This window comes from Enterococcus ureasiticus, assembly GCF_001730285.1.
GTDB lineage: Bacteria > Bacillota > Bacilli > Lactobacillales > Enterococcaceae > Enterococcus_L > Enterococcus_L ureasiticus.
The window spans coordinates 115,343-173,013 of sequence record NZ_MIJZ01000015.1; the positions used below are offsets into that span (position 1 = coordinate 115,343).

General features: G+C 37.0%; 48 protein-coding genes (1 of these 48 cut by a window edge). 12 read left to right on the forward strand and 36 right to left on the reverse strand.

Annotated elements, in window-relative coordinates:
* The first annotated feature begins 17 nt into the window (after positions 1-17).
* On the forward strand, positions 18-1,442 hold the full coding sequence (locus tag BCR21_RS13185; RefSeq protein WP_069646930.1) for a DUF1958 domain-containing protein: 1,425 nt from the start codon (positions 18-20) through the stop codon (positions 1,440-1,442).
* Positions 1,443-1,584: 142 nt separating this feature from the next.
* On the opposite strand, the gene BCR21_RS13190 is transcribed toward BCR21_RS13185, so the two are convergent.
* The 5 genes from BCR21_RS13190 to yfmF form a co-directional block, all read right to left on the reverse strand.
* Positions 1,585-2,247: a hypothetical protein gene (locus BCR21_RS13190; protein WP_069646931.1), complete on the reverse strand. Its 663-nt coding sequence runs from the start codon at positions 2,245-2,247 to the stop codon at positions 1,585-1,587.
* Between the two features lie 282 nt (positions 2,248-2,529).
* On the reverse strand, positions 2,530-3,108 hold the full coding sequence (gene pgsA / locus BCR21_RS13195) for a CDP-diacylglycerol--glycerol-3-phosphate 3-phosphatidyltransferase (protein WP_069646932.1): 579 nt from the start codon (positions 3,106-3,108) through the stop codon (positions 2,530-2,532).
* Positions 3,109-3,320: 212 nt separating this feature from the next.
* Complete coding sequence (locus BCR21_RS13200; RefSeq protein ID WP_069646933.1) at positions 3,321-4,253, reverse strand: helix-turn-helix domain-containing protein; 933 nt, start codon at positions 4,251-4,253, stop codon at positions 3,321-3,323.
* A gap of 437 nt (positions 4,254-4,690) precedes the next feature.
* Positions 4,691-5,983: an EF-P 5-aminopentanol modification-associated protein YfmH gene (gene yfmH / locus BCR21_RS13205; protein ID WP_069646934.1), complete on the reverse strand. Its 1,293-nt coding sequence runs from the start codon at positions 5,981-5,983 to the stop codon at positions 4,691-4,693.
* The gene (yfmF, locus tag BCR21_RS13210) at positions 5,976-7,244 is read right to left on the reverse strand and encodes an EF-P 5-aminopentanol modification-associated protein YfmF (protein ID WP_069646935.1); all 1,269 of its coding nucleotides are present in this window, start codon (positions 7,242-7,244) and stop codon (positions 5,976-5,978) included. The genes yfmH and yfmF overlap by 8 nt, the downstream gene beginning before the upstream one ends.
* A gap of 203 nt (positions 7,245-7,447) precedes the next feature.
* On the opposite strand from yfmF, the gene mscL reads away from it, so the two are divergent.
* Positions 7,448-7,897, forward strand: a complete 450-nt coding sequence (gene mscL / locus BCR21_RS13215) for a large conductance mechanosensitive channel protein MscL (RefSeq protein WP_069646936.1) — start codon at positions 7,448-7,450, stop codon at positions 7,895-7,897.
* Positions 7,898-8,048: 151 nt separating this feature from the next.
* The gene (locus BCR21_RS13220) at positions 8,049-8,312 is read left to right on the forward strand and encodes a hypothetical protein (RefSeq protein ID WP_069646937.1); all 264 of its coding nucleotides are present in this window, start codon (positions 8,049-8,051) and stop codon (positions 8,310-8,312) included.
* 58 nt (positions 8,313-8,370) lie between these two features.
* Here BCR21_RS13220 and BCR21_RS13225 read toward each other — a convergent pair whose 3' ends face one another.
* Genes BCR21_RS13225 through treR form a run of 3 tightly spaced genes read right to left on the reverse strand, consistent with a single transcriptional unit; the run spans position 8,371 to position 10,390 of the window.
* Positions 8,371-8,802, reverse strand: coding sequence for a GNAT family N-acetyltransferase (locus BCR21_RS13225; protein WP_069646938.1), 432 nt, complete (start codon positions 8,800-8,802; stop codon positions 8,371-8,373).
* Between the two features lie 52 nt (positions 8,803-8,854).
* Positions 8,855-9,640 (reverse strand): sulfite exporter TauE/SafE family protein, encoded by a 786-nt coding sequence (locus BCR21_RS13230; protein ID WP_069646939.1) that lies wholly within the window; start codon positions 9,638-9,640, stop codon positions 8,855-8,857.
* Positions 9,641-9,676: 36 nt separating this feature from the next.
* A complete protein-coding gene (treR, locus tag BCR21_RS13235) occupies positions 9,677-10,390 on the reverse strand; it encodes a trehalose operon repressor (RefSeq protein WP_069646940.1) in 714 nt (237 codons plus the stop codon).
* Between the two features lie 208 nt (positions 10,391-10,598).
* Between treR and BCR21_RS13240 the strand changes: the two genes are divergently transcribed.
* Both BCR21_RS13240 and pgmB read left to right on the forward strand, forming a co-directional pair.
* On the forward strand, positions 10,599-13,307 hold the full coding sequence (locus BCR21_RS13240; protein ID WP_069646941.1) for a glycoside hydrolase family 65 protein: 2,709 nt from the start codon (positions 10,599-10,601) through the stop codon (positions 13,305-13,307).
* A gap of 21 nt (positions 13,308-13,328) precedes the next feature.
* Complete coding sequence (gene pgmB / locus BCR21_RS13245) at positions 13,329-13,979, forward strand: beta-phosphoglucomutase (protein WP_069646942.1); 651 nt, start codon at positions 13,329-13,331, stop codon at positions 13,977-13,979.
* Between the two features lie 54 nt (positions 13,980-14,033).
* On the opposite strand, the gene BCR21_RS13250 is transcribed toward pgmB, so the two are convergent.
* A complete protein-coding gene (locus BCR21_RS13250; RefSeq protein ID WP_069646943.1) occupies positions 14,034-14,549 on the reverse strand; it encodes a ClbS/DfsB family four-helix bundle protein in 516 nt (171 codons plus the stop codon).
* Positions 14,550-14,656: 107 nt separating this feature from the next.
* Here BCR21_RS13250 and BCR21_RS13255 point away from each other — a divergent pair, with 107 nt between their 5' ends.
* A complete protein-coding gene (locus BCR21_RS13255) occupies positions 14,657-15,448 on the forward strand; it encodes a MerR family transcriptional regulator (protein WP_069646944.1) in 792 nt (263 codons plus the stop codon).
* A gap of 73 nt (positions 15,449-15,521) precedes the next feature.
* Here BCR21_RS13255 and nagA read toward each other — a convergent pair whose 3' ends face one another.
* The 9 genes from nagA to BCR21_RS13300 form a co-directional block, all read right to left on the reverse strand.
* Complete coding sequence (gene nagA, locus BCR21_RS13260; protein ID WP_069646945.1) at positions 15,522-16,667, reverse strand: N-acetylglucosamine-6-phosphate deacetylase; 1,146 nt, start codon at positions 16,665-16,667, stop codon at positions 15,522-15,524.
* Positions 16,664-17,434, reverse strand: coding sequence for a DeoR/GlpR family DNA-binding transcription regulator (locus BCR21_RS13265; protein ID WP_069646946.1), 771 nt, complete (start codon positions 17,432-17,434; stop codon positions 16,664-16,666). Before BCR21_RS13265 ends, nagA begins: the two co-directional genes overlap by 4 nt.
* Before the next feature lie 184 nt (positions 17,435-17,618).
* A complete protein-coding gene (locus BCR21_RS13270) occupies positions 17,619-18,893 on the reverse strand; it encodes a cell wall protein (RefSeq protein WP_069646947.1) in 1,275 nt (424 codons plus the stop codon).
* Positions 18,894-19,018: 125 nt separating this feature from the next.
* Positions 19,019-20,449: an amidohydrolase gene (locus BCR21_RS13275; RefSeq protein ID WP_069646948.1), complete on the reverse strand. Its 1,431-nt coding sequence runs from the start codon at positions 20,447-20,449 to the stop codon at positions 19,019-19,021.
* Between the two features lie 64 nt (positions 20,450-20,513).
* A complete protein-coding gene (gene sdaAA, locus BCR21_RS13280) occupies positions 20,514-21,389 on the reverse strand; it encodes an L-serine ammonia-lyase, iron-sulfur-dependent, subunit alpha (RefSeq protein ID WP_069646949.1) in 876 nt (291 codons plus the stop codon).
* 19 nt (positions 21,390-21,408) lie between these two features.
* Positions 21,409-22,068, reverse strand: a complete 660-nt coding sequence (sdaAB, locus tag BCR21_RS13285; protein WP_069646950.1) for an L-serine ammonia-lyase, iron-sulfur-dependent subunit beta — start codon at positions 22,066-22,068, stop codon at positions 21,409-21,411.
* Positions 22,068-23,270, reverse strand: coding sequence for an MFS transporter (locus tag BCR21_RS13290; RefSeq protein ID WP_069646951.1), 1,203 nt, complete (start codon positions 23,268-23,270; stop codon positions 22,068-22,070). Before BCR21_RS13290 ends, sdaAB begins: the two co-directional genes overlap by 1 nt.
* 186 nt (positions 23,271-23,456) lie before the next feature.
* A complete protein-coding gene (locus tag BCR21_RS13295) occupies positions 23,457-23,711 on the reverse strand; it encodes a hypothetical protein (protein ID WP_069647132.1) in 255 nt (84 codons plus the stop codon).
* 106 nt (positions 23,712-23,817) lie between these two features.
* Entirely contained in the window at positions 23,818-26,172 is a 2,355-nt protein-coding gene (locus BCR21_RS13300; RefSeq protein WP_069646952.1) for a helix-turn-helix domain-containing protein, read from the reverse strand.
* Between the two features lie 143 nt (positions 26,173-26,315).
* Here BCR21_RS13300 and BCR21_RS13305 point away from each other — a divergent pair, with 143 nt between their 5' ends.
* The 3 genes from BCR21_RS13305 (at position 26,316) to celB (ending at position 30,030) form a co-directional block, all read left to right on the forward strand.
* Complete coding sequence (locus BCR21_RS13305; protein ID WP_069646953.1) at positions 26,316-27,089, forward strand: DeoR family transcriptional regulator; 774 nt, start codon at positions 26,316-26,318, stop codon at positions 27,087-27,089.
* A gap of 187 nt (positions 27,090-27,276) precedes the next feature.
* Positions 27,277-28,668 carry a glycoside hydrolase family 1 protein gene (locus tag BCR21_RS13310; RefSeq protein ID WP_069646954.1) on the forward strand — a complete coding sequence of 464 codons (1,392 nt, stop codon included), beginning with the start codon at positions 27,277-27,279 and terminating at the stop codon, positions 28,666-28,668.
* Positions 28,669-28,683: 15 nt separating this feature from the next.
* Positions 28,684-30,030 (forward strand): PTS cellobiose transporter subunit IIC, encoded by a 1,347-nt coding sequence (gene celB, locus BCR21_RS13315; protein WP_069646955.1) that lies wholly within the window; start codon positions 28,684-28,686, stop codon positions 30,028-30,030.
* A gap of 97 nt (positions 30,031-30,127) precedes the next feature.
* Here the strand turns inward: celB and BCR21_RS13320 are convergent, their stop codons facing one another.
* The 4 genes from BCR21_RS13320 to BCR21_RS13335 form a co-directional block, all read right to left on the reverse strand.
* Positions 30,128-31,084, reverse strand: a complete 957-nt coding sequence (locus BCR21_RS13320) for an RnfABCDGE type electron transport complex subunit D (RefSeq protein ID WP_069646956.1) — start codon at positions 31,082-31,084, stop codon at positions 30,128-30,130.
* On the reverse strand, positions 31,084-32,373 hold the full coding sequence (gene rsxC / locus BCR21_RS13325) for an electron transport complex subunit RsxC (RefSeq protein WP_069646957.1): 1,290 nt from the start codon (positions 32,371-32,373) through the stop codon (positions 31,084-31,086). Before rsxC ends, BCR21_RS13320 begins: the two co-directional genes overlap by 1 nt.
* 606 nt (positions 32,374-32,979) lie before the next feature.
* A complete protein-coding gene (locus BCR21_RS13330) occupies positions 32,980-33,540 on the reverse strand; it encodes an HdeD family acid-resistance protein (protein ID WP_069646958.1) in 561 nt (186 codons plus the stop codon).
* Positions 33,541-33,753: 213 nt separating this feature from the next.
* Positions 33,754-34,725 carry a ribose-phosphate diphosphokinase gene (locus tag BCR21_RS13335; RefSeq protein WP_069646959.1) on the reverse strand — a complete coding sequence of 324 codons (972 nt, stop codon included), beginning with the start codon at positions 34,723-34,725 and terminating at the stop codon, positions 33,754-33,756.
* Between the two features lie 420 nt (positions 34,726-35,145).
* Here BCR21_RS13335 and BCR21_RS13340 point away from each other — a divergent pair, with 420 nt between their 5' ends.
* Positions 35,146-38,931 (forward strand): 5'-nucleotidase C-terminal domain-containing protein, encoded by a 3,786-nt coding sequence (locus BCR21_RS13340; RefSeq protein WP_069646960.1) that lies wholly within the window; start codon positions 35,146-35,148, stop codon positions 38,929-38,931.
* A gap of 39 nt (positions 38,932-38,970) precedes the next feature.
* Here BCR21_RS13340 and glmU read toward each other — a convergent pair whose 3' ends face one another.
* Positions 38,971-40,353, reverse strand: coding sequence for a bifunctional UDP-N-acetylglucosamine diphosphorylase/glucosamine-1-phosphate N-acetyltransferase GlmU (glmU, locus tag BCR21_RS13345; protein ID WP_069646961.1), 1,383 nt, complete (start codon positions 40,351-40,353; stop codon positions 38,971-38,973).
* 447 nt (positions 40,354-40,800) lie between these two features.
* On the opposite strand from glmU, the gene BCR21_RS13350 reads away from it, so the two are divergent.
* Entirely contained in the window at positions 40,801-41,448 is a 648-nt protein-coding gene (locus tag BCR21_RS13350) for a FusB/FusC family EF-G-binding protein (protein WP_069646962.1), read from the forward strand.
* Positions 41,449-41,555: 107 nt separating this feature from the next.
* Here BCR21_RS13350 and BCR21_RS13355 read toward each other — a convergent pair whose 3' ends face one another.
* From BCR21_RS13355 to BCR21_RS13380, 6 genes are all read right to left on the reverse strand, one after another.
* On the reverse strand, positions 41,556-42,698 hold the full coding sequence (locus BCR21_RS13355) for a WxLIP family cell surface protein (protein ID WP_069646963.1): 1,143 nt from the start codon (positions 42,696-42,698) through the stop codon (positions 41,556-41,558).
* Between the two features lie 144 nt (positions 42,699-42,842).
* A complete protein-coding gene (locus BCR21_RS13360) occupies positions 42,843-43,601 on the reverse strand; it encodes a WxL domain-containing protein (protein ID WP_069646964.1) in 759 nt (252 codons plus the stop codon).
* A 73-nt stretch (positions 43,602-43,674) separates the two neighbouring features.
* Complete coding sequence (locus BCR21_RS13365; protein WP_069646965.1) at positions 43,675-44,481, reverse strand: WxL domain-containing protein; 807 nt, start codon at positions 44,479-44,481, stop codon at positions 43,675-43,677.
* On the reverse strand, positions 44,478-44,807 hold the full coding sequence (locus BCR21_RS13370) for an LPXTG cell wall anchor domain-containing protein (RefSeq protein ID WP_069646966.1): 330 nt from the start codon (positions 44,805-44,807) through the stop codon (positions 44,478-44,480). Before BCR21_RS13370 ends, BCR21_RS13365 begins: the two co-directional genes overlap by 4 nt.
* 13 nt (positions 44,808-44,820) lie before the next feature.
* Positions 44,821-47,916: a MucBP domain-containing protein gene (locus tag BCR21_RS17210; protein ID WP_069646967.1), complete on the reverse strand. Its 3,096-nt coding sequence runs from the start codon at positions 47,914-47,916 to the stop codon at positions 44,821-44,823.
* A 31-nt stretch (positions 47,917-47,947) separates the two neighbouring features.
* The gene (locus BCR21_RS13380) at positions 47,948-48,673 is read right to left on the reverse strand and encodes a winged helix-turn-helix domain-containing protein (protein ID WP_069646968.1); all 726 of its coding nucleotides are present in this window, start codon (positions 48,671-48,673) and stop codon (positions 47,948-47,950) included.
* 287 nt (positions 48,674-48,960) lie between these two features.
* Here BCR21_RS13380 and BCR21_RS13385 point away from each other — a divergent pair, with 287 nt between their 5' ends.
* Complete coding sequence (locus BCR21_RS13385; RefSeq protein WP_069646969.1) at positions 48,961-50,388, forward strand: AcpB/EbpR/MafR family transcriptional regulator; 1,428 nt, start codon at positions 48,961-48,963, stop codon at positions 50,386-50,388.
* Positions 50,389-51,639: 1,251 nt separating this feature from the next.
* Here the strand turns inward: BCR21_RS13385 and BCR21_RS16695 are convergent.
* The 7 genes from BCR21_RS16695 to ispE all read right to left on the reverse strand — a co-directional run.
* Complete coding sequence (locus tag BCR21_RS16695) at positions 51,640-51,816, reverse strand: helix-turn-helix transcriptional regulator (RefSeq protein ID WP_084013316.1); 177 nt, start codon at positions 51,814-51,816, stop codon at positions 51,640-51,642.
* 203 nt (positions 51,817-52,019) lie between these two features.
* Positions 52,020-53,165 carry an ArgE/DapE family deacylase gene (locus BCR21_RS13390; protein ID WP_069646970.1) on the reverse strand — a complete coding sequence of 382 codons (1,146 nt, stop codon included), beginning with the start codon at positions 53,163-53,165 and terminating at the stop codon, positions 52,020-52,022.
* 189 nt (positions 53,166-53,354) lie between these two features.
* Positions 53,355-54,182: a pur operon repressor gene (purR, locus tag BCR21_RS13395; protein ID WP_084013317.1), complete on the reverse strand. Its 828-nt coding sequence runs from the start codon at positions 54,180-54,182 to the stop codon at positions 53,355-53,357.
* A gap of 268 nt (positions 54,183-54,450) precedes the next feature.
* A complete protein-coding gene (locus BCR21_RS13400; protein WP_069646971.1) occupies positions 54,451-55,287 on the reverse strand; it encodes a metal ABC transporter permease in 837 nt (278 codons plus the stop codon).
* The gene (locus BCR21_RS13405) at positions 55,260-55,940 is read right to left on the reverse strand and encodes a metal ABC transporter ATP-binding protein (RefSeq protein ID WP_069646972.1); all 681 of its coding nucleotides are present in this window, start codon (positions 55,938-55,940) and stop codon (positions 55,260-55,262) included. Before BCR21_RS13405 ends, BCR21_RS13400 begins: the two co-directional genes overlap by 28 nt.
* 76 nt (positions 55,941-56,016) lie before the next feature.
* The gene (locus BCR21_RS13410; RefSeq protein ID WP_069646973.1) at positions 56,017-56,985 is read right to left on the reverse strand and encodes a metal ABC transporter substrate-binding protein; all 969 of its coding nucleotides are present in this window, start codon (positions 56,983-56,985) and stop codon (positions 56,017-56,019) included.
* Between the two features lie 241 nt (positions 56,986-57,226).
* Positions 57,227-57,671 carry the 3' portion of a 4-(cytidine 5'-diphospho)-2-C-methyl-D-erythritol kinase gene (gene ispE / locus BCR21_RS13415; RefSeq protein WP_069646974.1) on the reverse strand. It continues 407 nt past the right edge of the window, so the window shows 445 of its 852 coding nt (coding positions 408-852); its start codon lies off the right edge, out of view; the stop codon is at positions 57,227-57,229.

Sequence of the window (57,671 nt, forward strand, 5' to 3'; positions counted from 1 at the left end):
TTACAAAGGATGTTTATATGAAGAAAAGAACCATTTTACTAAAAATTTGCTCACTAATATTAGTTCTAGGCTATTTTTCAGGTCTCTTCACAGCTGCCAGTGCCTACGCTCAAGAAGATATTCTGACAATCACTCAAAATGCAGGTTATCAAACGAATGAATTTTATAAGCCGAAAGCCTCGATCGTAATTGACGCTCAAACAGGGCAAGTTCTTTGGGAAGACAATCCTGATTTAAAATGGAACCCAGCCAGTATTGCCAAATTAATGTCTGTTTATCTGGTATTTGAAGCAATGGAAAAGGGACAATTCACTTTAGATACAACAGTTAAGGCGACAGACAACGACCAAGCTATTTCACAAATCTATGAATTAAGTAACAATTCGATCGTTTCTGGTGTAAACTATCCAGTTCGTGATCTGCTGTATGCAACGCTCGTACAATCATCAAATGTCGCAACAGTGATGCTGGCAAACCTTGTAACAGCTAATGATGAAGCAAAATTTATCCATATGATGAATGATAAAGCCAAAGAACTCGGTATGACAAATTCGACATTTTACAATTGCAGTGGTGCTGAAACAGGTTCATTCAACGGTTACTATAAACCTGAAGGGATCGACCAAAACGCGGATAACGTCACGACAGCAAGAGATTTAGCGATTCTATCTTATCACTTACTGAAAAATTATCCAGATACGGTGACATACACAAGTCCAACTCAAATCACGATCATGGAAAATACGCCTTACGCTGAAGTTTTAGAAAATCATAACTATTCATTACCTGGCCTCGCTTATGGCTATGAGGGGGCAGATGGCTTAAAAACAGGTTCTAGCCCAACAGGTGGCTTTAACTATGCAGCAACTGCTAAACGGGAAAATACGCGTCTGATCGAAATCGTATTAGGCGTGGGAGATTGGGAAGATCAAGAAGGAGAGTTACAGCGTCATGCTTTTGGTAACGCGATTTTCGACCAAGCTTTCGCGACATATGAATACAAACAATTACTTACTAAAGGGAACAATACCATAAATAAAGAAGAAATAATTTTAGATCAAGATTTTTATGGTCTTATTCAAAAAAATACCGAACCGACTTTTACTTTATCCGCTGACAAAGTAACAATCGATAACGGGCTTGCACAAGTTTCGCCTACAATCAAGGCTCCAAGCGCTACTTTTAAATATGAGAAAAAATTAAAGGCATTACAAAATTCTGTGCTTAAGAAAACAGGTAAGAAAAAAAATGCCTCATCTACTTTTTTTGTTAATGGCTTGCTAATTATTTTAGGACTCTTATTTGCAGCTTTATCAAAATTGTTTAAAAAGGGACCTAACCAGTCTAAAAAATTCAACCTTCTATCCACTTTAAGTGTTCTGTTTATTCTTGCAGGAATTATTTTGAGCATCTATACAGTGGTCGTTGGCCCTTTTATTTAACTAAAAAGAATGCAGCTCCTTTATTAGGCAGCTGCATTCTTTTTAGTCCTTCGCCAACATGACTTGACGAAAAATATAGTTTTATAATATTCACACAAATTTGGGTAAGAAAATTGAGAATTAGTCGTTAGTTATTAGGGAATTATTTATTTTTTTTAAGTTGCTTAATTTCTTTTTCGATTTGATCGATTTGTTTACCTAAAGCTTTTTGCTCGTTTTTATCACGTGATACTTTTTTCTTGTTGATCAATTCTTGTTTCTCTTGGATCAATGCATTGATTTTAGCTGTATTGTCTTCTACAGGTGCTGATGGTGTTGTATTGCCAGTTGATCCACCTGTTGTATTACCATTTTTTAATGCTTGGATTTCGCGTTCGATTTCGCCAATACGGATACCTAAAGCTTTTTGTTCTTGTGGGTCACGGCTAACTTTTTTCTTGTTGATTGCTTCTTGTTTTTCTTGGATCAATGCGTTGATTTTTGATGCTGTGTCTTCACCTGGTGTTGTTGGTGTTGTTGTGTTTCCAGTTGATCCACCTGTTGTGCCGCCTTTTTTCAATGCTTGGATTTCGCGTTCGATTTCGCCAATGCGGATGCCCAATGCTTTTTGTTCTTGCGAATTACGGCTAACTTTTTTCTTGTTGATCACTTCTTGTTTTTCTTGGATCAATGCATTGATTTTTGCAGTGTTATCTACAAGTTGAGCTGAGTTTGCATGTGCTTGAGTAGCGGTCGCAACAACCCCTGTTCCTCCGATTGATAAAGCTAAACCAGCAACTACTGCACCTTTTACAAATTTGTTCATTCTAAATTCCTCCAATTTTTTTTATTCGAACACTACTGTTCATATGATAGTAGTTTCGATACACAAATTATACCCACAGTTTCAAAAAAAGTAAACTATTATTTTATAAACAGTAGTATCAGAAATTTTTATAAGTACCAAAAAAAATGATAAAGACTGATTAAACAAGGTTTTTCATCTTCATTTTTGCAAAAAATAACTTTGGAAAATAAAAAAATCTAACCTTTTTACTCGAAATCAAGTAGAAAAGTTAGATTTTTACTAGTAATTTTTTAATACTCGTTACATTGATCCTTTAAAGACGTTTGCATTTTTCACAAAATAATCGACTCCAGAATAAATTGTAAATAGCAGACAAACGTACAACATAATTTGATCTAATGGAAACCCAATTGCTGCAAATGGGATATTATTGATAAATAATAATATAATCGCAACCATCTGTGTTGCTGTTTTTACTTTACCAGGCCAAGCAGCAGCCATCACTTCGCCGCCTTCAACTAATAGCAAACGTAATCCAGTAACCGCTAACTCTCTACAAACAATGATCGCTACTACCCAAGTTGGTGCTTTTTGTTGCCCCACTAAAACGATAAAAGCCGTCATCACAAGCATCTTATCTGCTAATGGATCGGCAAACTTGCCAAAGTTGGTAACTAAGCCTCGTGCTCGAGCAATCTTTCCATCTAACCAATCGGTAATACTTGCGACTGCAAAAATAATCGCCCCAACTAACTGAGTAATTGCTAAAGATGTTCCCGCTATTGTAATCGTACCCCAATCCATCGGTATGCTAACGACAGCAATAAAAATTGGAATCATAAATATTCTAATAACTGTTAATTTATTTGGTAAATTCAATGCCTGTTGCCCCTCTCTTCTCTTCCTTATTTTACGTTATCTTGTAGAAGGTGTCACGAAAAAAGACACATTTTTATTTTAAAGAAAACCCTGTTAGGTATATTTGATCACAATCTCAATAAATGAGCGAGAAAAATACTTACAACAGCTTGTCATCTATCGTAAATTTTTCTCGCTCATCACCTATGAACAAATAAAATCATATATTTTCTTTATTGTGGTTGAGACTGCTCTGATTGTTCAGTTTGTGCATACGCTAATGTCAAATTAATATTTCTCGGCCCAATTCCAGCACTATTCGGATTGAAATCAGCTTTTTGACCGTCTAATTTGAACTCCATATACTCTGAAGCACCTAAACTAATAACCACTTGCGCCGTTCCAGCTGGGATCTCAACAGATTTTGGCTGCCCAGGTTGAATGGTTTCTTGGTAAAAGTAGCCATTATCATTGTTAGCCGCTGTAGCGATATAAATACCGACCCAACAAGGTCCGGTCACAGCGCTAAATTCAAGTTTTCCTGGATTTGCCACATTAACTGCACTCATATTGACTGTTACACCAGATTCATTTTCAAATTTCACTTCTGTTAGTGCCTTTGGCTCCGAAGAAGAGCTTGAACTTGATGCCTCTGTACTACTTGAAGTAGGGGCTTGGCTCGATTCAGAACTTACTTGGGAAGAAGAATCTCTGATGATTTCAGAGGCTGGCGGTTGGATCATTGGTGCCGCCTGCCGATCTTGCCATGTAATGTAAAAAACAACGATTGCTATTGCTAATCCTATCAACGAAAAAATAACTGCAGGTAAACTGCGCATAAAGCGTTTGGTTTGGCTGTTTTCATCATACATTTGTGTACGTGACTCATCCAATGTTTCATATTGAATCGCTGTCTCTATGTCTTCTGGTTCATCTATTCCATCATAAATCTCGACTAATTCATTACCGTCTAACCCGACCGCACTTGCGTACTGACGAATAAATGCACGTACGTAAAAAGTCCCTGGCATAGAATCAAAATCATTTTCTTCGATTGCTATTAAATAGCGTTTTTGTGTTTTAGTAATTTGCTGCAGTTCATCTAATGACATATTCTGCTGCAGTCGTGCATCTCTTAATTTTTTTCCTATATTTACGCTGGCCACTCGTCCATCTTCTCCAGTCTTTCTAATTTATCAGTTTCACCTAAATCGATCAGGCGATTTTTAATCTGCAGCTTATTGTTAAATAAGATACGGTACTTCTGAATAGCTCCCTATCTAACTGCTCTTTTGTAAGTTTGTAATTGTCTTATGTAAAACGTTTGAGTAAAAATAGCTCAGTTCACTTTAATTACTGAATAAAATAGTTGGAAGCATCAATTCATCCAACTCTTCTAAGGATAACATAAAAAAATACTGATGAGGATAACATTTTTGAAAGTTTTTGTCTAAATATCGGACTTTTTTTATTTCGCATACCTGTCACTTCAAATACTTGCATTTCAACTTTAACATCTGATGATTTTTCTCATTCGTAAGAAAAATCATCAGTGTCAAAAAAATACATTATTACCGCACTATCCGTTTCTAATAAACACTTATTATTTTTTAGGATACATGTAAAAACGGCTCAATCCATCTTTGTTGATAAATGCTTGTGCTACTGCTTTCACGTCAGCTAATTGAATACTTTCAATCACTTCGGGTGTATCAAACAACGTCGTTTCACCATAAAGTGATTGTGAAAATTGGTTTGCGATATATTCTAGTGAGTTTAACGATTGGAAGTATTTCCCAATCATTTTCTTCTTCAACAATGATAAGTTCTCATCTGTTAATTCAGGACTTTTGTCAACAGACAGAAGGATCTCTTCAATTCGTTCAGCTAATTGTTCCGGATGGTCACTGTCTCCTCCAAAATCAGCAAAGTGGAAGCTACGGTCTAAATTAAATTCATAGCCAAAACTATCATCTAGTAAACCTTCGTTATACATATTCAAATAATTTTGCGACGTATTACCAAATAACAATTGGAACAGCAAATTCGCTGTGGTTTTGTATTTAAGCAATTCTTTGCCATCCGTTGGAACTTCATCTAATCCTTTTAAGCCAACAATAACTTTTGAACGGCTGATAGCCATGGAAAGAGAACTTTCTTTAATGATGTCTGTCGCTGTTTCTTTTGGAAAATGACGTTTGATCGGTTCAGCTTTAGCAAATGTTTTTGCTGACTGATTTTTGCGGATAAAGGCCATCATTTCTTCTGGATCCATTTTCCCAACAACAAATAATGTCATATTACTTGGGTGATAAAATGTATTGTAACAAGTATATAAGTCTTCTGCTGTGATTTCGCTAATACTTTCCACAGTTCCTGCAATATCAATATGCAGAGGGTGTTTTGGATAAAGATTGCCTAATGTGCCGAAAAATAAGCGCCAGTTAGAATCATCTAGATACATTTGGATTTCTTGCCCAATGATTCCTTTTTCTTTATCGACTGTTTCTTTTGTAAAGTAAGGTTCCTGAACAAAATCGATTAAGGTTTCTAAGTTTTTCTCTACTTGATCCGTTGTTGAAAACAGGTAGCTTGTTTTTGTGAAACTTGTAAATGCATTGGCAGAAGCCCCTTGACGACCAAATTGTTGGAACACATCTCCATCTTCTTTTTCAAACATTTTATGTTCTAGAAAATGAGCAATCCCATCTGGTACTTTTATAAACTCTGTTTTGCCGATCGGCACAAATTCATTATCGATCGAACCATAATTTGTCGTAAACAAGCCATATGTTTTGTTGTACTCTTTTTTAGGTAATAAATAAACAGTTAATCCATTTTCAAGGACTTCTGTATAGAGAACTTCGTTGATTTGAGGATATTCTTTTTTATTCATCGACTTTTTCTCCTTCCAAAAAGAAAATGGCTTGTAGTTGCACTAATTTTGCAACACGCTGAACATCAGCTAATGTGACAGCTTCCATTCGGCGGATCCACTCGTCATCTTTTAAACGAAGGTGAGGAATCAAGTCATTCAAATATTCATTTTCTAAAACCGCACCTGCATTGTCTAAAGAAAGTAAATATTGATTTTTCAACATTGCTTTGGTTTGTTCAATTTCTAAGTCTGTCACATTACCTTGCCGAATATTATCTAATTCTACTGAAATCAAGCGCAAAACTTGATTACGATTCTTGCCATCGATCCCTGTCTGAACACTTAAAAATCCACGGAATGTATCGACACTGCTAGATGCATAATAAGCTAGATTTTCTTTTTCACGTACATTCATGAATAATTTAGAATGTGGAAATCCGCCAAATACACCATTGAAAATTTGTAGCGCAAAATAGTTTTCGTCGCCATAATAGACATCCGTATGATAGCCCAAATTTAATTTTGATTGTGCCAATATTTCTTGTTCAGAACGTTCTTCGATCACATTTCTAGACGGTTGTGCATAAAAAATATCTGCAATTCCAGATGCGCGATCTTCAAATGGTAATTTATTAAATAGTGCTGTTACTTCAGCTTCATCCACATCTCCAAGAACAAAAATATCCACTTGGTCCTCTCGGATCATTTGTTGATGATATGCCGCAATACTTTCAGCGGTTTCTTTTTCTAAATCAGCGATAGTACCGAAACTTGGAATTTTTTGGTCTTCAGATTGGCTGAAATATAAATTTTGTAAAGCTAAAGAAGAATAGACTTGTTTGTCTTCTGAAATACTTTCATAATAAGCTTTTAAATTCTCTTTTTCGCGTTGGAAAGTCTCTGCTTCAAACTGTCCATCAATAACGTTTGGATAAAATAAAATTTCTTTCACAAAATCAGCCGCATCTGCTAAGACATGGCTATTTTCCAAGTATTTATCATTAACTAAGTTCATGGAAAGGTTCAACCAATGCAAGTTACCTTTCTTGTTCACATTGATCCCAAAACTAGCACCGTATAACTCTGCTAATTTTTCACTTAATTTTACTTGGTCTGGATAATTCAAACTATTGGTTTCCATCAAGCTAGATAGAAGAGTCCGTTTCGTAATCGTTTCTTTATTCAAACACGTATTAAAACGAACCAAAATACGCACTGTTTTATATTTTTCTGTTGGAACAACATGTAAGTTGACCCCTTTTGCTAATGTGATCGGCATCTTGTCAGCTCCTCTTTGTTTTCATCATAATAAAGCCCAGTCTGAAATACAATCATCTGGCCGTTTTTAAATGTTTTTTTAAGATTTTCTACATCCATTTAATTATAGCACAGCTCAACTGTCTTTCCTTGATGTAAGAGTCTTTCATTTCAGTTTTTTTCATTTTTTCTGTATACTGGATTTGAGAAAGGGAGGTTAAACTTATGATCAAAGAATTTAAAGAATTTATTATGCGTGGAAATGTCCTTGATTTAGCTGTTGGGGTCGTTATTGGTTCAGCTTTCACTGCAATTGTTACACAAATCGTTAACGGATTGATTACGCCGTTAATTAGTTTGATATTCGTATTTACTACTGGAGAAAAAAGTGCAGATGATGCGCTAGGCGCCCTTGTTTTTAACGTCAAAGGTGTAGCATTCAACATTGGTGATGTGATTAGTGCCCTTATTACATTTTTAATTACTGCCTTTGTTTTATTCCTAATCGTAAAAGCTGTTAATAAGATGAAGAAAACACCACAACCAGAGGAAGAAGAAGTTACTGGTCCTACAACGGATGATCTATTAGAACAGATCCGTGATTTGTTGGCAGCTCAAAATGCCGCGAAAACAACGACTGTTTTGAATGATAATGCTGAAGAGATTAAAAAGTAGCTTTCAACGATTAACACTAGTTCAATTTTGTAAATTAGCTTCCCCAACAAATGCATCTGCATTTATTGGGGAAGCTTTTGTTTATATTGATGTACCAACAAAGATTGATGTATACTAAATTGATACCTTACATCAAGGAGGAAAAAATAGTATGAAAAAAAGTTGGATTACATCTAAATCTCTTGTCTACATACTTATTCTGGGGTTTGTCGGAGAAATCATTTTGAAAGATAGCTATCCACGGTTAGGAACACTTATTTTCAATTGCGTACTAGGTATCGCTCTCATAGTTGGTGGCTGGCAATTGAAATTAAAGTCAAATTTGTTAGCTCGAATTGTATTTGTATTAGGTGTATTATGGTTAGGATATTTATTTTTATATTATGTAATTGGCTTTAATAATCCGCAATTTTAATTTCTAGTATCGACAAAAAAATTGACACACATTTTTTCATGCGTGCCATTTTTTTTATTTAGTTTCTCCTCATATGGATATGAGGAATATCATCTTCCAAATACACATCAGAAATAGCTTCAAACCCAAAAGTTCCATAAAAATTTGTTAGATGCGCTTGCGCACCAATAATAATGGGACGATTTGGATATTTCTCTTCGACAACTTTCAACGTTTCTTCTAAAAGTTTATTTCCTAATTTTTTCCCACGATAATCAGGATTCACTATTACTCTACCAAAAGTTACCGTATCACCTTTATCAATGATTCGGGTATAGCCTACAATATCTGATCCTTCTTGCAACCAAGTATGCCAAGCAAACTCGTCAGCGTCATCCACCTCTTGATAAGGACAGTTTTGTTCAACCACAAATACAGCGATTCTAAGCTTTACGATTTCTAGAAATTCTTTAGTCGTCAATTTTGTAAATTCTTTTACATGATACTCCATTGCATTGACCTCCTCAATACGTCAAATAGTGTAAAATAATCGTTTTTAATAATCAAATGAACAACTGTACACCATTCCATAAATTTAATAGCAATACCAAAATAATGACAAGTTGAAACACTTGAGTCACTCGTTTAGAGGAAATTTTCCCACTGATCAACGCTCCCACAAAACCACCCAAAACAGCAGCTGGAATCACGTAAAATAAGATAGAGAGATCGAAGCGCCCAAAACCCGTTGTTTGAGCAATCGTAAATAATTTTGCTGCCTGCGAAAAGAAAATCGTAATAATCGAATAGACCGTTGCTTCTTTGATTGGAAGTCCAAAACACAACATCAATAATGCTACATTGATCGGTCCGCCCCCAATTCCTAATAAAGTAGAAATAAACCCTAAAAATAAGCCGACAATCACATACCAGATAGGATGAGATAAATCAAAGGAGCGCTCATTACCAATTTTTGTATAGAAATAAGCAAACAACAACGTTATGATCGTCAGAATGATTTGAATCAATTGAACATATTTTTCATCAGAAAATAATCGCAACAAGGATTCGAACAACGAATTTCCAGAAATCCCACCTATTATAGAACCTAAAGATACTAATACCGCAATTGGAATTTGCAGCCTTAATCCATTTTTCATCTGCCTAAGCGTAGAAACGATCGACATAGTGAACACTGCTACGCTAGAATAAAATGAAATTGCTGCTACTGGATGGAAGTCCAGCGTATCTAGTACGGGTTTGATGATCACACCACCACCCATACCTGAAATTGCACCAACTGTATTCGCTAAAATAATGACAATAAAATAAATGATCCCTATATGCACAATTTTTTTCCTCTCCTAAAAGTAATCAACATTTCCTTACGCTTTTCTTCGTCTGGCAAAATCGACGAATTTGAATTTATCTAATCTATGCCTAGATTCTGTGTATTCAAAACAACGTGTGTCTTCTAAACTTACTACACTACGGACAACGACCACATGAGTATCTTCTTGAATATCCATTAATTTGCGATCATCTTCTGTTACTGCTTCCACTGTAATCTCTTTTTGAGCGTAACTAATTGCCAGTCCTAAATCATTTTCAAAATAATCATAGATAGAATCTGCCGCTCGATCTTCGGGCAACTCCTTAACGATTTCTTTAAATAAATAATCGATATCCACGATCACCACTTCCCCGTCAATCTCCCTTTGTCGAACTAAACGCCAAACCGCAGCATCTTTCTTCCATCCCGTCAAACGAGCCAAAGATTCACTAACAGTCTCTTCTTTTAATTCCACAACTTTAGTGACACTATGTATTTGTTGCGCACTTTGCAGCTCTTTATAACTGATAACACCAGAAATCGGCAAATCGAATTTTCTTACATTTAAGACGATTGATCCTTTCCCCTGCTGCTTTTGGATATACCCTGCATTGATCAGCAAATTCAACGCTTTACGAATCGTTTCTCTTGAAACGGAATACTGTTCAACTAATTGATTCTCGCTTGGCAGCAATGTTCCAGGCTGATAATCTCCATCTAAAATCCCTTTTTCAAGCTCTAAAAATATATCATGAAATTTATTCATGTCCATCCCTCCACCCTAGGATACTCAAAGAAAATGATAGCACATTCTTCCTTAAAAAAATAGCATTCTCAAAAAGTATGCTTTTAATATGAAACAATTCTTTTAGATTATTCGACTTGTATTTACAAGCGTTTCATACTATAATGAAAACGAAAACATCAACATGTCTATACAAGTTTAAATAAATCTTAGTCAGGAGCCCTTTATAATGAACTTTCTTTTACTTACACTTACACAAAATAGCTTACATATCCAAGAAAAAGCACAGAACACCTTAATCTCAGAGCACACGTTTCCTTTTTCTGATTTTGAATTTCCTAAAACAGCAGAACTTTTAGCCGCACAAATCAAAGAACTATTCCCAACCGCTACAGGTGCTGTTTTTAGTGAGATAGTCCCTGAATTTTATAGCGAAAACACAAACGTAACAGCTTTAAATGCAAGCATAGAAAATCTGATCAAGCATTTTTCAGAATTATTGAATTTACCAATTCTTACCGTTTCTGAACTAGAAGCGGCTACAGATTTAGCTACAGCATTTAAAGAAAAATCAGAGTATTTAACCTGGAACTTGGATTATTTTGGCTATACTCCGGGCAAAGAAGAGTATTCAGTTGAATCACTATTAACGATTGGTAATGGCTTTATGGGCTTGCGGGGTACTGTGCCAGAAATGACACTTTCAAAAGAGCACTATCCTGCAACTTACATTGCGGGACTTTATAATGAAGAAAAATCAGAAGTCGCTGGTCAAATCGTTGAAAATGAAGATTTTGTCAATACACCAAATAACCAATATATCAGCATCAAAGTAGATGGAACAGACGAATGGCTAACTCTTGAAAAAGCCACGTTGCATTATTTGCACAGAAATCTAGACTTAAAAACTGGCTTGTTTTCTTCTCATATGATTGTTGAAGATAGCCACCAGCATCAATTAAAAATAACAGCTAAAAAAATAGTCAATATGGCTAAAAAGAATAATTACAGTATTCAGTACTTGATCAAGCCATTGAATTTTTCAAAAGACATTACAGTTAAAACAACAACTGATGGCGCAGTCTACAATTTCAATGTCGAGCGATACCGTAATCTAACTGCTAAGCATTTCCACATAACCCAATTGCTTGCAGAAAAAAACAAAGCAATGATTGAGGTCCAAACCAATCAATCGAAAATAAATGTCCAACAAGTAGCAACGATTACGGGTGATTTTTTTGGCGCTGATACTGTCAAAACCTCTATTGGTCAAGAAATCATTGAACAAGAAATTACTTTTTATGCGGAAAAAAATACCACGTATACTTTCGAAAAGCAGGTTCAAGTTAAAGCATCTATAGCCAAAGAAAATTGGGAAACACCTTTACTTCCAGCAACTTCTTTTGATTCAGAATTTGCTGAGAGCAAACATGCTTGGGAAACCCTATGGAAAAAATCAGATATTCGCGTTACAGGCGATCTGATGTCCCAAAAATTATTAAGAATCCATACGTATCACTTATTAGTTTCTGCTTCCCCATTTAATAATAATGATCTAGACGTTTCTGTCACTGCCCGCGGCTTGCATGGTGAAGCCTATCGTGGTCATATTTTCTGGGATGAGATTTTTATCCTGCCATTTTATGTTCTGCATTTCCCTGAAACCGCGAAACAGCTGTTGATGTATCGTTATAATCGCTTAGGTAAAGCAAAGGAAAATGCTCGTGAAAGCAACTACGCTGGTGCAATGTATCCTTGGCAATCAGGCCTTGATGGTAGTGAAGATACACAAAAGCTTCACTTGAATCCGTTGAATGGGCAATGGGGTGAAGACCACAGTATCCTTCAACGTCATGTTTCATTAGCGATTGCGTACAATGTCTGGATGTATTGGAACAACTCGGGAGATGATCAGTTCATCAAAGAATATGGCGCTGAAATGTTACTAGAAATCGCTAATTTCTGGCGCAGTGCTGCGACTTTTGATGAAATGACCAATCGCTATTATATCGATAAAGTCATGGGACCTGATGAATTTCATGAAGCTTATCCTGACAGTACCGAAAGCGGCTTAAAAAACAATGCCTACACAAACTTAATGGTAGTCTGGTTATTTGAAGAGTTAGAAAATATCCTTTCACTATTAGATACGCAAGAACAAACAGAATTGTTTAATAAAACAGGCATCACGCAAGAGCATCTGAAAAAAATGGAAGACATTCGTAAACGTTTATCGATCGAAGTCAATGAAGACGGGATCATCGCTCAATATGAAGGCTATTTTGATTTAAAAGAAATCGATTGGGAAAAAGCCAAAGAGAAATACGGCAATATTTATCGGATGGATCGTATTTTGAAAGCAGAAGGTCAGTCACCTGATGATTATAAAGTGTCAAAACAAGCTGATACCTTGATGTTATTCTACAATTTAAATAAAGAAAAAATTGATGAAATCTTAGCAGAACTTGGTTATGATTTACCTGAAGATTATCTTGAAAAAAATCTTTTATACTATTTAAACAGAACATCACATGGCTCAACTTTATCAAGAATCGTTCATGCGCAATTAGCGGAAGAAGTAGCCTTTCATGATTTGTCTTGGAAGTTATATCAAGAAGCTTTATACTCTGATTATCAGGATATTCAAGGCGGAACGACAGCGGAAGGAATCCACACAGGTGTGATGGCTGCAACGATTTATGTTACTTTGACAACCTATGCTGGAATTGATATCAAAAAGAACTATCTAACGATCCAACCTAATTTACCGCAAAATTGGACTGAGATGATCTTTAATATTGATCATAAAGGGATTCACTATGATTTGATTGTTTCAAAAGATTCTGTTCAAGTTTGTCCATCACAAGACACAACGGTAATCGTCCAAAATCACCCTTACCAATTACTTGCCAATAACGTCACAACGATCAACTATTAAATATCAGACAGGAGAATACACATGAAAAAAGGTTTTGTTTTTGATTTAGATGGCGTGATTACTGATACGGCCAAATTCCATTATATTGCTTGGAAAGATTTAGCAGCCAATTTAGGGATAACAATCGACGAAACATTCAATGAAACATTAAAAGGGATCAGCCGCATGGATTCCTTGGATAAAATTTTAGCTTATGGACACAGAGAAAATGATTTTACTACAGCAGAAAAAGAAGCGTTAGCCAAAAAGAAAAATGATGAATATGTTAAACTCTTAGCTGATCTTTCTGAAGCTGACTTGCTACCTGGTGTTCACGACTTTTTAGTCCAAGCAAAAAAACGTAATATCCCTTGCTCGATTGCTTCAGCTTCGAAAAATGCACCGATGATTTTAGAGAAATTGGGTGTTCTTGAGTTCTTCGGACACATCGTTGATCCAGAAACTCTGAAAAAAGGAAAACCTGACCCAGAAATTTTCGTAAAGGCAGCGGAAAGTATCGGCGTTGCACCAAACGACGCAGTAGGTTTCGAGGATGCACAAGCTGGAATAGAAGGAATCAAAGCAGCAGGAATGTATGCTGTGGGTATTTCCGCAACAGAAGTCTTAGCAGGAGCAGATTTACAGGTTGCTTCAATGACTGAATTAGATATTGAGCAACTAATCAACCAATAAAACCAAAAGAAGAGGTAGCGATAATCTTAACCGCTACTTCTTCTTTTTATTTCTTCATGACGTTAACACAAGTTTCTTCCATTTACGGATTTTAGTTCGGAAATTGGTAAATGGCGCTACAGTGTTGATATGTACCCATTTGTATAAGGGCCACATCGCTTTAGTTGTGGCATAATTTCTCTGACCTGCTTCAAACAGCTCCTCATCAGACAAGGTTTCCAGCCAGATACATACCTGATTGACAGCCTCTCTCAACATTTTCCTTTGTTCCGCGATACTGTGTTCACCGTATTTTTTATAAAATGACTGATATAAACCGCCTAAATTATTCCATTTATATCCTGGCGCAGGAGTTTGTACTACTTTTCCTGCCTGCTCGTCTTGCTCCCACTGAAGAATCAAGTTCACCCAACCAAGCTGATAAGACAAATTTTCAGAAGGCGTTTTATCTACCTCTTTGATTCGTTCATTCTTTAACGCTTCCGGTACTTGTTCAAACTCTTCATCATATTTCTCGTATCTCTTTTTGATTTCATCGATCAATTCCTGTTTATTTTCGTATGTACGCATAAGTAGACTCCTTTCGTGTTGCTATTTGCTTCTATTTTAAACCTTGTCATACTGTCAAAGTCAAGTATACTAATAAAAAATGACTATCTATTTTAAGGAGCAAAAGAATGTTTAAAATCAGCGAATTTTCCAAACTTACAACAATCAGTCCGCGTATGCTACGACACTATGACAAGTTAAATTTATTAAAACCTGAGATCATTCAAAAAGAAAATGGCTATCGCTATTACACTCCTGAACAAATCAATCAAGCAAACCAGCTTCTTTCACTAAAAAACGTTGGGATTCCGTTAAAAGAGATCAGAGCCCTTTTAGATCATAGTATCGATCAAGAAAACTATTTAGCAAAACATCGAAATTTATTAGAAACTGAATTAGCCGAAAAAAAATTGCAACTGGCTTTTTTAGATCGGTTAGAAGAAAAAAATACCACTTCAAACTTCAACGAAATAAATTATCCCATAGAAATAAAAACGATGACTGATCATTTGGTCCTTTCCTATCGTCAAAAAGTGGATTCTTATTATGATGAAAAACAACTTTGGCAGAAATTATTTTCTAAAGTAAGAGCCCAAGACATCGTGAAATTGGCTCAATCTATTGCCGTTTTCCATACTGGTAACACTGAAATTATCGATATCGAAGTGATGATCAGTATTCCTGAAAAACTCAGTCCATTTTATCCAGAAGCAAAAATATTCTCCTCAGGTTCTACCGCATCTATCGTTACGACTGGCGCTTATTCGATTATGCCAAAAGTCCATGCAGATATGGTTGAATGGCTTGGATTGAATAATTACATACTTGCTGGAAATATGTTTAATATTTATCATTCTAGTCCTGCAACAGAAGAAAGAGAAGAATTATATATTACTGAGGTTTGCTACCCGATAAAATAGTAGCAAGTCACTGTTTTATCGGGTAATTCACAAAGAATAAACTGGCAGAATATTTTTGATCCTGCCAGTTTTTTTAGTTCAATTGTCCTTTTATGATTTTCTCTATCACACAAAATTCCTTATCCAAAAGAATCAAGTCAGCGTCATATCCCACAGCAATCTTGCCTAATTTCTTTTCTCCCAAAATAGTAGCTGGGGTAGTTGAGCTCATTTTGATTGCATCCTCTAGCGGAATTCCCATCTCCACGCTCAGTCTAAGGGCTTCGTTCATCGTGACTGTGCTAGACGCCAATGTGCCATCATTTAAGCGGGCAACACCATTTTCAACAGTGACATGATGGCCGCCAAATTCATAAGCGCCATCTCCCACACCCATAGCTTGTAATGCATCTGTGATCAAAACCATCCCATCTGCTCCTTTTACTTTGTGCAATAGGCGGACGATTCCCGGATGTAAATGAATTCCATCAACAATCGCCTGAACACTGACTGTATCATTTTCAAGAGCTGCAGTAACCAAGCCTGGTGCTCGATGATGAATCGGCGGCATTGCGTTGAAACAGTGAGTAATATGCGAAGCACCTTGTTGAAAAGCCGCTTGTGCCTCTTCATAAGTTGCATCAGAATGTGCAATTGCCACGACTACGTTTTTTCGTTTTAAATAGGTGATCAATTCCAAGCAGCCTGGTAATTCTGGTGCTACGGTAACCATTTTGATCAAATCACCTGCTCGTTCAAAAATCATGTCCATTTCTTTTAAATCTGGGTTTCTAAGATAATTAGGATCTTGCATGCCCTTTCGTTTAACATTTAGATAAGGCCCTTCTAAATGGATACCTAAAATCTTTGCTCCAATTTCATGCCCTACCACTTCTTTGGTTCTGTCGATCATCGTCAATAATGCTTCTAACGACGAAGTGACCGATGTTACTAAAAATCCTGTACAGCCAGTTTCTAAACATTTTTTAGACACTTCTTGAATACTTTTTGTCGTACCATCCATCATATCAAAGTTATTGGCTCCGTGAATGTGGACATCGATCATTCCAGGTATCAACAGCTGGCTTTGACCATCGATTCGATGATCCATGCCCTCGTTAGAAAAAGCGTTAGTTTCTGATGCTTCTATCTTTAAAATAGTTTCGTTTTCTAGCAAGATATCGACTAATTCTAGGCCATCCTCTTGACTTATCATTACGTTTTGAATAAGTGTTTTCATTTTTTTCCACCTTCAACAAGAATAATTTTGACTTCGTTTTTTCGCAATTGTTTGGTGATTGTATCTGATAGCGGCTTATCTGTGATCAATAGATCGATTTTTGCAAAATCTAGTTTAAAATTGGTCGTATTTCTAGCTTTAGAGCTATCAAGCACAACACACGTTCTTTTCGCATTTTTGATAATGGTGTGTTTTAATTCAATGTCTTCTAATTCAGAGTAAAACAAACCTGTATCACTAATTCCTGACGCACCGATAAATGCGATATCAAAATAAAAATTAGCTAGTTGAGCAATCACTGCTGCACCATGTAATAAATGAGAGTTAGAATTGAAGTACCCTCCTAGCAGATAGACTTCCTGCTTATTATTGACTTCTGTCGCTGATATGGCATTGTCGATCGAATTGGTGACAATCAAGACATTTTCTTGCGTGAGTTCTTTTGCGATAAACTGAACAGTTGTTGAAACATCTAGCCAAATCGTTTGATTCGCTGAGATTTCTTTGACTGCTTTATGAGCAATTCGAATTTTTTCTTGGCTGTTTACAACTAAACGTTTGGAATAATCTTCAATTTTTGTCTTGATGATTGGTAGAGCAATTCCTCCACGATATCTTTCAGCTAAACCGTCATTGACGATCAACAAGATATCGCGGCGGATGCTGTCTTTAGATATTTGGAAATAATCGGCTAATTCGGTTGCATCTAGCTTTTCCTTCTCTTGGAGTAACTCTAAAATTTTTGCGATTCGTTCTTTTTGATTCATACGTTCCCTCCTGATTTATTTTGAGTATAACAAATAAATCATCATTTGCATATTATTAAGTTTTTCAATTAAATTTTTAAGTTTTATTAAGCGGAATATTCCTGTGAAAAAAATTCTAATTAAAAAACTATACAAAAAAGCTGAACACCCTTTTACTTTTGGTGTGTTCAGCCGTAATTTTTCTCTATTTAAATGATTCTTTTTTATACCATCCTATTGCTGTTAAAGAAATAAGTAACAGTCCTGTAATCCAAGTCCCGTTCGTACTTGAATCATTTGTTGCAGGTAATTGTTTCCCAGCTGGTTTTGTTGTTCCGACAGGCTTTGTCGAACCTGTAGTGTTTTCAGTGATTTTGACCTCAACCACTTGCGCCCCTTCTTCTACGTAAAACTCGTACCCTGGGTATTTTTCAGCCAGCTTTTTCATTGTCTCATCAGACCAGTTATACGTATACATGAAAGAGGTAGTACCCGTTTTTAAGGCTTTCCAGTTACCTGCTGAATCAATTTCAATGATTGAAGGGTCCTTGATAATTGGAGCGAATGAACCTGTAGTATCGTTAATTCCTTCGATCGGTTTTACTTTGATTTGTCCAGTATCACCGACTTTTCCATCGATAGAAGTGATATCGATCCTTGGCGTGATATTTAATGTTCCTGCTGGCTTCACTTCTACTTTAACTTGAGTGGCAATATCCCTTGTTGTCAACGTGCTACCTGGATTTTTATCTTGAATCTCTTTACTCGATTCATCTGAAAGTTGGAAATCTAACACAAATTCCACTGTTCCAGTTTTTAAAGCTGTCCATTTTCCATCTGCCTCTACTGATATTATTCCTTTAGAATTATCTGGAATATAGGCTAGATAGGTTCCTTTTGGATTTGCTACTCCACCCATTGGAGCCACTTTAAATTGCCCTGTTTCACCTATTTTTGCGTTGATTGTTCCAACATTGAAGTTAGGAGTGATGTCGACACTCTTTTCTTTTGCTGCTGTCACTTCAACAGGAACATCCTGAGCGATGTCTTTTTTGACTAGTTGGTGATCAGGATATTTTTCTTGAATTTTTTGCAGTGATTCTTCATCCCATTCAAAGTCCAATGTTACCGTGGTTTTACCCAATTTCATCCCTTGCCATTGACCCCGATCATTGATTGAGAGGATACTTTGATCTGCTACAGTCGTTTTGAACGTACCTTTTAGATTTTTCATTCCTTCGATTTGTTCAACTTCTACGGTACCTTTCCCGCCGACATCTGTTTTAATCTCTTTAGTTTTAAATTTTGGTGTAATATCGATTTCCTTTTTTCCTTCAGTGACTTTTGTTTTTATTTCAGATATTTTAGTCACTTCTACTTCAGCTTCAGAGCTGTTCTCTGTAGCAAATGAAGTTGACGAAAATGACAAACATACTGAACTAAACAAGATTCCCAACATCAAGCTTTTTACTATTTTCATTGATACTCCCCCTATTTTCATTATAATTGATACACTTTCATCTTATCAAATTCTAATCTTATGAGCAACAACTGTTTTGCAATAAAAAACTGGTCCAAGCTTTTACTTAAACCAGTCGTACATCATTATTTAGGCATTACCTCTGCCGGAATTGCCGATTGATACTTCTTCCCACCAACTGTAGCTTGGTGTTCTGCTTTCGCTTGTGCAACTAATTCAGGATTGATCAATAAATCATAAGCTGTTGTTGCGATTGTTTTACCTGCCGCTAGTAATCCTTTGTGGGCCACGGATGATTTCCCGTTTGCTACCCATTGCCATGAATGTGGTGGCGTTCCTTGAGGTTCACAGCCAACCAACACTTGAGCAGTTGGGCAAACCCAGCTAACATCACCCACATCCGTTGAACCAGACGTTGCTTCTGAGAAAACCAAGGGGCTGATTTGATCTAAGACTGGCATCGTTCCAAGTCGTTCTATTTCTTCTTCACTAGCTGTTGGATTGCTTTGTCTTGCTCTAGTTATTAAGTTTGCTTTTGTCGCTTTATTTAAACTGTCATAATATCTTTGGCTATATTCTTGATCTTCTTTTGTTAAATTCAAGTTGCCGAATTCTTTAAAATTTTCATACATGGCTGTAGTAACCGCTTGGTTTGGCAAGTAGTTAGCACAGGCTGAGTCAAAGACGATTTCAAGTTCTGTTTCAGTCATTAACGCCGCACCTTCTGCGATTTTGTTGACACGTTTGTAGATTTCTTCTGCTTGTTCTAGTTTTGGTGCGCGGATAAAGTAATATAAGCTCGCTGTTGGTTGAACCACATTCGCAGATTCCCCGCCAGCATCCATAAAGGCATAGTGAACACGGCCTTCATCAATGATATGTTCGCGTAAAAATTGAACCCCAATATTCATTAATTCTGCTGCATCAAGCGCACTGCGTCCTTGTTCAGGAGCTGCTGCTGCATGAGCCGAAATACCCTTGAAGTTATAATAAATTTGATAAACAGCTAAACTGCTCAAGCCCCAAGCCATATTTGTGTCCATTGGGTGCCATGAAAGAGCAACATCAAGACAATCAAACACGCCGTCCCTTGCCATGAATGCTTTACCATAACCACTTTCTTCAGCTGGACAACCAAATAATTTAATCGTCCCCGTTAATTTTTCTTGTTCCATCAAATCTTTAACGCCAATAGCACCTGCTAATGCACCCGTTCCAAGTAAATTATGGCCACAGCCATGTCCATTCCCGCCTTCGATTTCTGCTTTTTGTTCCCCTAAATCAGCGACTTGGCTTAAATTACCTAAAGCATCGTATTCAGCTAAGATGCCAATAACAGGATTTCCGCTACCATATGTTGCAACAAATGAATGTTCCATGTTAGCAACTCCCTTTTCAATTGAAAAGCCCTCTTTTTCTAAAATTTCTAGAAAAGGTTTTACAGATTCTGTAGTAGCAAATCTCGTTTCCGGTGTTCCCCAAATCTGATCTGCCGCTGCGATAAATTGGTCTTTTTTTGCATCGATCAATGCTGAAATTTGTTGTTTTGCATTCATTCTTAGTTCTTCCTTTCTTGACTATAATCGATAGGTTATTTAGTTAAATCATATATATTTTAATTTATCGATCGATCCCAAATAATTCTTTGGCGATTCGTTTTCCAGTTTTTGTTCCAGCTAATCCGCCGATCCCAGTCTCACGAATATCGGCCGGCATACTCCGCCCAACACGATACATTGTTTCGACTACTTCATCTGCTGGAATCTCGCTTTCAATTCCTGCTAAAGCCATTTCTGCTGCACTGATGGCATTTGACGTTCCTCCTGCGTTCCGTTTAATACAAGGAATTTCTACTAGCCCTGCAACAGGATCACAAGCTAAACCAATCAAGTTATTCAACGCAATTGCAAAGGCGTGACTGGCTTGTTCTGGTGTGCCGCCCACCATCTCGACTAATGCCGCTGCTGCCATTCCAGATGCCGAACCGATTTCGGCCTGACAACCGCCTTCTGCACCTGAAATCATAGCATTATTCGCTGTGACAAATCCAAAAGCCGCTGCTGTAAATAAAAAGTGCAACATTTCCTCTCGCGTTGAGGTGAATTTTTCACTAAAGGCTAACAAAACGCCTGGAACAACGCCTGCCGAACCTGCTGTTGGCGTGGCACAAATCATACCCATTGCCGCGTTGACTTCGTTAGTTGCGACCGCATAACATAAAGCTTTAACAAAAGTATTATCTGTCAGAACACTTTTATTATCTAAATAAGCTTGTAATTTTTTCGCATCATACCCAGTTAAACCAGAATGCGAGCGCACACCTTGCACACCTTTGGCAGCGGCCGTCTCCATCGTTTCTAAGTTTAGCATCATTTGGTTCATGATTTCGGTTCTACTGCGTCCGGATGTTTCTATTTCTTGTGCGATCATGACCTCGGATATTTTACATTGGTTCTCTTTTGCTCGTTGTACGAGTTCTTCAATTGATTCAAACAAAAAATTCACGTCCTCTAATTTAGCCGGTCGTAGGCAAAACTGCTGTTATTCCCGGTATTTCTCTGATTTTTGCTACTAATTTTTGACTGATGTCACTGACCGTTTCCACAAAGAAAACCGTTTCTTGATTTAACTTCTGAACCTCTATAAAAGCTGGACTTTCCAATGCATTTTCCACACTGGGAAGAGCCGATTTTAGATCTGCGGTAAAAACTAACCCATTGCCCTGGTCTTGATTCAATAAAGTGGAGTGATGGTTGAGCTCAATCAGTTGAATACTACCGCCACCAATAGAAATAGCCGTTAAATTCAATTTTTCTTGTTCATCGATCAACTCTAAATTGACTGTATTCGCGTGTTCTGTTTCCTTTGCACTAACTAGAAATTCTATGCTGACTCCTTGTTTTTCCGCAATTTCAATGGCGTCTGGAATACGTTCATCATGTGTTTCGAAACCTAAGACGCCTGCAACAATCGCGACCGCTGTGCCGTGTCCTTTATAGGTTTCAGCAAATGAGCCAAAAAATGTCACGACTAATTTTTTAGGTGTATGTTTATAAAGTTCTCTTGCCATATTACCGATCCTAACCGCTCCAGCTGTATGAGAGCTGGAGGGACCGACCATGATTGGACCGATGATATCAAAGGCACTTTTGTATTTAAATTTTTTGTCTGACATTACGCTTCTTTTTTCACTCCTAATACACAAAGTCCGCAAAGTAGGCTTGCTACTGCCATAAAACCGAATGCCAACGTAAATGAACCGCCAGCGGCTTTGATCAATTGTCCTAAGATCATCGGTGCTAAGAATCCACCTAATGTTCCACCAGTGTTGATGATTCCGATTGAAGAACCGATAATTGATGGATCCATGATTTTATGCGGCCATGTGAAAATTGCGGTGAAAGCACTAACTGAAACCATACTGACTGCAATCAAACAAATCATTGACAATACTAAATTATTTGATGTCACAAAAGCGGCTACTAAAATTGCAGCTAAAACTGTCGCGCTAAGGATAAACATGCGTTCTTTCCCTAAAAATAGCTTCGATAATAATGCGCCGGCAAACATTGTTGCAACTGTTTGAAAAACGGCATTGACTGCTAACAAATAACCAATTGTTTTAATATCGATCGCAAATTTTTGAGCTAAGAAACTTGGCAACCAAGACATATTTCCATAAAGTAAAAAGTTCAATAATAACATTGCGACAAATAAGACCAATACATTACGGTTTGTGATTACTTGGCTAAACTTAATCGCTGGCTTATTACTTGTACCTGTTTTTGCACTCGCTGCTTGCTTAGGAACAAATACTCCCACCAGAACCAATGCAATTGCAAACATTGTTCCTAATGCTAAGTAGCCATAACGCCAGTTAGCATTGATCAGGTTCGTCCCAAGTGTAAAAGCCAAAATCCCACCAATACCTGATGTTGATAGAATCAACGATTGAATAAACGTTCTACGCTCTTGTGGAAAATTATCAGCAATCGATTTTGAGCAACTTGGCGGATATCCTCCGTGACCAAGCCCTGCAAAAAAGCGGATGACCATAAATAACATCAAACTGCTGACTGCTCCAAATGCAAATGAAAAAATTGAAATAATTGCCAGTGACAACATCAACACTTTTTTTGCTCCGATTTTATCTGCTAACCATCCTCCAGGAATTTGCATCAATGAATAGCCTAGGAAAAAGAAGGACATAATCATCCCAGTTTGACCTGCATCTAAATTAAATTCTTTCGCTATTGGTAAAACTGCTGTAGAAATCATGCTCTTGTCCATATAAATCATCGAATATCCTGCCATTAAGGCAAAAATCAACCCAGCACTGCTTTTGTTCGCTATTGTTTTTTCAACTTGTGTCTCCATTTTTTTCCTCCATAGCTCAATTATAAGAAAACGTTTTCTATTCATTTATTATATTAAACAACCTACAAATAAAAATTACTTTAATTGCTTGATATGGTCTTAATATTTTGAATATGGCAAAAAATAAAAAGAAAAAGCAAAAAAAGAGTAGTCTTTTTTGCTTTTTCTTATACTAATTTAAGTTATTCATTTCCTTTTAACCTCACCTGAGCGACGTTCATTCATTTCATGTTCTTCAGAGACGTTTTTTTGTTGTTGGGCAACATCATAAACTCTTGTAGTAGGATCTTTAATAATACCACCTGTTCCTGTATTTACCATTGTTCCCCAACCTTTTTTAACAGGCGTTTTCCCTTTTGCTCGTAGCATATCATTTTTTTCTCTAATTCGCTTATGCTTTGCTCGTCGTCGGTCATCAAAAAAATCTGAAATTTTATCCATTATCTCCAATCCGATCACTCCTTAGCGGTCCTATTCTAAAATTCTATTATTAAATCAACACTGAAAATCGAAGCCTATTTCGTATTTTTTCATATTACTCTTCACATCAATACAAAGGCTGAAACAAATACAACTGACACGCATTCAACGTCAATGTTGCTTCCAACTCATAACCAAATGAATCAATCTGCTCTTTTTTCAATTCAAACTTAGGAATGATTTTCTGCTCCAAGTATTTCTGTAACTCATGATCTAACTCCGCTTGACCGCCAACTCTGATCCAATCATTATAAATCCCGCCATGATCTTTATCCAAGACATATTCCCGAATCAAATAATTCCCTACAGGCAACTCGCTTAAATGAATCCTGACTTTTTTTGTCTGATACTGAACTTGAAATGTATCGACTGAATAAAGCGGATCTAAATAGCTTGAATTGTAAAGTAAAAGCTGATACTGCCCTTGGTTTCGTGTCAAAATATAGCCGTCTCCACTAGCAAGCAGTTCTCCTTTTAAATGGTTCAAAAAGCGCAATGAAAAGAATAGTGGGCGCCGTAATTCCTCATAAAGAAAAACAGATAAACTACTGTCTTCTCTTGTATGAGTTTGTCGTTCTTTTACCTTGATATTCAACCAAAAAGCAATTCCCGTCACTTCTTTTGACAATTCAACGATTGATTCTAAGATCAACGCTGAACGGAAAAACGTACCCGAAAAAGTATTGCCTTCGCCTACTAATGTATTCCAATCTGTTAAAAACAACTCGGGGGTCCAATCTGAAAAAATGGAATTAGCTTCTGATTGATGTGCGGTAATGACCGACTTTACTCTACTTAAAATAGCTTGTTGGTACTTTTTAAAATGCAACGCATGTTCCTCTTTGATCAGCGCTGTTGCATATGGATCTGCATGGAAGCTAATAAATTCTGGGAGACAATTCTGGATTCCTTGCTCATCAATAAAAGCTTGATATTGCTCGTATTCTGTTTCATCTAACGAACGTAATGACATCAATCCTAATTTACAGCAAGGAGCTAACTGTTTCAACTTACGATAAAAATAATGATAGCCCCAACGACTGCCGTCATTCCAGGTCCCGCTTACTTTAGGCAATGACCATTGAAGATACCACTGATTTACTTCCTCTCGGCCATAGCGATTCACGAAATGACGAATGATCTTCAACTGCTTATCACACCATAACTGAACCTCTTCTTTTTCAATATACTCCTCAGGTAAATAAAGCTGAATCATCGGTTTCAGCTGGATCTTCACTAAAAAATCGAACCATTGGTTGTTTAAAATATACTCTGATACCATCAAAATATCATTTTCAAAATTCGTTTCTTCGCAAAAACCTTCAAATTGAACTAAATCAAAGGTCAAATCCTGTTGTAAAATGCACAATTCACGCTGTACACCATTTGCTAAACCTTCTCCAGCAGGACCGATTTTGATGATTTTTTTACTACTGTGATAATTTGGTTGAGGCTCCGAGGGTAACACTAACTGCATACGTTGCTCGATCGCAGCATTTTCATCAACGATATCTTTTTCTACTAAATACTTTGCCAGCTCTTGTAACGCTGCTGCTCCAGTTATTTCTTGATAATCTGCATTTCCTGCCGTCTGCTTTATCTGATTGCTTGTCAAAGAAAATTTTTTACGAAAACTTGCAGGCGTTATCCCATACTGTTTCTTAAATACGTGGTGAAAAGTTTTTGCATTTGAAAAGCCACTATTCAACGCTACTTTGATCACCGATTGTGACGTTAAAATCAAACTTTCCGCCGCGTGCATCAGGCGAATTTGATTTAAATACTCAGTGAAATTGACCCCAATCTGCTTTTTAAAAGAACGAGACAAATGATAATAAGATAGCCCACTTTTTTCGGCTAATGACTCCAATGAAATCGGTTGATCGTAATTCTTTTGAATTTCTTCTAGTAATTGATTCATTCGATCATCGGCTAAATCAGTTGCAACTTCTGGACGCGTGACGACTTCTTTTTTAAACTCTTTGACTAATTGTTTCAACACAGTAAATAAATGCTGATAAATTTCCAATTCAGCCTCTTCGTTTTGTTTAAAATAGGCAGCCATTAAATGGACTAAAGCCTCACGCAATCGCTGGAATTTTTCTGCATCAGCGGATTTCGCATCTGTTGAGGCACAATCGATGTATGGTAGCCAATTTTCTTTAAAGTGAGCGATCAATGGGGTTTTCGAAATGCGTAATGACAACAATAGATTTTTATCCGAGCTCTTTACTTGATACTGTTGATGCGGATTAATGACCAATATATCATCTGCATTTAGCTGATAGTCCTTTTCCCCTATCGTTACGATCATACTGCCGCTAAGCATGAGAAAAAGTGTTAAATACTCACTGATTTGCGGCGGTGCGTAACTAACTTTCATCAACGACAGATGAAATGGAAATTGCTTGGTCTCTACCATAAACAGCCCCTCCTTACTACTGTGTGTTTTCTTTAACAAAATATAGCATCAAATTCTCGTTGAAACAAGCTGTCTTTTTGGTGGAAAATTGTCTATACTATGGATAATTTAAAAATGATAACGTTCCAAGATGGGAGAAAAAAATGAAAATCAGTCAGGGCGATGTCTTTAGAAGAAGGGAAAATTTAATTAGACGATTAAGAGAAAGTGACAGTTTGACTGTTAAAGAACTCGCAAAATTTTTTAACGTTTCAGCCGTAACTATTAGGCGGGATTTACTATTTTTAGAAAAGAAAAAGATGATTGAACGTTTTTACGGCGGAGTGAAATTGATTCCGACTCATGAGTTGAAACAACCAGTCCAACTAGAAAAAACAACCTTTCCCGTTGTGATTTTTGTCGAGGAAATCAAACCCTTATTAGTGAATGGTACACAGCTTTTTATCGGTGCAGGCCTTTTTTCTACTGAACTAATTTATGCACTCTCTTTTTTTGACATCGTCATTTTAACTAATGATGCTGCTGCCTTTTCTATTGATCATTCTGAGAAAAAAGCCTTAATTTCAATCAGCGGCGGTGAATTGGAGAAAAACACGAATGCCCTTGTTGGTGATTTTGCTACCCATTCCTTTAATAAGGTTGCAGCAGATCTTTGTATTATTGAAGCAGCAGGCTTTAACACACATGAAGTAACGACCAAAACATTGAACGAATCTTTTGTTTATCGGACCATGATCCAGCATACCAAAGGTCTAAAAATCGTTTATACTCCTTCCGCTAACTTAGAAACCGTCAGCTCATTCATGATCGATCGAACGTTTTTATTTGATAGGTTATATACAGATACGTCGATTCCACCTTCCATTTTAACAAGCTATCAAGCACAAGAAATCCCCGTTAAAGTGTTATTTGAATAAAAAAGGTATACTGGATGGGTTAGCTTTTTCTTAGGTAATCGGTAAAATGAACGCAGACTCTCCTCTTGAACTGTTCATAAAAATTCTTTCATGAACAGTTCTTTTGATTGTATTGAATTTACTCAAACAATCACTTATTCTAGAGCCAAAGAAAACGCTTTATAAAAAAGACAGAATGGAGAAACCAATGACACATACATTTCCTGAAAATTTCCTATGGGGCGCATCGATTTCCGCCCATCAAACAGAAGGTGCCTATACTATTGACGGCAAAGGCTTGAGTGTACAAGACACACGCCAAAGAGATAATCATGATATCGCAGATTTTACAGTCGCTGTCGATCATTATCATCATTATAAAGAGGATATTGGTTTATTAGCTGAGATGGGCATCAAGGTTTTCCGTTTCTCGATTGCCTGGACACGAATTTTCCCAAATGGACGAGGAGACATCAATCAAAAAGGATTACAACATTATAGCGATGTCATTGATGAATTACTAAAATACGATATTCAACCATATATCACATTGAATCATTTTGATCTCCCTCAAGCTTTTGAAGACGAAGGTGGTTGGAGCGTTCGCAGTACAGTAGATGCCTTTAAAATTTATGCTGAAACCTTGTTTGATGCTTATGGCGATCGCGTAAAACATTGGTTAACGATCAACGAGCCAAACATCATGCTATTAGTCGATAAAAAAATTCTAGGAAAAGAAATTCCACTTCAAGAAAAATACCAACAATTTCATCATCTAATGATTGCTGAAAAATATGCATTCAAACGATGCCACGAATTAGTTATTGGCGGACAAATCGGGCCTGTTCCAAATATTTCCTTAGTTTATCCAGCCACTAGCAAACCAATGGACAATCAAGCCGCACTTTATTTTAATAGTGTTCGAAACTGGGCCTATCTGGACTTTTCTTGTTTCGGCCGCTATAACGCTGTCTTCAAAGATTACCTGAACCGTAATAACATAACGATCGACTTTGCCCCAGAAGATAAAGAGTTGATGGAAAATAATTTCCCAGATTTTGTTGCAATGAATTTTTACACAACGGTTACAGTTGAAAAACCAACAGAAAAAGAGGGTATGGCAAACGGGATCAGTGATCAGCAAAGTGAAGATATTATGGAATGGGGCTTTTATAAAGGCTTTACCAATCCTTATTTGAAGAAAAATGAATTCAATTGGACGATCGATCCTGATGGGTTGAAAACAACACTTCAAACACTTTACGATCGTTATCATTTACCGATCATTATTACCGAAAATGGTTTAGGGGCAAAAGATGAACTGACAAGTGATGGCAAAATCCATGATAGTTACCGTATCAATTATTTAGAACAACACATCGATCAATGTTTACAAGCAATCGAAGCTGGCGTTGACTTGATTGGTTATAGCCCGTGGTCCGCAATCGACTTGATCAGCGTTCATGAAGGGATTAGTAAACGTTATGGCTTTATTTATGTAGATCGCACAGAACATGATGAAAAAGAACTCACTCGCTACAAAAAAGATAGTTTTTACTGGTATCAAACCTTGATCGAAACGAATCAATTGCCCTCATAAGGAAAGGAGAAAAAAATGAATAAAGTATTTACATTTTTGGAAACAAAGTTGATGCCGCCTTTGAATAAAGTTGCGAACTTGCGCTTTATTCGGGCTATTATGCAGGCTGGGATCATTACGGTGCCATTTACGATCGTCGGATCGATTTTCCTGATTATTAATAATTTACCGCAAATCATTCCGCCATTGGCACCATTTTTTGAGAATACAATCTTGAAATTCGCACCGATCTATAGCGTGGCTACTACTATGTCGATTGGATCGATCGCAATTTTTTATTGTTTGGCAACGGCTTATTATTTAACGGATATTTATCGGAAAGAAGAAAGCGATGAGCTGAGTAGTTTTGTTGGGGCTATTTTAGGATTGTTTGCCTTTTTGATGACGATTATCCAAACTGATATCGTTGATAGTGGTGCCCAGTTGATTCAATCAGAAAATGAAACGTCAATTGTTTATAATGGGGTCGCACTTGGTGGTTGGGTCACTCGTTTTAGTGGTATTGGGATTTTTATTGGGATCATCACGGCTGTGATTTCAACTCAAATTTATCGTTGGTGTGTGAAAAAAAACATTACCATTCGGATGCCTGAAGGAGTTCCTGATGGCGTAAGTAAAGCTTTTGCTTCATTGATTCCTGCGATTTTTATTGCGTTCGTGATGATATTTATTAATACGATTTTAGCGATATTCCATACTGATTTACACGGTTTATTATCAAAACCGTTTGAGTTTGTTAAAGATTTGACCGGTTCTTGGTTGGGTATCATTGTTATTATGTTGTTGATTCATCTGCTTTGGGCCGTTGGGGTTCATGGGACTGCCGTGATTAAAAATAGTTTTATCAATCCGATTTTACTCGTGGCATTGACTGAGAATGTGAATGGCGGAACCAATATTTTTGCTGGGGATTTCATTAATATGTATATCTTCATCGGTGGTGCTGGTAGTACACTTGGCTTGGTTTTACTGATGATTTTTGTGGCAAAGTCAGACCAGCTTAAGGTACTTGGTAAAGCGGCGGTGCTTCCTGGTTTGTTTAATATCAATGAACCTGTGATTTTTGGGGCACCGATTGTTTATAACCCTTATTTGATCATTCCGTTTATTGTGACACCTTTGATCAATGTGACGATTGCTTATTTTGCTTCTTCTGTTGGGTTCGTGAATAAAGTGATTACTGGAATACCTTGGATTTCTCCTGTGGGAATCGGGGCATTTCTGGGAACTGGTGGAGATTTTAGAGCAGTGTTGCTTGCGTTGATTAATTTGGCGGTTTCGATTGTTTGTTATTATCCGTTTTTCAAGATGTATGATGGGAAGTTGTATGGAGAACAGATGGCAGCTGTGAAGAATGATTAAGCTGAATTGAATAAAGATAAAAAAGATAGCAGCTCTATTGCAGAAACTGTTATCTTTTTTGTTATTATCATTTGTTCTCTATCGAAAACAAACTGCCTTATCCTTCTCCATAAATCTTAGACGCCGTATATCTATTAATCAACGGCGTCAACAAATTCATCACCAAAATCGCCACACCGATCCCACCAGGTAAATCAATACAAATTCTCAACACTGCTGCCAAAACACCACAGCCTATCGCAAAAATATACTTACCCTTATCCGTCAACGGCGAAGTCGTATAATCTGTCACCATAAAGACCGCAGCAAAAATCAACGCGCCGCTCAACAAATGAGCATTCGCAAAGTCAAAATTAAATGAACTATACAGCAAGATTGCCCCATAAAATGATCCTAACGTGAGAACTGGTACCAACGGATTAATGATTTTACGTGCAATCAAATAAACAGCTGATAAAAGCAAAGCAAACTTACACGTCTCTCCAATCGGTCCACCTAAACCAAATCCCATAAATAAATCAACTAAATCAGGCGTTGATGGAGAAACCTCTCTAGCAAAGTGTCCTAAGTCAACCAATGGCGTCGATGTTGCCACAACATCTGATCGTGGCGTAACCCAGTTCGTAATCCACGGTGAGAATAATAATTTCAATAACACACGGGCAGCAACCGCTGGATTGAGCCAATTTCTACCAATACCGCCAGTCAATTGTTTTACTACAATAATTGCAATAAAATCTCCAATAAGAAGTGTCCATAGAGGAGCTGTAACTGGCAACGTCAATGCCAAAAGCCACCCTGTTATCACTGCACTGTAATCCGTTATCGTCACTTTCTTCCAAACGACTTTCTGAAAAGCAAGCTCAAATCCTACACATGCAACAATACTCACAACCACCATCACTAAAGACCATAATCCAAAAAAGTAAGTTGCAGCAATTGTCGGAAACATCAAAGCAATCAATACTTGCTGCATGATCCACTGTGATGTCCATTTTTCTCTAATATGAGGTCCCATAAACGGTCCTGTACTTGTATATTTTGTATTTATCATTATCTGCTCCCCAACACTTTCTGTTTTGCTGCTCGGATATCTCCTAAAATATCAATTTTTGATGGACAAATATAAGAACAGGCCCCACAATCGATACAATTCAACACACCTAAGCGCTCTGCTTCTTCAATATCACCTGCTCGATACGCATTACTAATCGAAATCGGCTGTAAATTGACGGGGCAAGCATTCACACATTCTGAACAGCGGATACAATTTTGCTCTTTAGGAATATTTGCTTCTTCTCGAGTCAAGGCAAGGATCAGGGACGTTGTTTTAGTTACTGGTTCATCCAAACTTTGGATCACTTTCCCCATCATTGGGCCGCCATTGATCAGCTTCATTGGGCTGTCAATAAAACCACCACAGGCTTCAATGACATGTTCAATCGGCGTGCCGATTCTTACACGTAAGTTTTGAGGATGTTTGATTGGTGTACCAGAAACCGTCAAAACGCGATCAATCAACGGGCGACTTTCTTTCACTGCATGAAATGTGGCTAATACGGTAGACACATTCATGATTCCAACATTTAAATCGATTGGTAATTTCCCAACCGGTAGTTCTTTTCCAAGGACAGCTTTGATCACGATTTTTTCAGCCCCTTGAGGATAATGATTCGGTAAAATTTTTAGTTTGATCCGCTCATTGTCGATTTTAGCCTCCAAGTCACGGATTGCCTCTTGTGATGAACTTTCTATTGCGATCACACATTGCTTGATCGACAGCATTTCTTGAAGCAGACTGATTCCTTCGATAAAATCATTCATTTGTTCAATAATGATTCTTCTATCAGCTGTTACAAAAGGTTCACATTCGACTGCATTTACAATCAATGTTTCCATTTGCTGATGCTCTTTTAAAAGGAATTTTACATCTGTTGGAAAACCAGCTCCACCCATTCCAACAATTCCGTTATTTTTGATTGTTTCCACGAGGTTTTCACTACCTGATTGCGGCATTTCATATGTATCTTTAAAATCATTTTTGATGACCACAACGGATACTTCATTTACTCCAATGACTCTCTGCTCAACTTTCTCAACGATTCCTGAAATCGAACTATGTATATTGGCTGAAATCAAGCCATCTTTTTCTCCGATCAGTGTTCCTATTTTCACTTTTTGCCCAATAGAAACGATGATTCTTGCTGGTTTACCGATGTGCATATTCATTGGTAAAATAATCTGCTTAGGTGCGCTTAAGTCATTGATGGATTCTAACTTTGTTAACCATTTATTTTTCGGAACCTTGACACCGCCGAGTTTTCTTTTTATTCTAAAAAGCATTGATTTATCTTCCTCCCCATTCATTTTTGTCTATCTGTAAATAAAAAAGTAATAGACTAACGCGATCGCCACAACAACTAATTGCGTGGTCAAACCCCAAATTTCATATTTTTCTCTTTTCATGATTACTCCTTTTGCATTTCTATTTTTTACTATGTATAAGACTATTTTTTTCGTTAAATTTAGCATAGCATCAAATCATATAATCCATAGTTAATTTTTTCCACTTGTTTCCGAAAAATGAACTTGCGATTCTTCTATAAATCAATTTTTTATAAATAAAAATGAATAAACCGTTTTCCTTCTAACATAGCGGAATAATTTAATTGAATTTATTACAATAAAATGATGAATAATCAATATTTTCCTGTTACAAAACTAAATCTGACAATTTTGCTAAAAAAAAGGAAACCAAGTATCATTTCCTGCATTTTTACATACAGAAAATAACGCTTGGCTACCGCTTATTATCTAAAGAATATTTACTGGAAAAATGCTTAATCAGCAAAAACAGAAACGCCCCCTTCTTATTTCCAAGAAGTAAACGCTTCTGTCCTATACTCATCTATTTTTATCAATATTGTCAGTGTATATTTTCAACATAAATCAGTTTGTCACATGTATGTCTCTACGATTGAGCATACCACCTATTAATTTTACAAAACCGAATAACAAGAAGTAAATACTAATTAGCACCGGAGCAGTTACAATTGTCGTATCTCCCGCTACCAATAACATTAATCCAATAACACTCCCTATTAAATAAATGACCAATGAAATATAGTAATAACTCTCAGATATTTTTTTAGCCAAATCCAGCAAGAAAAATGAAATAACCGCATCCCCTATAAACCAGATACCAAATAACATAGATAACTCAACCAAATTTAAAGAGGTATTTACGATCATTATAATACCAACAAGGATGTCAACAACACCTAGTAGCAAAGAAGAATACTGATTATGATGGGTTCTTTTTTTGATATTTGCTCTATTCAATATCTCAAAAACACCTTTAATCAACGAGAATACACCAAAAATCCGGATTGACTCTATTAGCGAGTTTGGTGTGTATCTCAACGCTAGAACCGCCATAAAAATGTACATGGTGCCTGTAACTATTTGCAAAAATCGATACGACTTTATAAAACTAGTTGCACTGTTCATTTGATTCACGCTCCCTTATTTCATTTTATATCTATATATTAGGACGATAACAGTTTTTTTTCAAAAATTAGTGATTATTAACGTAATAAATTTCCAATCTCTTTTACTAAAATGCACTTGATCTTTCCAGTACTATTTAAAATCACTTTTTTCACAACAAAAAAAGCCATTATTTCCAGTATATTCATACACAGGAAATAATAGGCCTATTTTTTATTTACGTTTCGTCTCAAACAATGGACTAACTGGTTTATTTTCGTGGATACGTTTGATGGCATCACCAATTAATTCACCCACACTGATTTCATCGATTTTATCGATTTTACGATTATCAGAAAGGTAGATAGAATCAGTTACAACTAAACGTTTGATTGCAGAATCTTCAATGCGCTGTAAAGCTGGTCCTGATAAGACTGGGTGTGTACATGAAGCATACACTTCTTTTGCGCCAGCTTCTTGTAATGCGTTGGCAGCTAATGAAATTGTCCCAGCTGTGTCGATCATGTCATCGATCAAGACACATATTTTGCCTTCTACATGTCCAATAATGTTCATCACTTCAGCAACATTCGCTTTTGGACGGCGTTTGTCGATGATTGCAATCGGTGCTTTCAAGTATTCCGCAAGTTTGCGAGCACGTGTCACACCACCATGGTCAGGAGAAACAACGACAACGTCATCCCCTTGAATGCCATGTTCCATAAAGTAATCTGCAATTAATGGAGCGCCCATCAAATGATCCACTGGAATATCAAAGAATCCTTGGATTTGAACGGCATGTAGATCTAATGTCAACATTCTAGTTGCTCCTGCTTTTTCAAGCATATTTGCAACAAGTTTCGCTGTGATTGGTTCACGGGCACGGGCTTTACGATCTTGACGTGCATAACCATAGTAAGGCATCACAACGTTGATTGTTTTTGCACTGGCACGTTTTAAGGCATCGATCATGATCAACAATTCCATCAAATTATCATTGACAGGACTACTTGTTGATTGGATGATATAAACGTGAGAGCCACGAATACTTTCTTCAATATTTACTTGAATTTCACCATCACTGAATTGAGTGACAGAAGATTTTCCTAATTCTACACCGACCGCTGCAGCGATTTTTTCCGCTAATGGACGATTCGAGTTAAGAGAAAAGATTTTCAATCTAGGATCAAAATAATGTTTTGACATGAGGACCTCCACTTTCTTTTACTGAACAATAGTTTCCTTATAAATAGTAGTCACTTTTTCAAAATAAATCAAGTGATTTTGAAGCATTCCTCTAAATTAATTCGATTTTCTAATAAAAATCAGCAAGTCTTCACGTGAAAAAAATGAACTCAGTTAAAATATGTGGATTTTGTCATTTACTTTTGAAAAATTAGAGCATTTTCTAATGACAACACACAAGAAATATATTACTATTTAGTTGGACCTAAAAAATGAAAGCGCATTACTTTTTTGTAACGAATCTTGGTTAACGTGCTTCGTATTATCTAGTTTTACGAGCTCGTTCAACTTTTACTGTGAACCATAAGCAACGATTGTTTCATAGTAAAAGAGTTTCATAGAAACTGTTGATCAATACTTATTATTAAGAGGAGGATTTTTGTGAAAAAGTCAGTTTTGAAAAAAGTACAACTTGGTTTACAGGTATTAATGGTTTCCACTTTACTCGCAGGTACTGGTGCAACGACCGTCTTGGCTATTGAGACTGTATCAAGCACTGAAACCCAAGCAACAAAAGGAACTACTACAGAAAGCTCTACTGTTTCAAGTACAATGCAAGAGGAACAAGAAATTACTCAACAAGTAGCCGCAGATTCAAAAATTAATGCTCAAAAATTGACAATTTTAGGAACCTCAGATGTCCACGGCCAGCTCTGGGACTGGTCATATGAAGATGACAAACAAACACCCGTAGGTCTCTCTCAAGTTAGTTCTGTCGTAAAAAATATTCGTTCAGAAAATCCTAATGGTACTATTCTAATTGACAACGGAGATATGAATCAAGGAACGATTTTAACAGATGATTTGTATAATAAAGCCCCTTTAATCGATAAACCAAATCCAATGATCAAAGCGATGAATTACATGAAATATGATGCCATGGTTTTGGGGAACCATGAATTTAATTTTGGCTTGGACTTGATCAAAAAACTTAATACTGAGGCAGAGTTTCCTATCTTATCTGCGAACACCTATGTAAAAGACTCAAACAGCCGCTTTGTCGGTGGTACGATGAAAAAAGACATTGACCTAGATGGAGATGGACACAAGGATTTGACTGTCGGCATCATTGGCCTGACAACACCACAAATTCCATTATGGGATGGAGCTAAAGTAGACAGCCTGTATTTTAATCCGTTAAAAGAAGAAGCCGAAAAAGCCGTAGCTGAATTAAAAGACGACACGGATATCATTGTCGCTTCGATCCACGCCGGACGTCAAAACTCTGATCCTTCCGCAAGTGCCGATCAAGTCATTAATAATGTTGCCGGCATCGACGCTTATATTTTGGGACATGATCACCGCTCTTTCGCAGAAAAACTTCAAGGACCAAATGGACCTGTTCCTGTTGCTGGACCAAAAGATACTGGAACTGAAATGATCAAAATCGACCTTGATATCGAAAAAATTAATGACCAATGGCAGGTTAAAAACAGCGATGCTGCTATCATAAGTACAAAAACTGTTCCAGCAGATGAAGCATTAAAAAACGAAACACAAGAATACCATGATAAAACAAGAGAATTCATCTCAGAAAAAATTGGAACAGCGACTGGCGATTTTTTACCACCAGAAGAAGTAAAAGGAATTCCTGAAGCGCAACTTCGACCTACTGCAATGATTTCACTGATCAATAATGTACAACGAAAAGCAACTGGCGCACAACTAGCTGCCTCTGCGCTCTTTAAAGCAGACAGTAAATTAAATGCAGGAGATATTTCTTATTCTAATATTTTTGATATTTATAAATATCCTAATACACTAGTTAGTGTCAATATTACTGGAGAAAATCTACTAGAATACATGGAAAATCAGGCGGATTACTACAATACACCTGGTCCTGACGATTTAACAATCAGTTTTAATGAAAAAATTCGTGTGTATAACTATGATGTTTTTTCTGGCATTTCTTATAAAATCGATATTTCCAAACCGCATGGACAACGTATCATCAATCCCACGATCGACGGAAAACCAGTTGACCTTGAGGCAAACTATACGATTGCTATGAATAATTACCGCTATGAAGGTTTATTGACACAAGGTCTTGTCAAGGGTGACCCAATCAAATCCACTGATCCTGAAACCTTACGTGGGTTGATTGCAGATTACATTCGTGAAAAACAAACCCTTGATCCAGAAAAAGAAATCGAACATAACTGGGAAGTGATCGGCTATCATTTTAATAACAACTGGCGTAAATTAGCTGTTCAATTAGTCAATGACGGGACATTGCAGACAGAGCCAGCAGCAGATGGCAGAACGCCTAATGTTAAACCCATCACGAAACAAGATGTGAAAAATGCAGGTTATCAACCAGATTCAGAAGCAATCACGATCATGCATACCAATGATGTTCATGGACGGCTAGAAGGTAATGGAAAAGATGTCTTAGGTATGCCACGTTTGAAGACGTATAAAAATAGGATCAATCCAGATCTCTTGATCGACGCAGGTGATGCATTCCAGGGCTTACCGATTTCTAATTTCTCTAAAGGAAAAGACATGGTCAACGTGATGAATGAAGTGGGCTACGATGCCATGGCTGTTGGAAATCATGAATTTGATTTTGGCTTGGAAACAGCACTAGAGTATAAAGACGAATTGAATTTCCCAATCTTATCAAATAATACTTTTAAAGATGGACAATTAGTCTTTGAACCTTCTACAATCGTTGAAAAAGGTGGCAATAAATACGCCATTATCGGCGTAACCACACCTGAAACAGCGACAAAAACACATCCAAACAATGTAGTAGGTGTGACTTTTGCTGATCCAATCGCTGAAACAAAAAAAGCCATCCAAACATTCAAAGATTCAGGGGAAACAATCACTGCCTATGTCGTTACTGGACACTTAGGTATCGACGAAACGACTCCACATGAATGGCGTGGTGATACTTTGGCAGAGACATTAAGCAAAGAATTTCCCGATTTGAATATTACTGTTTTAGATGGGCATTCTCATACAGCCGTTGATGGCGGAAAACAATTTGGAAATGTGATGTACACCCAAACAGGGAATTATTTGAATAATGTCGGTTTAGTAAATGTGGATTTGACAGACCTTACCAAAAAAACAGCTTCATTAACTCCTGCAGAAACCTTAGCAGATTTAGAAGAAGATCCTGCCGTTAAAGCCTTAGTTGACCAGGCCAGAGCGAATTTTGAAGCATGGGGTTCAGAAGTTGTCATTGAAAATAACCCTTACCAGTTTAATGGTGAACGCGACAATGTACGAACAAGAGAAACAAATTTAGGGAATCTGATTGGCGATGCCATGTTAGCTTACGGACAGCACGGCTTTAAAAATCAAGCTGATTTTGCAGTAACAAATGGTGGCGGTATTCGAGCAAATATCGAACCTGGAAAAGTGACACTAGGAGATATTATAGCTGTAATGCCTTTCGGTAACAGCATCTCCCAAATCAAAGTGACAGGGGCAGAGGTCAAAGAAATGTTTGAGCTTTCACTTCGTTCAATGGCACGAAAAGACGAAAACGGTGCAATCATTTTAGACGACTTTAATCAACCAAAACTTGGGGCAAATGGTGGCTTCCTACATGTCTCCAGCACCATCCGAGTCCACTATGATTCAACGAAAAAGGGCTCATTACTACCTGCAGATGAAGGCAACGGAACGGACAAAACGATTGTTGGAGAACGGGTTCTGCAAGTAGAAATCCAGGATCGTACAACTGGAAAATTTGCACCGATCGATGAAAAAGCAACCTATCATATGGCAACGAATGACTTCTTAGCAGCTGGCGGTGACGGCTACGATATGTTAGGCGGCGAGCGTGAAGAAGGACCTTCTTTAGATACTGTCTTGATCAATCATCTAAAACAAGGAACAAACCTTCGTCTATATGATGCCGCAACAAATATTGATCTTGCACAATACAAAGAAGCCTTTCCAGGCGAGCGAATCATTTCTATTTCAGAAGCTGAGTTTAATAAGAAAAACAAACCCGAACCTGTACCAAATCCAGATCCAAAAGAGCCAACGAAACCAGATGAGATCAAAACAGCTAAACCTGTCGGAAAAACAGCAGATTACCCGAAAATGGGTGAAACAATTGTTGCTTATGGCAGTTTAGGATTACTTATTATTGGACTTTCTGGTTACGGCTTTTATGAATATAATCGTAAACGGAAAATAGGATAGCTAAAAAGATGACTCCCAATAAATGGCAGTCATCTTTTTTTATTTCTCGTTATTCATATAAGGCATGTTTTTCCCATACCCTTCTTTATTCACTTGCCTTGCCCGAGCAATCGCCAAGTCAAATTCTGCCACATCATCAGTGATCGTAGAACCTGCAGCGATTACTGAGTTCGCTGCGACATTCACAGGTGCGATCAAACTTGTTGATGATCCGATGAAGGCATGATCTCCAACCGTTGTGCGATGTTTATCTTTTCCATCATAGTTAACGAAAACCACACCGCAGCCAACGTTAATATCTTTACCTAAATCTGCATCACCAACATACGTTAAATGTCCGACTTTAGTATCTTCTGCTACGGTCGCATTTTTGATTTCTACAAAGTTTCCAACATGAACACGCTCACCGATTTCAGCTTTTGGACGGATATGAGCAAATGGACCGACATCCGCATTTTTGCGAATAATGCTTTCTTCAATCACAGATTGTGCGATCTTTACATTGTCCTCGATCACGCTATCCACAATTTCAGAATGCGCACCGATAAAACAATCTTCACCAATCACTGTTTTCCCTTTTAAATGTACACCGGCTTCAATCACAGTATCTGAACCGATCACAACACCTTCATCAATGTACGTTGAATCAGAATCAACGAATGATACACCATTTCTCATATGCATCGTATTCAAACGGCGGTACATGATTTTGTTCGCCTCAGCTAAAGCCACACGATCATTGATCCCCATCGCTTCTTCAAAGTTAGCCATTTGATATGCCGCAACGCTCTTACCTTCTTTTTTAAGGATCTCAATAATATCTGTTAAATAGTATTCCCCTTGTGCATTGTCGGTATTGATTTTAGATAAAGCATTAAACAAGGCTTCATTATCAAAACAGAACGTTCCAGTATTGATTTCCTGTACACGAGCTTCTTGTTCGGAAGCATCTTTTTGCTCCACGATTTTTTCAACGATGCCTACATGATCACGAATGATACGACCGTATCCAGTTGGATCTTCCGCATGAGCTGTTAAAATCGTCGCACTTGCGTTTTTACCTTGATGATAATCAAAAAGGTTCGCTAATGTTTCGGAAGTCAAAAGCGGTGTATCTCCTGTAATAACAAGAGTCGTTCCTTTTTTGCCTGCTAAATGCGATTCTGCTTGCAACACCGCATGTCCCGTTCCTAATTGTTCTGCTTGTAAAGCATATTGGCTACGTTCACCTAGATGGCTTTTGATTGCCTCCGCACCATGACCTACAATCGTCACAACTTCATTTGGATTCGTTTTTTCTACTTGATCCATGATGTGTTCCACCATTGGTTTGCCAGCGACAGGGTGCAACACTTTATAAAGTTTTGATTTCATGCGTGTTCCTTTACCAGCAGCTAGGATGATGACATATCTGTTTTCCAATTGCTTCACTCCTAAGATTTGTTTTATTTTTCAATCGTTTATTTTCAATTTAAAATAGCGCCATGTTTTAGTTTAGCCTACTCTTTGCGGTTTTTCAACTGAACCAATTGCATTTTTGCTATACCAATTTATAATTTTGCGTGTTTGCGTTATAATAAAGGAAATTATGTTAGTACAATTAACAGCCAGTAACTTATAGAGCCAATCTTTCTGTCAGAGTGCGTTGTGCCATGTGCTATCTAGCTACGCGGGCTAGTCACTACGCTCTGCTTCGATCTCAACAACTCCTAAGAGCTAAAGCCCTAAGGATTGAAGGTCTCGGAAAAAAGATAAAAATGGCATGTGACAAAAAGCGTCCCATACAATTTTTCCTATTTTTCTGTCGAGACTGAACGAGCCCACTGCGCTTTTAATTTTATCACTTGAATGATAGAGAGGAAATCCATTATGAATAAACAAATACAACCATATCAATTTAATTTTATTAGAAAACAAGCCAATATTTTGCTACAAGCTCATTTGTCTGTAAATGATAAAAGTACAATCAAAACACTGCAAGCGATCGTTCTTGATAAAATCAATGATCAGTTTGGTGCAGATAAAGATGCGTTACAACCATTATTGGAAGGTTTCTTAGAAGCAGCAACTTCTAAACCTAGACTTGAACAATATTTAGAAGGGGTGAAAGAAGCGGTTATTCCGTTTGATCCACCTTCAAAACAACAACTATCAAAACTCTTTAAAAAGACCAAGAAGTTGAAAATCCCAGAATGGGAAACAATGGATTTGAGAGACTATACCTTTTACAGTTGGAATGATAGTGGGAAACAGCAAAAATTTATTGTCGCTTCAATGGACGGACAGCTAGTCGGTGTCTCAGGAACGATTTCTCCTACGACTCAAAAAGGCATCTGCCCGATTTGTCATGAAACGTCAGAAGTTTCAATGTTTCTGTCTAAAGTGAAAGAATCTGGTGATGGGATGTATACCAAGCGTGGGAATTATATTTGCTACGATAGTGAGAAATGCAACTATAATATCGAGCGTAGAGAAGAGTTAGAAGCGTTCGTTCAGAATGTGAAGTTTATGAAATAAAAATAATGTTAAAAGACACTGCGGATCTCAACCACAGTGTCTTTTAACATTGTTACAAATTTTATCTCACTTAATTTATTAAAATCTTTATTGATTTTATGCTCGGCTTACGACTCATCACGCATTTTATCTTGTTTACTTTTCTTTCCTTGAACAGCTTTCTTTTTCTTACGTTTTTTTTGGGCTTCTTGTTCCTTTTCTTCTTTCCTTTTGCGTCTATACGTGATCACACCATAAATACCACTTGCAATAACAAGTACACCAACTACGCTTATTGCGATCAAGACCCAATTCTTTCCTTTTTCTGGTACCAAACTAACATCTTGTTCATTGAATTTATCCGCATCTTCTCGAGTAATCTCAAATTCTTCCGTCCATTCCCACCGCTGATCTCCAGAAGTAACCAAGGTAGTTGCTACATATGTACCTGATACCATTCGTTCTCCATTCATACTAATCGGAAATTGAATAAATGAATTGGGTGCCATCCGCATTTCTGTTTGTTTGCGTTCAAACAAGACAGTTTCTCGCCCTTTAGCCGTGATTTGTGTTTCTACTGTCATATCATTAAGAAATGCAGGAACAACATTAGAAAAATCAATAAAAATAGTATTTCGATAACTATTTTGACCAGCAAATACTTGATTAAACTTTAAATCAGGCAACTGTTCTTCTTCTGACTCTTGTAACAATAAACCAATCACATACGCATATTGATTAATAATATGCGACCCTCCTTGATTGGAGACATTTTCATCTTGATTTGCCTTCATCAGTTGGATACCTCCAGCGACCACACCATCAATGCCAGTTTCTGGAATTTGAAGCTTTAACTCAATCTTCTTCGTTTCGCCTGCTCCCAACTCCACTTTTTCTGGTCCAGTTACCAAATCGACAAAATCATATTTTAGTGAGTCGTCATTGTCGATAGTTGAGTCACCATATTCAATCACACCGTTTTGATTTGTTTTCGCACCATTTAAACTAACATCGATCGTTACTTTTTCAGCACTAGGATTACTCACAGTTACAGCAAGTGTTTGTTTTTGACCTGGAGTCACCTTCAGTTTGTAGTAACCAATATTATCTTCCATTTGATTTTCTGGAAACGTTAAACTGTAGGTAAAGCCTGTAGCACCAGCAAGGTCTTCTCCTGATTCTGCATAAGCCGATATGGTAGGAACTACAATCGATAATGTTAAGAATGCGCTCCATCCAATAAATAACAATTTTTGTATTTTTTTTAACATTCTTATCCCCTCGTATCTATTTATTTTATATGTATTTTTTATAATAAGAGGGCTGGAACATAACTCTTTGAGTTAGATCACAGCCCCTTAAATTTCAAATAAAAAGTGGTTAAAAACAGCTACTCTGCTTCAGTAAAAAAGAAATTATTGAGCAGCGACAACTTTCCAAGTGACCTTGGCAGTATAATCACCAATCGCCATATTTGAGGCTGTGGCAGCTGGTACTGTTAGTAATATAGACTCATCTTCTGTTGAATCTGCACTGTTACCAAATGCCATAATGTAACGTCCTTTTCCTTCTTGTTCTTCTTGACTAGCAGTTACAATCGCTTGTGCTCCACCATCTTCTGTCAGTTGGAAATTGGAATTAATAGTTGATGGGGTATTATTTGTATTATCACCTTGAGCTGTCATAAATCCATTGCTAAAATCAATAGTTGACCCGTTTAACATGTTTGAACTTTCTCCAGTAAATTGTTGAGTCATTTCCGCAGTCAACGTGTAACCAAATGTACCTCCAGCACGAATATCACGCCATTGAACAAAATTTCCACGCATACCTGCTTCACCATAATTCATTGGAGAGGCAAATGTTTTGACTTCGTTTGCAGATGTTTTAATACTACCAAACTCTAAGCTACTGACACGTTCAATCATCAAAGGACCGATATCTGGATTGACAATTTCATCTGGTCCATCTGGATCTGGTTCTGGCAATGTTTCACCTGGGTTCTCCGGATCCACAGTATCAATTTCCTCGTCAGGATCAGTACCACCTTCTTCTACTGTTACGCTCCCAATAGAATCTAATTCCTCTGGTGCAGCAACTGCTGCTGTTGGTGCTAAAGCACCGATTGTTAGTGCAGCGATGATTGCTGCTGATGATAGTGATGTAAGTTTCATGTTGTATTTCCTCCTATTAGTTGAATGTTTTTATTTATTTGACAATCTGGATGAAACCAGACATATCACATGATTAAGGTAACTCCGCTAAAATCCACGTGAGTTCTGTTGTGTACTGTAGAGGATGAATCGTTGTTGTGCTCGGAACGGTCAAACTGATCGCTGAATTGCGATACGCAGCTTTTCCCGAAAATTCATCCATAATTGCTTGCCCCGAAGAATCTAAGGCCGGAGTTAGAGTATTTTCTATCTGATTGCTGTTCATTTGCGAAGCACCAAAAGCAATTACCCATACACCACGCCCATTTCCTTGCGTTGCCGTTGCTAACTCATAAGCTGTATCCATTGTTTGAAGATTGATTGGCTCTCTGGTTACCGTTGGCGCTTGGCTTGTTCCACTACTGTTGGCCCAGCTTTTATCTAAGGATAATATAGCTCCGTTTAATTCTTGTTCACTTGTTTCTTGAATCATGGCATTTCTAAATTGATAATTTTGTTTCAATTGAAGTGTCCAGCCTGTAGCATGTGTACGCTGATCGGTCACTTGGATAAAACTACCTCTTGGACCCGTATCTCCTAAAAATTGTTGCGCAAATGCAGTATACGTGCGAGCCGAAGCCGTCAGATCTGCTCGGCCAAAATCCAATGTTGAAACAAAATCAATACGCAACGGACCTTCGGTTGAAGGGCTCTCACCTGGATTGACAACTTCTTCGGGATTTTCAGGATCTATAGGAGTAGAAATTGGATTGCCTTCCACTGTCACTGTACCCGGTTGCTCCAACCATCCAGAAGTTGCTTCGGCCTCGCGTGAAAACATACTGACGGCTGACAGCAATAATACGGCACTAGCAGTTGCTTTCAAAAGTTGTTGTTTCATCGCTCTGGTTCCTCCTTGGTCCACTGACGTAGTAAGAATAACAGCAACAGTAATAGGAGTCCTACTCCAACAAAGAGGAATTTCCCAATGATCTCCCCAGTACTCGGCAAGTTACCTACTGGTTTTTTTATCGCATCTGAACCATTTTTTTCTGAGGATTCGGAATTGACGGGCGGATTTGTCTTTTCTTCTTCATAAAATGAAATAGTCCCGTTTGTTCGAACTTGGCCACCAATATTTTCAGAAGCATCCACTGTTACAAAGGTAGCGCCAATACAGACTAGCAGCAAAGAACAGATAACGATGATTTTTGTGTACAGTCTCATTTTTCTCTCTCCTCTACGGCTGACCAGCCATTACTTTCCAGGTAATGACACCTGTATAACTGCCTGTATGAACAATATCAGATGAACCGATTTCTAGTTTCACACCATCCGTCCCATTCTCTGTTCCCCAGCTGTTGCTAATATCAAAACGGCCTGATACTCCTTCTTGATTTAAATAAACCATTTGGGCATTTGTATCCAAGAGTGTTTCTTGCCCTTCATAGACGTAACGCAAAGCACTATGCAATTCTTGTCCGGTTTCATTTTTCATTGGAGAAGATAATGCAGCTGTTAATGTCCAACCATTGCTATTATCCGCTCGAGTATCAGCTACTATCAGTGGCTGGTCAATTTCAGGGTCTTCCACACGTTTTGTTGTTGCATCATACGTAATAGCGCCAAAATCGATTGACTGCGGTGCAGAAACTAGGCTCAGCAACCCTTGAAGCTTATATTGAACGGTCACTTCTGCTGCTTCAATTTTAAATGCCGTTTCATTGTCTGGTCGTTCACTTAGTTCATAACCAGCACTTGCTAGAGTAGCCAATTGCTCAACGACTGCTTGTTCCTTCGTCAAATCGATCTCGTCACCAACTTGTGTCTCTACCCTGACCGTATATCCAGGGAGCAGTTGCTCCAACTCATTAATGAATTGGACTGTTAAGACTGCTTTTTGGAGCACTTCTTTATACACATATGTTACGGTGATCGTCTCTTCAGTGAATGTTCCTATCGAATTTAAAGGTTCTTCTACTAATTCCCAACCTTGGAAATCTCTGCCTTGTGTACTGTATTGTGTTCCAACTTCGCCTGTCATCGTTTCACTTGCTAGTAAAATACCGTCATTTGACTGGTACCGCACTTCGACCGTACCTTCTGCCACAGGTATATCGGAAGATTCAAGAATAAAAACTAAAGAGGCACTAGAACTTTCCGGGGTGAACTCAAAAGATGCTTCATCATATCTACCATTTGTCGCTATAATCTCTTTAACAATGTACTCTGATGTCTCTAACAACCCTTCAGGAACTGCACTTTCAATGACTGTCGGAACATCAATTATCCCTACCAATATTTCTTCTGGAAAAATATTGTTGCCATGTTCATCAACATAAGAAACAGTTATTTCTGCCTGTTCATTTTCATAAATGGTTGTTCCTTTAGCAGATATTCTTTTGTAATTATTAGAAGTCACACTTACGTTAAGCATCATCAACATACTATCCGTTGTAGAGACAACTTGTCCCTGTTGTGAATACCTCACAACATTTTCTCTAGCTATAGAAGGCTCTCTCCAGAAAGGTTCTGAGTTTTGCCAAATACTGATGTTAGCGTCATTGATTGAAAAAGAAGATGTAGAAGATATCGCAAGTAAGTTAGTCTCAACGTTACTTCTAATGTCTAGACTTCTAGGATCATTAATTGCTATACTAGTTCTCGTTCCTGCAAGGTTTATCAATGTAGTTAAGGATACATCTGGTTCATCTTCATCTCCGTCATCACCATCATCTTCCTCATCGTCTCCTCCTTCATCGGGTGAAACTGGGATACCAGGAACAATATTATTATTTTGATTCAATAGTAATACATTCATTTTTCCTCCAGTTTCTGTTACTAAAGAAGTATCACGCCTACGAAAGTGAATCCCCATCTGATTTGACGTATAAATATTCAATTCTCCGCCAGATAAAATAGTATATGCTTGCGGTCGACCATTCGCTGCACTTTGGTCACCTAACGGAGCAACCCCACCATTTTGATTCTGGTAAAAGTAGTTTACTTTGGCTCCTTCTTCAATCGTGTATGCTCGGAAGTGGCGGAAAACGGCCGGCTGTGAAGCATTTTCGTTGTTTTCTCTATAAAAATTAACTCTTGCATCAGTTTTTACACGAAATTCTGAATTTGTACCAGTGACCGCTGCACCACTAACATTTCGTGGGAACCAAACTGCTGCACGATTACTATTAAAAACTATACTCGTATAGTAAGCATTTTCTTCAACAACTAAACTTCCTAAAGCAAAATTAGATCTTCTAGTTCTAATATAAGCATTTCCCTTTAATGTCACTTCAGAACGTCTTGCATCGACCGCTCTTCTTGATCCTGATATTGTTGTATTTTCAAGTAGGATTCTCCATCTTCCGCCAGCTAAAGAATCATTTGCTCGGATAAAATCTGTAGAAGTATTTGAAAAAAGAATTGTTATGTTGTTAAAATGAAAGTTTTTTTCAATACCTGAACTCAAATTCCCAAGCATTAGACTATTACTATTAAGAGATAAGGTAAATCCGTTACCATTGATTTCTAAGTTTTCCGTTCTCGAAGCAAAATTATCTGTCCCTACAGAAGAAATATCCCTCATTAAAATTATTTTAGTAATTGAGTTATTTGCTATTGATTGAACTAACTGATCCCACGTATATACTTGAAAATAGTCATTAAATTCCGTATTGTACAGTTCTTTTTCTGAATCTAAATCCAGATTTTCTTCTTTAATATCCGCTTCAACAGTTTGCATGGTAGTGTTATCTTCTTGCACAGTTGTCTCATCAAATAATGAATTTTCATCAGATTCCAAAGCAATAATCGCTATACTTGCTAATTTTTCTTGCTTGCTATCATCAAATAATTCGAGCGTATACGTTTCACTAGATTTTGCTACTAATGCAACATTTAAAGAGGTTTTAGAAACGGGAAAATGTATCCTCAATTCTCTAGACGTTTCATCCCAATCAAATGCAAATTGTTCACTCGAAAGCTCTTGTTCTTGAATCAATTCCTCTTGAAGACGTGCATCAAACGTTATTCCATCTGGGATAACAAGGTTTAACTTTCTTTTAGCTTCGGATTGCTCAATAGTTATGTTAGAAGATTCTTCAACATCTAGTTCTGCTAAATCCAGTAGCACGTTTTCTCCCTCTTCATCACGCTCGTCTCTGATTTCCAGGTAAAAAGGTTCATCCACTATAATTTCATCTTCTAACACTTCCATAGAAACGTGGGCTTTAGCAAATAAGTTTGTCGCAGAAAAATAAAATTCACTAACTATCGTCAATCCAAGAATCACGAGTATAAAAATATTGATATTGAGTAATTTCTTTTTATTCATTTTTCTTTAATTTCCCTCCTTTCTTGCCACTTTAACTGCTATATTGCATCACCTCCTTAACCAAACTGCTTTCAATATTAGAATCAAGTAAATAGCCAATCGAACGGACCGTTCTAAGTATTTTAGGATTAATGCCATGATGACTTAGTTTATTTCTAATGTGAAAAGCTAAGTTGGATGTTCGGTATTTTCTTATTGAATTATCGCTCTCTCCATCTTCTGACCAAACGCATTTATAAATTTCTTCATATGTAAAAGCTTGATTCATTCTGGATGCTAATAACGACACCATTTTGTATTCTAAACGCGTAAGACATACTTCTGCCTTGTATGGTAGTTTCATGCTACAATTTAAAGAGTTCAATTGTAGTTGGTTTGATGAATTATTGTTACTGATTGACTCGTCAGATATCGGGTTCAATAATTCCAAGGTATTTTCAATCATGGCAAACATTTCTTCATTAGATATCGTTGCATCAAGATTTCCTAGAACACCCAGTTCCAAATTCAGGTTTTTACTCATCGGCTGTTCAGTCTCATTTCTCACCCAAATAGGTAGTGAGCAGTGTCTTTTAATTGTTAAAATCAACTCTAAAACATTATTTTGATGTTCATCGTTTGTCGTATAGATAATCACACCATGAATATTGTCTAAGTGACTTAATAACTGCTCCACATCATTAAAATAGAACTCGGATACTTTGATTGATGTTGCCATACTATAATTCTCAGCATTATAAATTGCTAAATTATACATCGGTTGTTTCCTCCTTCTTGTTTTTTGTCTAACCAAAAGATAATCTATCTATTTTTTTTTCACAAACCTACTTTGTCCCAGGTAGAGACAAATCCAAAAGCCCTATAAATTAAAGAATAAAAAGAGTACATAGTGTTTTTTTCATTTTTATTTTATTTTTTCATAAGAATTACATGTTTTTTACCAATATTTTTATTCTTTTTTTCTCTTAGTAGAGAAAAAAAGAATAAATTTTGTCTGTTATTTTTGCTATGATTTTATAAAGAAATGATTTAGGAGGAATGAAAATGAATAAAATCGGATATAACTTACTAATTGATGCCTCAACAAAACGAAAAATTACTATATTAAACTTATTATTAGAGTCGGATATCCCTTTGTTGATGTCTGAGCTTGCACAAATTTGTGAGGTTTCCCCAAAAACTTTACGGAGAGATGCCCAATCACTAGTAGAATTATTTCCCGAATCGATTGTCTTTGAAAATAGTTCTTTATTTCTAAATACTGCCGTAGATATCAATCCAGTTTTAAGCTACATTGAAGATGAGGTGAAAAATAATATTCTTTTTTCAATCGTTGAAGATACATTTTATGGTAGGAGTGAGACAATTGATTATCTCTCAGAAAAATTTTTTATAGCAGAGTCCACGCTGCGTAAACACCTTTCCATTTTAAAAGAGGTTTTAGATGCGTTTGATTTAACTCTGAGTCTTTCTCCAATTGAAATACTTGGTGATGAAATCAATATCCGCTACTTTTATTTCCACTTTTTTGAACAAGTCGCTGACTTTAATCACAATAGTTATCCAGAACAAAAGCAAGCAGATCTCTATGCACTTTTAAGAAATCTGACCCATACATATGGGTTGATTCTTAATGTTGATTACCACCGTTTGATCCGTTGGCTAGCCGTCAGTGAGCAACGAATCAAGCAAAATAAGCTAGTATATCTAAAACAGGAAATTCACGACAAATATGCTGAAAATGACGTATTTTTAATTTTAAAAAATGCCATAAATCAAACACTCAACGCTAATATTTATAGTCGCATCAACGATGCGGAAATTATTTTTTCTTTTCTTATTTCACTCGATACGATTGTTTACGATGAAAAAAGCTATTTTTTACCAAATAGCTTTTTAAGTGAAATGGAAGCTTTTGAACATTTAGCAACCGAATTTTTTCAATATTCGAATTTAAGCTATTCTTTGAACGTTGAATTAAAAGCTATTATTAAAGCATTTCTAGTGAACGAAAAAGCATTGCAAGAACTTTCCCCACTATTTCAAAAAAATAATTCTGATTTTAAACTACTAATGGAAAAAAAATACCCCAAAACAATCGCTCTCTGGAACGATATTTTGAAGAATCATGATGATTTTTTGTATAAAGAAGATTTAGCTGCAAGTTTGACCTCTCTCACAGAAGCCAAAGTCAATCGCAGGAGCAAAGTGCTTTTTGCCCTAAGTGGTACTTCTGCGGAAACGACTTATTATAAATATCTAGCGCATAAATATGTTCCTAAAACAGCGGAACTGTCTTTTATTTTTAATCAACCAATCGATAATAATTTAATTGAACGGTTAGACATCGATATATGTATCTGTAACTTTCCATTGCCTCCATCTAGTTTGAATTGTACATTTTTCAAATTTTCTAGTGTTCCTTTGGATCGAGAATGGGAAATGTTAGCAAAAAAATTAACTGCTATCTAACTGTGTACTTTTCTTTTTGAATCCTAGCTTTTTTTGCATGTTTCAGTGGCTATGATTGTTCAAAATTAACTCAATGTACTAAAAAACTAGTCTCGAAAGAAGAATGGATTGAGATTTACAATAAAACACAGCTCATTTTTAGAAGCCATAATAGCCGGGGATTCTTGCTCGCTATTTTAGTATGTTATGTGTAAAATTTATTTTTATATTTACTCACCAATGCAAGTAAAACTTAAAAATTTCCACCTCTTTTGTCAAATTTCTCCTTTTTCCTGGACAGTTTTGACTATTTGAATTCTTTCGCGATATTCTATTGACTATTCTAACCCCTTTACGTTAGAATAAATTTACAACATAAAATAAAAAAGGCGCCCTGTCAGAAGACGGACATCTTCCAAACAGAGCCCCGTATTATCAGCGTAAACTAATAATACAAGTTGCCTCGCCAATAATTTCGTATTGACTAATCTTATTGTACTAAAAGTAAGAACGGATTTCCATTCTTTTTTACTGACTCAATAATCTTAGTGGATGGTTATTTAACGAACGCTTCATGGTATTAGTAGCTGACTAATATCATTTTTTTGTGTTGAATTCAGGTAATTAGAGCGAAAAACAAAATAAAAAGGCACTCTGCAAAAGGACGGACATCCTCGTACAGAGCCTCATATTATCAGCGTAAACTAATAATATAAGTTGCCCTAGTCAATATTTGCATACTGACTCTTTCATTTTACTCAATTTTTGTAAGAAATACTAGTGTTTTTTACAAATTTGAGTGGTTTGAAGTAGTTAGTTGGTATTTGTTGCACTTTTGCACGGTATTAGTTGGTTGCTAATGCCGTATTTTTTCGCTCTTTTTATAAATAGCAAGCGCCTCTCTCCTTTTTTAATACGATATTCTCGTATTTACATTCTACCAATTGGTGCTTGCGAGCGGGTTTACTAGAATCAATCACTACCATGCGTTCACCATTCAATCTAAAAAGGCAGCCAAGTCAATGCGTATAAATGGGCTAGAACAATTTCTAAAGTTTACTTGATTGAATGGTACAACGTAACGATTGATTTTTAGTCTATCCGTATTCTTAACAATCCGTCTGGCGGAAGATGGGTTGTTAAGTAAAAAATTCGCAGGCCTGCAGATCCTGCGAATTTCAACTAGCTGCTCATCATTTCAGAAACAATCCAACCATTTTTTATTATCACACGATGAGCAGCTGGCTTGTTTTTACTTGTTTACTAAATCTATTAGTTATTTTTATACTCCATCTGAATATTGTTTAACATTTTAAGAATATCACTATTGGGATTACTCTTCCTATTTTCCCAATTAGAAATACTTTGCCTCGTTACATATAACCTATCTGCTAGTTCTTGTTGTGTTAAATTCAATTGATGTCGTTTCTTTTTCACTTCTGTAATCATGTTCTTCTCCCTACTAGTTATGATATAAACTCATTATAGAACTATTTTTTTATAAAAAACAATATTGATTTTGAATAGTTACAATCACTTTTTCTGATATTTAAATAATCTAATTTTTCCCCCTATCAACTCAATAAAATCAAAAAAATACCTAGAACTGAAACACTCAATTCTAGATACTTTTTCACTTTTATATCTGTCGGTTACGCTAAATAAGTCGTCGCCATTTCTTTATAAATGTCCACCATTTCCAAATAGTTATCCACATCTACATATTCATCCACTTGATGCGGTGTTTCATTACCTGGGCCAAAAATAATGACTGGAAATGTTTGTTTGCCTTTTGTAAATTCAGCGGCATCCGTTGTTCCAGACACACCAACCATTGGAATATCGACATTGACTTGTTTTTTCGCTACTTGTTGGGCGATTTTTGCGATATCAGAATCTTTTTCACTTTTCACTGAAATTTTATTTGCTTCAATACTCAATGTTAAATGATACGTCTCTTTTTGATTCAACTCATCGATTAGTTCGTTCATTTTTTTTATAACAAGATCATTGTCATAATTAGGGATCGTTCTGATATTTCCTTGAAGACTTGCTTCACTTGGAATACTGTTGATTTGTTCCCCACCTGAAATCATCGTTACATTATAGATAAAATCACCTAAGACTTCATCTGTATGGATTTCACTGCGGAATAATTGATTGGCTCTTGAATAAAAATCATTCAAATGATCGATTGCATTTACCCCTAGTTGCGGCATTGAGCTGTGAGCATTCTTACCTTGGGATTCTACTTTAAAATTGATCGATCCTTTATGTGCATAAACGATACCAGCATAGCCAGAAGGTTCACCGATCACCATTGAGGTCACATCATCTACGTAGCCTTCTTTGGTTAATTGTTCTGCTCCTAATTCGCCAACTTCTTCACCAACTGTGGCAATCAAACGAAGACGTCCATTGAATGCGGCCTTTTCTTCTTTTAATTCAATCATTGCGATTGCCATAGCAGCTAAACCACTTTTCATATCACAAGTGCCGCGACCGTACATTTTACCGTCACGAATCTCAGGTTTAAACGGATCAGAAGTCCAGTCAGATTCATTCCCTGCTGAAACGACATCCATATGTCCTGAAAATGCTAAAACTTTTTCACTATTTTTATTACCGATTTCAACAATTAGGTTGTCTCGGTCTTTGTCATATTCTAAAAAGCTTGAGTCGATCCCGTGTTGTTTGAAAAGCTTGCTTAGGTACTCAGCGACTTCTTTTTCGTTGCCGTTGACTGATTTGATTGCGACGATGTCTTTTAAAATTTGAATTTTTTCTTGATTTTCCATTGTGTTGGCCTTCTTTCATTTGATTCATTCAGTTTCTCATCGTGTGTGGGAGATACTGGATAAATTTGCTTACAGGTTAACTATACACCTAATTTGGGATTTCGTTAAATAAAAGTGGTTCTATTTTATCTCTAAAATTAAAACGAGTGAGACAAAACTGAAATCAGTTTTGTCTCACTCGTTTAGTCTTTATTCATCAAAATAATTCCCAGGAACGACATTGATCGTTTTCGTTCTTGTATCCACATCTTCCACATAAAGTAATGACGTGTAATCTTCAATCGCACGTTGCCCTTTAAATTTAGACTCCGCAAACACAGTGATCCCAACAAGTTCCGCCTCAAATTCTTCGATCAGGCTCTTCATTCCGTTAACGGTTCCGCCGCCTTTCATGAAGTCATCCACGACTAACACTCTTGAACCACGTTTTAAACTGCGTTTTGATAATTCCATTTTTTCGATGCGTTCAGATGATCCAGAAACATAATTTACACTGACCGTTGAGCCTTCAGTTATCTTCGAATCACGACGAACGATTACAAACGGAACATTCAAGTAATACGAAACAGCCTGTGCGATTGGCACACCTTTTGTCGCAACAGTCATAACAGCATCGATTTTTTCCCCTAAATATTTAGAAGCAATAATTCTCCCAACTTGGCGCAATAATTCTGGCTGTCCTAACAAATCAGAAAGATACACATATCCTCCTGGCAACAGACGATCTTGTTCTGATAAACGTTCACACAAAGCCATAACCAATTCTTTTGATTCCTCATAAGGAATTTCTGGGATAAACCGAACCCCACCGGCCGCTCCTGGAATTGTTTCAAGAATCCCTGTACCTCTTTGTTTGAATGTTTTTTTGATGATCGCTAAATCCTCACTGATCGATGATTTGGCTGATTTATAGCGCTGTGCAAAATGGGTCAAAGAAACCAATGTATGTGGATGATCCAACAAATACTGTGTCATATCAATCAATCGTTCGCTTCTCCGAATTTTAGAATCTGTCACTTCTTCTCCTCTTTCCTTTAAGGTTTATTATCCACTAGAATAATTACTATCCCTTATTTTTTATAGGTTCGTTATTCATTATTTTTTCAATAGGTAAAATAAATGATACTCCCTTACAATCTATCGTTCCCTATTATAGGGTGTTTTGCAAAAAAAATCGAGCATTTTTTGAAAAAAACGAAAAATAGTTCGCAATTTAAGAAACAAAAAAGAAGATAAAGGACAAAACTTTCGTTTTTCCCTCTATCTTCCACTGCATTCTACCTGTTTATCGCTGACTCATTTTCTTATTTCTCTGCATCGTCACCACTACTTTACGAACAACACTTACAAGAATAAATAAGGCGATAAAAATCAATGTGATGCTGGCACTTGGCGGCGTTTCTAAATAATAAGACCCCGTCAATCCTGTTAGCATGCCTATCAATCCCATGATGACACTAATGATAATCACCGTGTTGAACCCTTTACCGATTCGCATACCAATCGCAGCTGGTAAGACCATGATCGCCGAGATCAATAATGCTCCAGCAATCGGGATCATCACCGCAATCGCCACACCTGTTATCACGTTGAATAACATCGACATCCAGTGAATCGGTAATCCGTCTACATGCGCTGTGTCTTCATCAAAAGTCAACACATACATTGGACGTTTGAATAAAACAAATAAAATCACCAATACTACAAACAGAACCGCCAAAATAACGACCTGCTGCCATGTAATCGTCACGATCGAACCAAACAGATACGACTGAATACTAGCTGCTGAATTCCCTCCGCTGAGATTCATCAGAACCAGAGCTAAAGCAAGTCCACCTGACATCAAAATCGCAATCGAGATTTCTGAGTACGTACTGTAAATCATTCGTAGATATTCTAAAATAATTGCGGCAATGATCACGACAACTAGCGTCATAATATCTGGATTCCAATTTAAGAAAAATCCTAGTGCAACTCCGGCGAGTGATACATGAGAAAGAGTATCCGCCATTAAAGATTGTCTTCGAATCACGAGAAACACACCTAACATCGGCGCAATTACTGAAATAAAGGTTGCCGCTAAAAAGGCTTTTCTCATGAACTCATATGAAAGCATCTCCATTGTGAATCCTCCTTTCGAACCAAACGAATTTGTCGATCGGCATACGATTTGATATCTTCATGATCGTGTGTGATCATCAAAATCGCTTTGCCATGATCATGCGCATTATGCCGTAAAAGGCGGTAAAACTCATTTCTAGACGTTTCATCCATCCCTGTTGTTGGTTCATCTAAAATAAATAAATCAGGGTCTGTCGCAAAAATACGAGCCAAACTGATGCGTTGCTTCTGTCCACCAGAAAGTTCACCGATCCGTTTATGGCGCATATCCCACATCCCAACTGCTTTGAGTGCCTTTTCCACATGTTGATGATCTCTTTTAGTTAAAGGTTTAAACCAACGATTGCGTGGAAAACGTCCTGAACGAACCAATTCGATCACCGTACTTGGAAACCCAGCATTAAATGAGGCAACTTGCTGAGGAATATACCCAATACTCAGTTTTTCGCCCACAGTATTTTCTTTAGCGATCGTAATCGTACCTTTTGTTGGTTTCAATAGGCCTAAGCTACTCTTGATCAATGTCGATTTCGCTGCACCATTTTCACCAGTGAGAATGACAAATTCACCTGGGTCAACATAATATGAAACATCTTCTAAGACTGGCTCATCATCATAATAAAACGTGAGGTCTTTGACTTCTAGATAATGCATGACTCTACTCCTTCTTAAACCTTATAAACTGCTTAAATCGGGAGAAAAAACTGTACGTCTTTTATCCCGATTCTTTTTACTTAATACTTTTCTTCAACGCTTCAAGATTGGCTTTCATCACTGAAATGTAATCTTCCCCTTGATCTTGTTCTTTTTGGGTAATACTTTCTAACGGATTAAGAACCGCTAATTCTACATTTGTTTCACGTGCCAATGTTTCAGCAACTTTTGATGAAGCAGACGTTTCAAAATAGATTACTGAGACATTATGCTCTTTAATGTATTTTTTCAACTCTGCTAAACGACTTGGTGACGGTTCTTGATCGGGCGAAATTCCCGCAATTGATTCTTGTGTCAAACCGTATTGTTTTGCTAAGTAACCGAACGCTGCATGTTGCGTTACAAATGTTTTGTTTTTAGCATTCGTAAATGCTTCTTTATATTCTGTATCTAATTCTTTTAATTTTTCAATATAAGCTGTGGCATTTTTCTCAAATGTCTCTTTTTTATCTGGGTATTTTTTAACTAAGGCATCACGAATTGCTTCAACTTCTTTTTGTGCTAAAACTGGATCTAACCAAACATGAGGATCTAATTCGTGATCATGATCATGCTCGTCATGGTCAGCTTCTTCGCCATCATGATCGTGCTCATGAGCCGCACCTTCCATTAAATCGATCGAACCTGCTGCTTCCACAACAGCAACTTTTTTCTCGTCAACATTTTCCAGAACATCTTTGACCCACGTCTCTAATTCATGGCTGTTATATACAAACACATCTGCATCTGTGATTTTGGCGATATCTTTGGCACTTGGTTCATAATCATGAGGCTCTGTTCCGGCTGGGATCAATAATTGAACATCTCCAGCATCACCTACCACATTTTTAGCGAAATCGTACATTGGGTAAAAAGTTGTCACGACTTTTATTGTATCACTTTTCCCAGATTTATCTTGCTCTTTTGTTTGCCCACAGGCAGTTAGTGTAAACATTACTGCTGTTAAAAGGAATCCTACAATATATTTCCAGCTGTTTTTTCTCATCTCTTTTATCCCCATTTCGATTTGTCTTGTTCAAATCGTAATATTTACGATTTGGTAGCAAGAACTAATTTACCAGAAGGAAAAGAGAACGTCAAGAGAAAACAGAAAAAAAATTAAAATTGGAAATATGCACCATCAAAAGCAAATGCATCTTTCTTTTTTCCCCCTCTTATAACTAACGAAAAACCACTCGATTGAGTGGTTTTTCGTTAGGAACAATATCCAATATTTTCTTTTTCGTTTACTTCAACGTCCGCACAATATACACTTCATCACAAAAGCCTTTTAAACCATTATAAATCCGTTGTGCCCGTGTCTTCTTCTCGCATAGAGCAAAAACAGTTGGACCACTACCGCTCATTAGCGCTGCATCTGCTCCGTATTTCATCATGCGGTCTTTGATTTGCTGAATCACAGGATGACGTTTGATTGTTACACCTTCTAAAGCATTACCGATTTTTTCTGCCATCAACTGATAGTCATCTGTTTCGATGGCCTGCTTTAGACCACAAATATCAGGATGCTCTACGCTGTTGAATGATAGACTACCAAAAATCGTACTCGTAGAGACACTCATTTTTGGCTTCACTAAAACAACCCAACATTGCGGCATCGATGGTAAAAACTCGACCTTTTCACCACGTCCACTGACAAAAGCCGTACCGCCATGAACACAATAAGGAACA

Bases quoted from the DNA above. Each gene is read 5' to 3' on its own strand.
- BCR21_RS13300 (WP_069646952.1), bottom strand. From the start codon at position 26,172: ATGGTAGAGACCAAGCAATTTCCATTTCATCTGTCGTTGATGAAAGTT.
- treR (WP_069646940.1), bottom strand. From the start codon at position 10,390: ATGAATAAATTTCATGATATATTTTTAGAGCTTGAAAAAGGGATTTTA.
- BCR21_RS16695 (WP_084013316.1), bottom strand. From the start codon at position 51,816: ATGATTACAGAAGTGAAAAAGAAACGACATCAATTGAATTTAACACAA.
- BCR21_RS13190 (WP_069646931.1), bottom strand. From the start codon at position 2,247: ATGAACAAATTTGTAAAAGGTGCAGTAGTTGCTGGTTTAGCTTTATCA.
- sdaAB (WP_069646950.1), bottom strand. From the start codon at position 22,068: ATGTCAGACAAAAAATTTAAATACAAAAGTGCCTTTGATATCATCGGT.
- BCR21_RS13185 (WP_069646930.1), top strand. From the start codon at position 18: ATGAAGAAAAGAACCATTTTACTAAAAATTTGCTCACTAATATTAGTT.
- BCR21_RS13220 (WP_069646937.1), top strand. From the start codon at position 8,049: ATGAAAAAAAGTTGGATTACATCTAAATCTCTTGTCTACATACTTATT.
- BCR21_RS13370 (WP_069646966.1), bottom strand. From the start codon at position 44,807: ATGAGACTGTACACAAAAATCATCGTTATCTGTTCTTTGCTGCTAGTC.
- BCR21_RS13365 (WP_069646965.1), bottom strand. From the start codon at position 44,481: ATGAAACAACAACTTTTGAAAGCAACTGCTAGTGCCGTATTATTGCTG.
- BCR21_RS13240 (WP_069646941.1), top strand. From the start codon at position 10,599: ATGAACTTTCTTTTACTTACACTTACACAAAATAGCTTACATATCCAA.
- BCR21_RS13265 (WP_069646946.1), bottom strand. From the start codon at position 17,434: ATGAATCAAAAAGAACGAATCGCAAAAATTTTAGAGTTACTCCAAGAG.
- BCR21_RS13410 (WP_069646973.1), bottom strand. From the start codon at position 56,985: ATGAGAAAAAACAGCTGGAAATATATTGTAGGATTCCTTTTAACAGCA.
- pgmB (WP_069646942.1), top strand. From the start codon at position 13,329: ATGAAAAAAGGTTTTGTTTTTGATTTAGATGGCGTGATTACTGATACG.
- BCR21_RS13405 (WP_069646972.1), bottom strand. From the start codon at position 55,940: ATGCATTATCTAGAAGTCAAAGACCTCACGTTTTATTATGATGATGAG.
- yfmF (WP_069646935.1), bottom strand. From the start codon at position 7,244: ATGCCGATCACATTAGCAAAAGGGGTCAACTTACATGTTGTTCCAACA.
- BCR21_RS13295 (WP_069647132.1), bottom strand. From the start codon at position 23,711: ATGGATAAAATTTCAGATTTTTTTGATGACCGACGACGAGCAAAGCAT.
- BCR21_RS13290 (WP_069646951.1), bottom strand. From the start codon at position 23,270: ATGGAGACACAAGTTGAAAAAACAATAGCGAACAAAAGCAGTGCTGGG.
- nagA (WP_069646945.1), bottom strand. From the start codon at position 16,667: ATGAAAACACTTATTCAAAACGTAATGATAAGTCAAGAGGATGGCCTA.
- BCR21_RS13310 (WP_069646954.1), top strand. From the start codon at position 27,277: ATGACACATACATTTCCTGAAAATTTCCTATGGGGCGCATCGATTTCC.
- BCR21_RS13400 (WP_069646971.1), bottom strand. From the start codon at position 55,287: ATGGAGATGCTTTCATATGAGTTCATGAGAAAAGCCTTTTTAGCGGCA.
- BCR21_RS13320 (WP_069646956.1), bottom strand. From the start codon at position 31,084: ATGATAAATACAAAATATACAAGTACAGGACCGTTTATGGGACCTCAT.
- BCR21_RS13390 (WP_069646970.1), bottom strand. From the start codon at position 53,165: ATGGAAAATCAAGAAAAAATTCAAATTTTAAAAGACATCGTCGCAATC.
- BCR21_RS13225 (WP_069646938.1), bottom strand. From the start codon at position 8,802: ATGGAGTATCATGTAAAAGAATTTACAAAATTGACGACTAAAGAATTT.
- BCR21_RS13335 (WP_069646959.1), bottom strand. From the start codon at position 34,725: ATGTCAAAACATTATTTTGATCCTAGATTGAAAATCTTTTCTCTTAAC.
- BCR21_RS13270 (WP_069646947.1), bottom strand. From the start codon at position 18,893: ATGAAAATAGTAAAAAGCTTGATGTTGGGAATCTTGTTTAGTTCAGTA.
- BCR21_RS13360 (WP_069646964.1), bottom strand. From the start codon at position 43,601: ATGAAACTTACATCACTATCATCAGCAGCAATCATCGCTGCACTAACA.
- mscL (WP_069646936.1), top strand. From the start codon at position 7,448: ATGATCAAAGAATTTAAAGAATTTATTATGCGTGGAAATGTCCTTGAT.
- BCR21_RS17210 (WP_069646967.1), bottom strand. From the start codon at position 47,916: ATGAATAAAAAGAAATTACTCAATATCAATATTTTTATACTCGTGATT.
- BCR21_RS13385 (WP_069646969.1), top strand. From the start codon at position 48,961: ATGAATAAAATCGGATATAACTTACTAATTGATGCCTCAACAAAACGA.
- BCR21_RS13250 (WP_069646943.1), bottom strand. From the start codon at position 14,549: ATGCGTACATACGAAAATAAACAGGAATTGATCGATGAAATCAAAAAG.
- BCR21_RS13355 (WP_069646963.1), bottom strand. From the start codon at position 42,698: ATGTTAAAAAAAATACAAAAATTGTTATTTATTGGATGGAGCGCATTC.
- celB (WP_069646955.1), top strand. From the start codon at position 28,684: ATGAATAAAGTATTTACATTTTTGGAAACAAAGTTGATGCCGCCTTTG.
- BCR21_RS13380 (WP_069646968.1), bottom strand. From the start codon at position 48,673: ATGTATAATTTAGCAATTTATAATGCTGAGAATTATAGTATGGCAACA.
- BCR21_RS13255 (WP_069646944.1), top strand. From the start codon at position 14,657: ATGTTTAAAATCAGCGAATTTTCCAAACTTACAACAATCAGTCCGCGT.
- BCR21_RS13330 (WP_069646958.1), bottom strand. From the start codon at position 33,540: ATGAACAGTGCAACTAGTTTTATAAAGTCGTATCGATTTTTGCAAATA.
- BCR21_RS13275 (WP_069646948.1), bottom strand. From the start codon at position 20,449: ATGAATGCAAAACAACAAATTTCAGCATTGATCGATGCAAAAAAAGAC.
- yfmH (WP_069646934.1), bottom strand. From the start codon at position 5,983: ATGAATAAAAAAGAATATCCTCAAATCAACGAAGTTCTCTATACAGAA.
- rsxC (WP_069646957.1), bottom strand. From the start codon at position 32,373: ATGCTTTTTAGAATAAAAAGAAAACTCGGCGGTGTCAAGGTTCCGAAA.
- BCR21_RS13305 (WP_069646953.1), top strand. From the start codon at position 26,316: ATGAAAATCAGTCAGGGCGATGTCTTTAGAAGAAGGGAAAATTTAATT.
- BCR21_RS13350 (WP_069646962.1), top strand. From the start codon at position 40,801: ATGAATAAACAAATACAACCATATCAATTTAATTTTATTAGAAAACAA.